The sequence below is a fragment of the Mesorhizobium sp. M6A.T.Ce.TU.002.03.1.1 genome (assembly GCF_003997275.1).
In the GTDB taxonomy this organism is placed as follows: Bacteria; Pseudomonadota; Alphaproteobacteria; order Rhizobiales; family Rhizobiaceae; genus Mesorhizobium; species Mesorhizobium mediterraneum.
Genome location: NZ_RZTI01000011.1, coordinates 1 through 54961, shown reverse-complemented (window position 1 = coordinate 54961; position 54961 = coordinate 1). Strand labels below are relative to the sequence as shown.

General features: G+C 62.5%; 56 protein-coding genes, 1 tRNA gene and 1 pseudogene (1 of these 58 cut by a window edge). 32 read left to right on the top strand and 26 right to left on the bottom strand.

Annotated elements, in window-relative coordinates; genetic code table 11:
* The 4 genes in view from betB to betI are tightly spaced (at most 50 nt apart) and all read right to left on the bottom strand, a layout consistent with a single transcriptional unit that may run on beyond the window.
* A protein-coding gene (gene betB, locus EOC93_RS05760; protein ID WP_095486511.1) for a betaine-aldehyde dehydrogenase crosses the window boundary here: on the bottom strand, positions 1-958 show its 5' portion. Its footprint begins 506 nt before the window's first position; only the first 958 of its 1464 coding nucleotides appear in the window; the start codon lies at positions 956-958; the stop codon falls past the left edge of the window.
* Between the two features lie 50 nt (positions 959-1008).
* A complete protein-coding gene (gene betA, locus EOC93_RS05755) occupies positions 1009-2661 on the bottom strand; it encodes a choline dehydrogenase (protein ID WP_127204094.1) in 1653 nt (550 codons plus the stop codon).
* A 45-nt stretch (positions 2662-2706) separates the two neighbouring features.
* Positions 2707-4236 (bottom strand): choline-sulfatase, encoded by a 1530-nt coding sequence (gene betC / locus EOC93_RS05750; protein WP_127204093.1) that lies wholly within the window; start codon positions 4234-4236, stop codon positions 2707-2709.
* Positions 4233-4823: a transcriptional regulator BetI gene (gene betI / locus EOC93_RS05745; RefSeq protein WP_095486514.1), complete on the bottom strand. Its 591-nt coding sequence runs from the start codon at positions 4821-4823 to the stop codon at positions 4233-4235. Before betI ends, betC begins: the two co-directional genes overlap by 4 nt.
* Before the next feature lie 225 nt (positions 4824-5048).
* On the opposite strand from betI, the gene EOC93_RS05740 reads away from it, so the two are divergent.
* On the top strand, positions 5049-6215 hold the full coding sequence (locus EOC93_RS05740) for an acetyl-CoA acetyltransferase (RefSeq protein ID WP_126102943.1): 1167 nt from the start codon (positions 5049-5051) through the stop codon (positions 6213-6215).
* Between the two features lie 130 nt (positions 6216-6345).
* Positions 6346-7350 carry an asparaginase gene (locus EOC93_RS05735; protein ID WP_095486515.1) on the top strand — a complete coding sequence of 335 codons (1005 nt, stop codon included), beginning with the start codon at positions 6346-6348 and terminating at the stop codon, positions 7348-7350.
* Between the two features lie 9 nt (positions 7351-7359).
* Here EOC93_RS05735 and EOC93_RS05730 read toward each other — a convergent pair whose 3' ends face one another.
* Entirely contained in the window at positions 7360-8736 is a 1377-nt protein-coding gene (locus EOC93_RS05730) for a TIGR03808 family TAT-translocated repetitive protein (RefSeq protein WP_095486623.1), read from the bottom strand.
* 119 nt (positions 8737-8855) lie between these two features.
* Between EOC93_RS05730 and EOC93_RS05725 the strand changes: the two genes are divergently transcribed.
* Positions 8856-9329, top strand: coding sequence for a GreA/GreB family elongation factor (locus EOC93_RS05725; RefSeq protein ID WP_095486516.1), 474 nt, complete (start codon positions 8856-8858; stop codon positions 9327-9329).
* Here the strand turns inward: EOC93_RS05725 and EOC93_RS05720 are convergent.
* From EOC93_RS05720 to EOC93_RS05705, 4 genes are all read right to left on the bottom strand, one after another.
* Positions 9326-9715, bottom strand: a complete 390-nt coding sequence (locus EOC93_RS05720) for a type II toxin-antitoxin system death-on-curing family toxin (protein WP_095486517.1) — start codon at positions 9713-9715, stop codon at positions 9326-9328. The two genes, EOC93_RS05725 and EOC93_RS05720, sit on opposite strands and share 4 nt — an antisense overlap.
* Complete coding sequence (locus tag EOC93_RS05715; protein ID WP_095486518.1) at positions 9712-9933, bottom strand: AbrB/MazE/SpoVT family DNA-binding domain-containing protein; 222 nt, start codon at positions 9931-9933, stop codon at positions 9712-9714. The genes EOC93_RS05720 and EOC93_RS05715 overlap by 4 nt, the downstream gene beginning before the upstream one ends.
* A 72-nt stretch (positions 9934-10005) precedes the next feature.
* Complete coding sequence (gene scpA / locus EOC93_RS05710; protein WP_095486519.1) at positions 10006-12129, bottom strand: methylmalonyl-CoA mutase; 2124 nt, start codon at positions 12127-12129, stop codon at positions 10006-10008.
* The gene (locus EOC93_RS05705; protein WP_127204092.1) at positions 12126-13568 is read right to left on the bottom strand and encodes a methylmalonyl-CoA mutase subunit beta; all 1443 of its coding nucleotides are present in this window, start codon (positions 13566-13568) and stop codon (positions 12126-12128) included. Before EOC93_RS05705 ends, scpA begins: the two co-directional genes overlap by 4 nt.
* 261 nt (positions 13569-13829) lie before the next feature.
* Between EOC93_RS05705 and EOC93_RS05700 the strand changes: the two genes are divergently transcribed.
* The 5 genes from EOC93_RS05700 to EOC93_RS05680 all read left to right on the top strand — a co-directional run bounded on the left by EOC93_RS05700 (position 13830) and on the right by EOC93_RS05680 (position 19393).
* Entirely contained in the window at positions 13830-15368 is a 1539-nt protein-coding gene (locus EOC93_RS05700) for a helicase HerA-like C-terminal domain-containing protein (protein ID WP_126102936.1), read from the top strand.
* 176 nt (positions 15369-15544) lie between these two features.
* Entirely contained in the window at positions 15545-16405 is an 861-nt protein-coding gene (locus EOC93_RS05695) for a xanthine dehydrogenase family protein subunit M (RefSeq protein ID WP_127204091.1), read from the top strand.
* A complete protein-coding gene (locus tag EOC93_RS05690) occupies positions 16405-16881 on the top strand; it encodes a (2Fe-2S)-binding protein (protein ID WP_126107184.1) in 477 nt (158 codons plus the stop codon). Before EOC93_RS05695 ends, EOC93_RS05690 begins: the two co-directional genes overlap by 1 nt.
* Before the next feature lie 2 nt (positions 16882-16883).
* Positions 16884-19148: a xanthine dehydrogenase family protein molybdopterin-binding subunit gene (locus tag EOC93_RS05685; protein WP_126102935.1), complete on the top strand. Its 2265-nt coding sequence runs from the start codon at positions 16884-16886 to the stop codon at positions 19146-19148.
* Positions 19148-19393 (top strand): MoaD/ThiS family protein, encoded by a 246-nt coding sequence (locus EOC93_RS05680; RefSeq protein ID WP_095486524.1) that lies wholly within the window; start codon positions 19148-19150, stop codon positions 19391-19393. The genes EOC93_RS05685 and EOC93_RS05680 overlap by 1 nt, the downstream gene beginning before the upstream one ends.
* Positions 19394-19704: 311 nt before the next feature.
* Here the strand turns inward: EOC93_RS05680 and EOC93_RS05675 are convergent, their stop codons facing one another.
* Positions 19705-20295, bottom strand: coding sequence for a CGNR zinc finger domain-containing protein (locus tag EOC93_RS05675; RefSeq protein ID WP_095486525.1), 591 nt, complete (start codon positions 20293-20295; stop codon positions 19705-19707).
* Between the two features lie 118 nt (positions 20296-20413).
* Between EOC93_RS05675 and EOC93_RS05670 the strand changes: the two genes are divergently transcribed.
* Positions 20414-21319, top strand: a complete 906-nt coding sequence (locus tag EOC93_RS05670) for an alpha/beta fold hydrolase (protein ID WP_127204090.1) — start codon at positions 20414-20416, stop codon at positions 21317-21319.
* A 98-nt stretch (positions 21320-21417) separates the two neighbouring features.
* On the opposite strand, the gene EOC93_RS05665 is transcribed toward EOC93_RS05670, so the two are convergent.
* The 3 genes from EOC93_RS05665 to EOC93_RS33995 form a co-directional block, all read right to left on the bottom strand.
* Complete coding sequence (locus EOC93_RS05665) at positions 21418-22242, bottom strand: L,D-transpeptidase (RefSeq protein WP_127204089.1); 825 nt, start codon at positions 22240-22242, stop codon at positions 21418-21420.
* Between the two features lie 271 nt (positions 22243-22513).
* Positions 22514-22813, bottom strand: coding sequence for an HAD-IA family hydrolase (locus tag EOC93_RS34000; protein WP_158302624.1), 300 nt, complete (start codon positions 22811-22813; stop codon positions 22514-22516).
* Positions 22776-22854: transfer RNA gene (locus EOC93_RS33995), tRNA-Phe, on the bottom strand. Before EOC93_RS33995 ends, EOC93_RS34000 begins: the two co-directional genes overlap by 38 nt.
* A 268-nt stretch (positions 22855-23122) precedes the next feature.
* On the opposite strand from EOC93_RS33995, the gene EOC93_RS34400 reads away from it, so the two are divergent.
* From EOC93_RS34400 to EOC93_RS05640, 5 genes are all read left to right on the top strand, one after another.
* Positions 23123-23269, top strand: a complete 147-nt coding sequence (locus EOC93_RS34400) for a hypothetical protein (protein WP_164547003.1) — start codon at positions 23123-23125, stop codon at positions 23267-23269.
* A gap of 61 nt (positions 23270-23330) precedes the next feature.
* On the top strand, positions 23331-24209 hold the full coding sequence (locus EOC93_RS05655; RefSeq protein ID WP_127204088.1) for a branched-chain amino acid aminotransferase: 879 nt from the start codon (positions 23331-23333) through the stop codon (positions 24207-24209).
* Positions 24210-24316: 107 nt separating this feature from the next.
* On the top strand, positions 24317-24913 hold the full coding sequence (locus EOC93_RS05650; protein WP_126102931.1) for a superoxide dismutase: 597 nt from the start codon (positions 24317-24319) through the stop codon (positions 24911-24913).
* 199 nt (positions 24914-25112) lie between these two features.
* Entirely contained in the window at positions 25113-25556 is a 444-nt protein-coding gene (locus EOC93_RS05645; RefSeq protein WP_095486530.1) for a cytochrome c, read from the top strand.
* Positions 25557-25565: 9 nt separating this feature from the next.
* Complete coding sequence (locus EOC93_RS05640; RefSeq protein WP_127204087.1) at positions 25566-26516, top strand: cytochrome c; 951 nt, start codon at positions 25566-25568, stop codon at positions 26514-26516.
* A gap of 7 nt (positions 26517-26523) precedes the next feature.
* Here EOC93_RS05640 and EOC93_RS05635 read toward each other — a convergent pair whose 3' ends face one another.
* Positions 26524-26913 (bottom strand): SET domain-containing protein-lysine N-methyltransferase, encoded by a 390-nt coding sequence (locus EOC93_RS05635; RefSeq protein WP_126102929.1) that lies wholly within the window; start codon positions 26911-26913, stop codon positions 26524-26526.
* Between the two features lie 162 nt (positions 26914-27075).
* The gene (locus tag EOC93_RS05630) at positions 27076-29217 is read right to left on the bottom strand and encodes a S9 family peptidase (RefSeq protein ID WP_127204086.1); all 2142 of its coding nucleotides are present in this window, start codon (positions 29215-29217) and stop codon (positions 27076-27078) included.
* 120 nt (positions 29218-29337) lie between these two features.
* On the opposite strand from EOC93_RS05630, the gene EOC93_RS05625 reads away from it, so the two are divergent.
* Together EOC93_RS05625 and EOC93_RS05620 are read left to right on the top strand one after the other, a co-directional pair.
* On the top strand, positions 29338-29706 hold the full coding sequence (locus tag EOC93_RS05625) for a hypothetical protein (RefSeq protein ID WP_095486534.1): 369 nt from the start codon (positions 29338-29340) through the stop codon (positions 29704-29706).
* 434 nt (positions 29707-30140) lie between these two features.
* A complete protein-coding gene (locus EOC93_RS05620) occupies positions 30141-30566 on the top strand; it encodes a MucR family transcriptional regulator (protein ID WP_023800837.1) in 426 nt (141 codons plus the stop codon).
* Between the two features lie 147 nt (positions 30567-30713).
* Here EOC93_RS05620 and EOC93_RS05615 read toward each other — a convergent pair whose 3' ends face one another.
* Both EOC93_RS05615 and EOC93_RS05610 read right to left on the bottom strand, forming a co-directional pair.
* Positions 30714-31142, bottom strand: a complete 429-nt coding sequence (locus tag EOC93_RS05615) for a SufE family protein (protein WP_095496748.1) — start codon at positions 31140-31142, stop codon at positions 30714-30716.
* Between the two features lie 115 nt (positions 31143-31257).
* A complete protein-coding gene (locus tag EOC93_RS05610; RefSeq protein WP_095486626.1) occupies positions 31258-31608 on the bottom strand; it encodes a DUF5330 domain-containing protein in 351 nt (116 codons plus the stop codon).
* Positions 31609-32140: 532 nt separating this feature from the next.
* On the opposite strand from EOC93_RS05610, the gene EOC93_RS05605 reads away from it, so the two are divergent.
* From EOC93_RS05605 to EOC93_RS05595, 3 genes and pseudogenes are all read left to right on the top strand, one after another.
* Positions 32141-33880, top strand: a complete 1740-nt coding sequence (locus tag EOC93_RS05605) for a HAMP domain-containing sensor histidine kinase (protein WP_127204085.1) — start codon at positions 32141-32143, stop codon at positions 33878-33880.
* Positions 33855-34628: a peptidoglycan-binding protein gene (locus tag EOC93_RS05600; protein WP_095486536.1), complete on the top strand. Its 774-nt coding sequence runs from the start codon at positions 33855-33857 to the stop codon at positions 34626-34628. The genes EOC93_RS05605 and EOC93_RS05600 overlap by 26 nt, the downstream gene beginning before the upstream one ends.
* Before the next feature lie 108 nt (positions 34629-34736).
* Positions 34737-35083, top strand: a pseudogene (locus EOC93_RS05595) (DUF1491 family protein).
* A 151-nt stretch (positions 35084-35234) separates the two neighbouring features.
* Here EOC93_RS05595 and EOC93_RS05590 read toward each other — a convergent pair.
* The 5 genes from EOC93_RS05590 to EOC93_RS05565 all read right to left on the bottom strand — a co-directional run bounded on the left by EOC93_RS05590 (position 35235) and on the right by EOC93_RS05565 (position 40907).
* A complete protein-coding gene (locus EOC93_RS05590; protein ID WP_127204084.1) occupies positions 35235-36251 on the bottom strand; it encodes a hypothetical protein in 1017 nt (338 codons plus the stop codon).
* A gap of 419 nt (positions 36252-36670) precedes the next feature.
* Positions 36671-37219: a DUF1254 domain-containing protein gene (locus EOC93_RS05580; protein ID WP_127204082.1), complete on the bottom strand. Its 549-nt coding sequence runs from the start codon at positions 37217-37219 to the stop codon at positions 36671-36673.
* Positions 37212-37796 carry a DUF1214 domain-containing protein gene (locus tag EOC93_RS05575; protein ID WP_127204081.1) on the bottom strand — a complete coding sequence of 195 codons (585 nt, stop codon included), beginning with the start codon at positions 37794-37796 and terminating at the stop codon, positions 37212-37214. Before EOC93_RS05575 ends, EOC93_RS05580 begins: the two co-directional genes overlap by 8 nt.
* Before the next feature lie 112 nt (positions 37797-37908).
* Entirely contained in the window at positions 37909-40068 is a 2160-nt protein-coding gene (locus tag EOC93_RS05570) for a PBP1A family penicillin-binding protein (RefSeq protein WP_095486542.1), read from the bottom strand.
* Positions 40069-40268: 200 nt separating this feature from the next.
* Positions 40269-40907, bottom strand: coding sequence for a TetR/AcrR family transcriptional regulator (locus EOC93_RS05565; RefSeq protein WP_095486543.1), 639 nt, complete (start codon positions 40905-40907; stop codon positions 40269-40271).
* Positions 40908-41067: 160 nt separating this feature from the next.
* Between EOC93_RS05565 and EOC93_RS05560 the strand changes: the two genes are divergently transcribed.
* On the top strand, positions 41068-42621 hold the full coding sequence (locus EOC93_RS05560) for a trimethylamine methyltransferase family protein (RefSeq protein ID WP_127204080.1): 1554 nt from the start codon (positions 41068-41070) through the stop codon (positions 42619-42621).
* Between the two features lie 18 nt (positions 42622-42639).
* Here the strand turns inward: EOC93_RS05560 and EOC93_RS33985 are convergent, their stop codons facing one another.
* The 4 genes from EOC93_RS33985 to EOC93_RS05545 form a co-directional block, all read right to left on the bottom strand.
* Positions 42640-42801 carry a hypothetical protein gene (locus tag EOC93_RS33985; RefSeq protein ID WP_164547001.1) on the bottom strand — a complete coding sequence of 54 codons (162 nt, stop codon included), beginning with the start codon at positions 42799-42801 and terminating at the stop codon, positions 42640-42642.
* 103 nt (positions 42802-42904) lie between these two features.
* Positions 42905-43294, bottom strand: a complete 390-nt coding sequence (locus tag EOC93_RS05555) for a hypothetical protein (RefSeq protein WP_095486545.1) — start codon at positions 43292-43294, stop codon at positions 42905-42907.
* Positions 43295-43375: 81 nt separating this feature from the next.
* Positions 43376-45001 (bottom strand): chaperonin GroEL, encoded by a 1626-nt coding sequence (groL, locus tag EOC93_RS05550; RefSeq protein WP_095486546.1) that lies wholly within the window; start codon positions 44999-45001, stop codon positions 43376-43378.
* 107 nt (positions 45002-45108) lie between these two features.
* Positions 45109-45447: a co-chaperone GroES gene (locus tag EOC93_RS05545; RefSeq protein ID WP_095486547.1), complete on the bottom strand. Its 339-nt coding sequence runs from the start codon at positions 45445-45447 to the stop codon at positions 45109-45111.
* A 246-nt stretch (positions 45448-45693) separates the two neighbouring features.
* On the opposite strand from EOC93_RS05545, the gene EOC93_RS05540 reads away from it, so the two are divergent.
* The 12 genes from EOC93_RS05540 to EOC93_RS05485 all read left to right on the top strand — a co-directional run.
* The gene (locus tag EOC93_RS05540; RefSeq protein WP_095486548.1) at positions 45694-45942 is read left to right on the top strand and encodes a hypothetical protein; all 249 of its coding nucleotides are present in this window, start codon (positions 45694-45696) and stop codon (positions 45940-45942) included.
* A gap of 12 nt (positions 45943-45954) precedes the next feature.
* Complete coding sequence (locus EOC93_RS05535) at positions 45955-46221, top strand: DUF1488 domain-containing protein (protein WP_095486549.1); 267 nt, start codon at positions 45955-45957, stop codon at positions 46219-46221.
* Between the two features lie 109 nt (positions 46222-46330).
* On the top strand, positions 46331-46741 hold the full coding sequence (locus tag EOC93_RS05530; protein WP_095486550.1) for a DUF3168 domain-containing protein: 411 nt from the start codon (positions 46331-46333) through the stop codon (positions 46739-46741).
* Between the two features lie 175 nt (positions 46742-46916).
* Positions 46917-47216, top strand: coding sequence for a hypothetical protein (locus EOC93_RS05525; RefSeq protein ID WP_095486551.1), 300 nt, complete (start codon positions 46917-46919; stop codon positions 47214-47216).
* 69 nt (positions 47217-47285) lie between these two features.
* Complete coding sequence (locus EOC93_RS05520) at positions 47286-47951, top strand: response regulator transcription factor (RefSeq protein ID WP_023800820.1); 666 nt, start codon at positions 47286-47288, stop codon at positions 47949-47951.
* Positions 47935-49386, top strand: a complete 1452-nt coding sequence (locus EOC93_RS05515) for an ATP-binding protein (RefSeq protein WP_127204079.1) — start codon at positions 47935-47937, stop codon at positions 49384-49386. Before EOC93_RS05520 ends, EOC93_RS05515 begins: the two co-directional genes overlap by 17 nt.
* 153 nt (positions 49387-49539) lie before the next feature.
* Complete coding sequence (locus EOC93_RS05510) at positions 49540-49980, top strand: hypothetical protein (RefSeq protein ID WP_095486553.1); 441 nt, start codon at positions 49540-49542, stop codon at positions 49978-49980.
* 116 nt (positions 49981-50096) lie between these two features.
* A complete protein-coding gene (gene ccmI / locus EOC93_RS05505; RefSeq protein WP_095486554.1) occupies positions 50097-51248 on the top strand; it encodes a c-type cytochrome biogenesis protein CcmI in 1152 nt (383 codons plus the stop codon).
* A 3-nt stretch (positions 51249-51251) separates the two neighbouring features.
* Positions 51252-51695, top strand: a complete 444-nt coding sequence (gene ccmE / locus EOC93_RS05500) for a cytochrome c maturation protein CcmE (protein WP_095486555.1) — start codon at positions 51252-51254, stop codon at positions 51693-51695.
* A 5-nt stretch (positions 51696-51700) separates the two neighbouring features.
* Complete coding sequence (locus EOC93_RS05495) at positions 51701-53692, top strand: heme lyase CcmF/NrfE family subunit (RefSeq protein ID WP_127204078.1); 1992 nt, start codon at positions 51701-51703, stop codon at positions 53690-53692.
* The gene (locus EOC93_RS05490) at positions 53689-54156 is read left to right on the top strand and encodes a cytochrome c-type biogenesis protein (protein WP_095486557.1); all 468 of its coding nucleotides are present in this window, start codon (positions 53689-53691) and stop codon (positions 54154-54156) included. The genes EOC93_RS05495 and EOC93_RS05490 overlap by 4 nt, the downstream gene beginning before the upstream one ends.
* A gap of 128 nt (positions 54157-54284) precedes the next feature.
* Positions 54285-54961: trypsin-like peptidase domain-containing protein (locus EOC93_RS05485; RefSeq protein ID WP_206532213.1), on the top strand; the 677-nt coding region annotated here is incomplete at its 3' end.

The window sequence follows — 54961 nt, the reverse complement described above, 5'->3', positions numbered from 1 at the left end:
TTTCCGGGTCGAGCGGATCGCCGATGCGGATCTTCTTCGTCCGCTCGACCAGCCGTTCGACGAAACGGTCGTGGATGCCCTTCTGCACGAAGACCCGCGTGCCGTTGGAGCAGATCTGGCCGGTCGAATAGAAATTGCCAAGCATGGCGCCGCCAATGGCGTTTTCGAGATCGGCATCGTCGAAGACGATCAGCGGCGACTTGCCGCCAAGCTCCATGGTGGCATGCTTCATCTTCGAACCGGCGAGCGACAGCACCTTGCGGCCGGTCGGTACCGAGCCGGTTACCGAGACCTTGGCGACGACATCGTGGCCGACGAGGCCGGCGCCGACATCGCCATAGCCTTGCACGACGTTGAACAGCCCGTCGGGCAGACCGGCCTCGGTATAGATTTCGGCGAGCGCCAGCGCCGATAATGGCGTGTTCTCAGACGGCTTGAACACCATGGCGTTGCCCATGGCGAGTGCGGGTGCCGATTTCCAACCGGCGATCTGGATCGGATAGTTCCAGGCGCCGATGCCGACACAGACGCCCAGCGCTTCGCGCCTCGTATAGGCAAAGGGTCCGCCGAGATCGAAGGCCTCGCCATTATAGGCAGCGACCGCGCCACCGAAATATTCGAGGCAGTCGGCTGCCGACGGCGCATCCGCCACCAGCGTCTCCTGGATCGCCTTGCCGGTATCAAGCGTCTCGATGCGCGCCAGGTCGGCGTTGCGCGCGCGCAAGATGTCGGCGGCGCGGCGCAGGATGCGTCCGCGCTCGACCGGCTTCAACCGCGACCAGGCCGGTTGGGCTGCACGCGCCGCTTCGATCGCGAGTTCCAGCACGTTCGGCGTCGCCGAACGCAGCATCGCGATGGTTTCGCCGGTTGCCGGATAGATGACCGGCAGTGGCGCACCCTGCTCGTCGTCGATGTAGCGTCCGTTGACATAGTGCGATGCCGTTGGCTGGGCGCGCATAGCTGTTCTCCAATCGTCTTCGCAGAGCGGACAGTCCGCCGGATCATGGCCTATCTGTCTGACACCTGCCAGCGCGGATTGATCCATGGTTCCTGGTTGGACGGCGCCAGCGGCGTGCGGCCAAGAATGTGGTCGGCGGCCTTTTCGCCGGTCATGATCGACGGCGCGTTGAGATTGCCGTTGGTGACGCGCGGGAAGATCGAGGAATCGGCGACCCGCAGCCCTTCGACGCCGATGACACGGCATTCCGGATCGACGACGCTCATCGGATCATCGGCGCGACCTATCCTGCAGGTGCCGCAAGGGTGGTAGGCGCTCTCGGCGTGCTCGCGGATGAAGGCGTCGAGATCGTCGTCCGACTGCACATGCGGGCCCGGCGAGAGCTCCTCGCCGCGATAGAGATCGAATGCCGGCTGGCCGAAGATATCGCGCGTCAGCCGGACGCAGTGGCGGAACTCGGTCCAGTCGTCCGGATGTGACATGTAGTTGAAGCGGATCACCGGCTTCGATCTGGGATCGGGCGAACGCAGCGTGACAGAACCGCGCGACTTCGATCGCATCGGCCCGACATGCGCCTGGAAACCGTGCGCCTTCGCCGCTGCCTTGCCGTCATAGCGAACCGCCGCCGGGATGAAATGATACTGGATGTCGGGATAGTCGACACCGGCGCGCGAGCGCACGAAGGCGGCCGCCTCGAAATGGTTGGTTGCGCCAAGACCCGACTTAAAGAACAGCCATTGCGCGCCGATTAGCGCCTTCGAGAACGGGTTCAGCACCGAATTCAACGTGATCGGCTGCGTCGATTCCTGCTGGATATAGAGTTCCATATGGTCCTGCAGATTGCGGCCGACGCCGGGCCGGTCGGCGACCACCGGAATGCCGTATTCCCTGAGATGTTCGGCCGGACCGATGCCGGACAGCATAAGGATCTTGGGCGAATTGATCGAGGAGGCGGCAACGATCACTTCACGTCGCGCCTTGATCACCTGGATCCGTTTGCGCGTTTCGATCTCGACACCGGTGGCGCGTTGATTCTCGATGATCACCCGCCGGGCGAAACCCTTGATAAGGCTAACATTTTTTCGCCTCAGCGCCGGCCTGAGATAGGCGCTCGCCGCCGACCAGCGGCGGCCGCCGCGAATGGTCTGTTCCATTGGCCCAAAGCCTTCCTGCTTCGCGCCGTTATAGTCGTCGGTCAGCTCGAAGCCGGCCTGACGGCCTGCCTCGACGAAGGCGCCGTAGAGTGGGTTCGTCCTTGAGCCGCGCTGCACCGACAGCGGGCCGCCGTGGCCGCGCCAGCCATTCTCGCCGCCGTTGCTGTCCTCCATGCGCTTGAAGTAGGGGAGCACGTCGGCAAACCCCCAGCCAGCCGCGCCCTGTTCGGCCCAATGGTCGAAATCGCGGGCGTGGCCGCGTACATAGACCATGCCATTGATCGAGGACGAGCCGCCGATGACCTTGCCGCGCGGCGTCGCCAGCACGCGGCCGCCGAGATGCGGCTCCGGCTCGCTGGCAAAGCCCCAGTCGTAGAGGCTCATGTTGAGTGGGATCGACAGCGCCGACGGCATCTGGATCAGCGGCCCGACATCGCTGCCGCCGAACTCGATGACGATCACCGAATGCTTGCCATCCTCCGACAGGCGGTAGGCCATGGCCGAGCCGGCCGAGCCGGAGCCGATGATGACGAAATCCGCCTCAAGCATGGTTCATATGCGCCATGAAATCAGCGAGCGAGGGAACAAGTGCCATCATTCGCCTCGCGGAAAGCGCTTCTGCTCTTCGAGCAGGTCAAGGTTCATGTGGTTGCGCATGTAGCGTTCCGAAGCTTTCTGCAGCGGCTGGAATTCCCAGGGGTAGTGAGTGCCGTTGCGCAGCGCCGGGTAGACCACCCAGCGGCGCGCCTGGCTGGTGCGCACGGCGGCGTCGAAGGCCGCCATGTCCCAGCGCGCCCGGACCTTTTCGGTGAAACCAGCAACCAAAGCGGCATGTGCCGGGTCGGCGGCGAGATTGGTCAGCTCGAGCGGATCCGATTCAAGATCAAACAGTTGCGGCGGATCGATCTCGCAATGGATGAATTTGTAGCGGCCCTCGCGGATCGCCACCATCGGCGCGTTGGAGCCTTCGGCAGCATACTCCATCAGCACCGGCGCAGTGCGTTCCTTACCGTCGAGCAGCGGCAGCAGCGACTGGCCGTCGGTCCATGGCGCAATCGCGCTCATGTCGATGCCGGCGAGGTCGCAAAGCGTCGGCGTGACATCGAGATTGGAGACTGGGGTCTCGATCAGCTTGGCGTGTATGCCCTTGCCGGCGATCATCAGCGGCACCCGCGCCGAGCCTTCGAAAAAGCACATCTTGAACCACAGGCCGCGCTCGCCGAGCATGTCGCCGTGATCCGAGCAGAACAGGATGATCGTATCGTCGAGCATTCGCGTGCGTTGCAGCACCGACAGCAATTCGCCGACCTTGTCGTCGAGATAGGAGATGTTGGCGAAATAGCCGCGCCGCGCACGGCGGATCTGCTCCGGCGTGATCTTGAAGCTGTCATAGTCGCTGGCCCGGTAGAGCCGCTGCGAATGCGGATCCTGCCTGTCGTAGGGAATGAAGCCCACCTCGGGCTCAAGCGCCGGGCAGTCCTCGTAGAGATCCCAATAGCGCCGCCGGGCGACATAGGGGTCGTGCGGATGGGTGAAGGAAACCGTCAGGCACCACGGCCGGCGCGAAGCGTCGTCGGAGACGCGAGCGAAATCATAGAGCTTCTGCACCGCGTGGAAAGCGACCTCGTCGTCATATTCCATCTGGTTGGTGATCTCGGCGACACCGGCACCGGCCACCGAGCCGAGATTGTGATACCACCAGTCGATCCGTTCACCGGGCTTGCGATAGTCCGGCGTCCAGCCGAAATCGGCCGGATAGATGTCGGTGGTCAGCCGCTCCTCGAAGCCGTGCAACTGGTCCGGCCCGACGAAATGCATCTTGCCGGACAGGCAAGTATGGTAGCCGGCGGCGCGCAGATGATGCGCATAGGTCGGGATCGACGAGACGAATTCGGCAGCGTTGTCATAGACCTCGGTGCGTGACGGCAACTGGCCGCTCATGAACGCTGCCCGGCCCGGTGCGCAGAGCGGCGAGGCGGTGTAGTTATTCTTGAAGCGCGTCGCGTGCGCCGCCAGTAGCTTCAGATGCGGCGCGTGCAGGAAGTCCGCTGGCCCATCCGGGAACAATGTGCCGTTGAGCTGATCGACCATGACGATCAGAAAATTGGGTCGCTTGGACGTCACTGCGCGCTCCGCCGGCTTAGTTTCGTTTCGAGATAATCCTCGATCAGTGCGATCGCAGTCGCGGCATTGGGCACGCCGTCCTTCAGCGCGCGCCTGATATACAGCCCGTCGATCAGCGCAGCGGTCGCCTCGGCGACACGGTCGGCTTCGCTTCTCGGCAGGATGCCGGTCAGCCCGCTCAACAGATTGGAATGCAGGCGCCTCGCATAGACCTTAAGCAGGCGGCGAAGTGCTGCCGATTTCTGCGCCTCGACATAGAAGGCGAGCCAGGCCGCAATCGTCTCCGGCTGGAACTGGGCGTCGGAGAAATTGACGGCGACCACCGCCGAGACGCGCTCGCGTGCCGTGCTGGCCGATCGAAGCGCGCGCCGCATGTCGGCGGTCAGCTCGGCCAGGATATGCCGCATCGTTGCCAGCAAAAGTTCGTCCTTGGCGCCGAAATAGTGATGGGCAAGCGCCGAGGACACGCCGGCGCGCCCGGCGATTTCCGACATCGTCACATCAAGCGAGCCGCGCTCGCCGATCGCTGAGATCGTCGCGTCGATGAGCGCCCTGCGGCGCAACGGCTCCATTCCGACTTTCGGCATTCTTGCTCCGGCCCTGTTGCGACAAGATTATTTTTTATTGACGGATCAATCAACAAAAATCCAGCCTGATTTTGTGGCAAAGGTCAGGCGCTATGACCAGATATCAAGATCAAGCGATTGTGTGGTTCTGGCCCCTTCACGAAGTCGGCGGAACGGTTCATGCTTGAACAATGCTGAGGCGCGCCGTGACATCGCGTAGCCCGGGCCTGCAGGATGGAGATTGCCATGACAGCATGCATCGTCGGCTGGGCGCATTCGCGCTTCGGCAAGCTCGAAGGCGAGACGCTGGAGAGTCTGATCACCAAGGTCGCAACCGAAGCGCTCGATCATGCCGGCATCGGTCCGGACGAGGTCGACGAGATCGTGCTTGGCCACTTCAATGCCGGCTTTTCCGCGCAGGATTTCACCGCAAGCCTGGTCCTGCAGGCCGACGACCGGCTGCGCTTCAAGCCGGCAACCCGCGTCGAGAACGCTTGCGCGACTGGTTCGGCGGCGGTCAGGCAAGGCATCCGCGCCATCGACGCCAATGCGGCCCGTATCGTGCTCGTGGTCGGCGCCGAGCAGATGACGACAACGCCCGGCCCAGAGATCGGCAGGAACCTTCTCAGGGCCTCGTATCTGCCCGAGGAGGGCGACACGCCGGCAGGATTCGCCGGCGTTTTCGGCAAGATCGCGCAAGCCTATTTCCAGCGCTATGGCGACCAGTCGGACGCGCTGGCGATGATCGCCGCCAAGAACCACAAGAACGGCGTCGACAATCCCTATGCGCAGATGCGCAAGGATTTCGGCTATGAGTTCTGCCGGCACGAGAGCGAGAAGAACCCATTCGTTGCCGGTCCCCTGAAGCGTACCGACTGTTCGCTGGTCTCGGACGGCGCCGCAGCCCTTGTCCTTGCCGACACGGCGACGGCGTTGAAGATGCGCCGCGCGGTCGCCTTCCGTGCCAACGAGCATGTGCAGGATTTCCTGCCAATGTCGAAGCGCGACATCCTTGCCTTCGAAGGCTGCGAGCATGCCTGGAACCAGGCGCTGAAGAAGGCGGGCGTGACGCTCGACGATCTGTCCTTCGTCGAGACGCATGACTGCTTCACCATCGCCGAGCTGATCGAATATGAGGCGATGGGCCTGGCGAAACCGGGTGAGGGCGCGAAACTGGCGCTGGATGGCGAGACGGCGAAGGACGGCCGGCTGCCGGTCAATCCGTCCGGCGGGCTGAAGGCCAAGGGTCATCCAATCGGCGCTACCGGCGTGTCGATGCACGTGCTGAGCGCCATGCAGCTCGTCGGCGAAGCCGGCGGCATCCAGGTGCCGGGCGCCAAGCTCGGCGGCATCTTCAACATGGGCGGCGCCGCAGTCGCCAACTACGTTTCCATTCTCGACCGGATCAGATAAAAGCGGCCCGCATTACAGCGCCCCGCGCCCCGTTAGGGCGCGCAAAGGACGCTGTAACACTTTGATTTTACGCGTGATCCTTTTCGAAAATCGATTCCGATTTTCGAGGTCATGCGTTAGCGGGGAAATCATGACAAATCCGGTTCTGGTCGAAGTTTTGCGCGGCGCTGTGGTCGAGAGCGCGCATCGTGGCGCCGTTGCGGTTTTCGATGCTGACGGCAACTCGGTCTGGGAAATCGGCGATACGGCCCGCCCGGTATTTCCGCGCTCAGCGGTCAAGGCTATCCAGGCGCTGCCGCTGGTCGAAAGCGGCGCCGCCGACGCGTTTGGCTTCGGCGACCGCGAACTGGCGCTTGCCTGCGCCTCGCATTCCGGCGAGCCGGCGCATGTCGAACTGGCGCGGGCGATGCTGGCGAAAGCCGGACTGGACGAGGCGGCGCTGGAATGCGGCGCGCATTGGCCGTCCAGCCATGATGCGACGGTTGCGCTGGCCAGCGCCGGCACCTTGCCAAACGCGCTGCACAACAATTGCTCAGGCAAGCATGCGGGCTTCCTCTGCACCTGCGTTCACGCCGGTATCGCCCATCGCGGCTATGTCAAATCAGGCCATGCCTCGCAGGAGATGGTGCGCGATGCGATGCAAGCGGTGACCGGGGCCGCCCATGACATCGATCATTGCGGCACCGACGGCTGCTCGATCCCGACCTATGCCGTGCCGCTACGCAGCTTCGCGCTCGGCTTTGCCCGCATGGCGACCGGCGTCGGCTTTGAACCCGTGCGCGCCAAGGCGGCAAAGCGGCTGCTTTGCGCCTGCATGGCCGAGCCCTTTCTGGTCGCCGGCACGGGCAGGGCTGATGTTGCGCTGATGGAGGCCGCACCCGGCCGGATTTTTGTGAAGGGAGGGGCCGAAGGCGTCTATTGCGCGGCTTTGCCCGAGCTTGGCCTTGGCGTGGCGTTGAAATGCGATGATGGCGCTGGCCGCGCGGCGGAAGTCATGGTCGCGGCATGCATGGCTAGGCTTTTGCACGCCGACAGGGCGCTGGCGGCGAAGCTGATCGAGCAGGCAAATCCACCCATCCAAAGCCGGGTTGGCGCCAAGGTTGGCGCTGTCAGGCCCACCGCCGCATTGAGCTGAGAACGGCATTCAGCTCACCTGATTGCGCTCGATGGTCAGATGCGCATAGCCGGCATTGCCTGATGAGGCGAGGTCGCCGGTCACCGGCTCGGCCCAGCGGTGGCCGACGATCGCGCCGTTTTGGGCGCCGTCGATGACATTGTCGGAGATGACCGCCGTTCCGGCGCCCTCGACCACGGTGACGGCGATGCCGGTTCCGGCCTTGCGGATGACGTTTGCGGTAGCGACCACATTGCGCATGAACGGCCCCCAGCCGATGTGCATGCCGTAGAGCGGCGCATTCTCGACGACGTTGCCGGAGACGGTGGTATCGGCCTCGACGTTGATACCGATGCCGAAACCGGGCGGATCGGCAGGATAGGGGCCGCTGGTCGAGAGATTGCGCACGATGTTTCCTGAACATACGCCCATACGGCCGCCTTCGTTGAAATTGACGATCGAGATGCCGTTGGCGGCGCCGTCGACGATGTTGTTGCTGAGGATCGCCCCCTCGAACGAGAATTCGGAATACACGGCGGTCTCGCCCGACCGCGAGCAGGTGTTGCCGGTGATGTGCAGATTGCTGGCGCTGTTGGCGCGGATCGCCGAAAACGCGCAGTCCGAGACGATATTGCCCGAGATGATGACGTTGCCGGCGCGGAACGCATTGATGCCGTTGCCGTTCTGGCCGGTTCCGCCGCTACGCGCCTGAATACGCTCGACGCGGTTGCCGCTGACGATCGTGCCGTCCTCGGCCGCTTGCCAGCGGTGCACGAGGATGCCGCCATTGGCGCAGTCGGACACAGTGTTGCCTGATATCGCCAAGCCGGTGGCTTCGACCGAATAGATGCCGGCGTCGGCAGCGCCTGATATTTCCGAGCGCTCGATGCGGCCCGAAGCGTGCTCGATCGCCAGGCCGTTCTTGCCGCTGCCTGATATCTGGCAATTGTCGATGACGAGGTGAGCGACGCGGCGCAGGTCGAGCAGTCCTTGCGCGTAGTCGCCCATCCAGCGGTTGGTGCCGTCGAACACCAGCCCGGTGAATTCGATGTGCTCGGCCTGTTCCGCCATGAGCAGATGGCCGTTGCCGCCATAGACGATCCGCGATGCACCCGGCACCCCGGAAAGTCTGATACGGCTAGGCAGCGAAAGGTTGGATAGGACATAGGTTCCCGGCGGCAGGAACACCGGCATGTCGCGATCGCTTGCGTCGCGCAGCAGCCTGGTGAAGGCCTTGCTCTGGTCGTCAAGTGCGCCGGGCCGCACGCCGAGGTCGGCAGCGTTGATCGAGCCGCGCATCGAGGCATTGTCGACGGCGGGCAGGCTGGCCGCCGCTGCCTTGCCGAGCGAGAGGCCCATGACGGCAAAGCCGGCGGTCTGCGTAAGCAATTTTCGTCTGTTCAACATCGGCACAGTTTCCCAGCGTTCGGCCATCGCACCGCAGGAATCGTGCCAGGCCGGATCGGCCCCGGCCCGGTTTGCGGCAATGGCTTGTGAAGTCGCCGCGCGAGGCATAAGTTCGATTAATGAGCAGAGCCTTCACGCGCGAAGAGGATAGCGAAAACGCCATTGCCGGCATCGGCGAGCGGCCGATCAGCCATCACCGCAATCTGGTGACGGAACGCGGCCTGGCGATGATCGACTCCGAACTGGCTGCCCTGCGCGATGATTTGGGCAGGGCGGAGAAGAGGGCCGACCGCGAGCGCATCGCGCTCATATCGCGCGACCTGCGCTACTGGACCGCGCGGCGTGAAAGCGCCGAGCTTTCCCTACCGGAACCGGGCAGCGACCTGGTTCGCTTTGGCATGGGCGTCACGCTGGAAGGCGATGACGGCAGGAAGGTACACTGGAAGATCGTCGGCGAGGATGAGGCCGATCCGGCCAAGGGCACAATTTCACATGTTTCACCGATGGCCCTGGCCTTGTACGGCAAGAGGATCGGCGAAATTGCCGTGGTGAACGGCAAGGAATGGGAGATCGTCAAGCTCTCCGACAATTAGTCCTCGACCTTGATGACATGGTCGCGGAAGAATGCCGCCGCGCCGGCCTCGTCGATCTCGCCGGCGGCAACGCCCATGACGAATTCGTAGACCGTGCCGTTGTCGGCCGTCAGCGTATAGCCGTTGACAATTAGGAACGCGCTGGCGGCGACGATGGCCGTGCGCTTGTTGCCGTCGACAAAGGCATGATTTCTGGCGATGCCGAAGATATAGGCCGCAGCCAAATCCTCGATCGATGGATCACCGTAGTTCGTCTTGTTCTCGGCGCGGGCGAGCGTCGATTCAAGAGCATTCTCGTCTCTCAAACGCTGCGCGCCACCATGCCGGCGCAGCTGCTCCGCGTGCATCGCTTCCACGGCGCGCCGGCTCAGGAATTGCAAGCTCATTCGGCGAGCTTCTGAAGCGCGACCTTGTATTTGTCCATCACCTCGCGGGCAGCTTTCATTTGCCGCTCGAAGTTATCGTCCACCGGCTTCAGCGCAAGGCCGTCACCTGTTTCAACGATTTGAAGCTGGTCGCCAGCCTTCAGGTTCAGACGATCGAGAAGCTCCCTCGGCAGGATCACCCCTTCGGAATTGCCGATCTTGCGGATGGTCGTGTTCATAGCGCTGCACCCTTGTTGCAACACATATTATAACGCGACCTGCTCTCCGTTACAACGGATATTATAACAGGCTCAGCCGACTTGCAGCAGCCGATCGATCAGCCGTTCCGCCGCTTCAGGGATGACTGTGCCCGGCGGGAAGATTTCCGCGGCACCCGCCTGCAACACGGCATCGTAATCCTGCGGCGGGATGACGCCGCCGGCGACGATCAGCATGCCGTCGCGCCCGAGCTTCTTCAGCGCACCCTTGAGTTCGGGAATGAGCGTCAGGTGCCCCGCTGCCAGCGAGGAGGCGCCGACGATATGCACGTCATGCTCGGCCGCGAGCCTCGCGATCTCTTCCGGCGTCTGGAACATCGGCCCGACGGTGACGTCGAAGCCGAGATCGGCAAAGGCGGTGGCGATGACCTTCTGGCCGCGGTCATGGCCGTCCTGTCCCATTTTGGCCACGAGAATGCGCGGCTTGCCGCCGGATTTCTCCTCGAACGCCACGATCTTGTCCTGCAGCCGGTCGACCACCGGATTGTCGCCAAGCGCCTTGCGGTAGATGCCGGAGATCGTCTGGACCGAGGCGACATGGCGGCCGAAGACCTTTTCCAGCGCCAGCGAAATCTCCCCGACCGTGGCGTTGGCGCGCGCGGCGCGGATGGCGAACTCCAGCAGATTTTCGCCGCCCTCCGCAGCGCGGCTCAGCGCATCCAGCGCGCTCTCGACAGCGCCGACGTCGCGCGTGCCTTTCAGCCTTTGCAGCTTCGACAATTGCCGAGCCCTGACTTCGGCATTGTCGATCTTCAGCACGTCGACCTCGATATCAGTCCCGGGGCGGTGGGCGTTGACGCCAACCAGTATCTGCTCACCGGAATCGATCCGTGCCTGCGTGCGCGCGGCGGCCTCTTCGATACGCAGCTTGGGTATGCCTTTTTCGGTTGCAGCGGCCATGCCGCCCAGGCTCTCGATCTCTTCGATATGGGCAAGCGCGCGCGCCGCCAGATCATGCGTCAGCCGTTCGAGATAGGCAGAGCCGCCCCACGGGTCGATGATACGGGTGGTGCCGGATTCCTTTTGCAGGATCAGCTGGGTGTTGCGGGCGATGCGAGCCGAATGATCCGTCGGCAGCGCCATCGCCTCGTCGAAGGCGTTGGTGTGCAGCGATTGCGTAAGACCCTGCGTCGCCGCCATTGCCTCGATCATGGTGCGGACGATGTTGTTGTAAGGGTCCTGCGCCGTCAGCGACCAGCCCGAAGTCTGGCAATGGGTGCGCAGCGACAGCGAGCGCTCGTCCTTCGGCAAGAAGTTCTTCAGCATCAGGCTCGACCACAAAAGGCGGGCTGCCCTCAACTTGGCGACCTCCATGAAGAAATTCATGCCGATCGCCCAGAAGAACGAAAGGCGCGGCGCGAAGCGGTCGATATCGAGACCGGCGGCGACGCCGGCGCGGGCATATTCGATGCCGTCGGCGATCGTATAGGCGAGCTCGAGGTCGGCGGTCGCTCCTGCCTCCTGCATGTGATAGCCGGAGATCGAAATCGAATTGAACTTCGGCATGTGCTGCGAAGTGTAGGAAAAAATGTCGGACACGATCCGCATCGAAGGCTTTGGCGGATAGATGTAGGTGTTGCGCACCATGAACTCTTTCAGGATGTCGTTCTGAATGGTCCCGGCGAGATCCTTCTGCGCAACCCCCTGTTCTTCCGCCGCCACGATGTAGAGCGCCATGATCGGCAGCACCGCGCCGTTCATCGTCATCGACACCGTCATTTCATCAAGCGGGATGCCGTCGAAGAGCTGGCGCATGTCGAGGATGGAATCGATGGCGACGCCGGCCATGCCGACATCGCCGGCAACACGCGGATGATCGCTGTCGTAGCCGCGATGCGTGGCGAGGTCGAAAGCGACCGACAGTCCCTTCTGGCCGGCCGCAAGGTTGCGCCGGTAAAAAGCATTCGACTCTTCCGCCGTCGAGAAGCCGGCATATTGCCGGATCGTCCAGGGCTGCTGGACATACATGGTCGGGTAGGGGCCGCGCACGAATGGCGGCAGGCCCGGATAAGTGTCGAGATGCGGCAATCCCTTGAGGTCGCCCTGGTTATACAGATGCTTGATGGCCAGACCTTCCGGCGTCATCCGTTGGCCCTTGACCTCGACCGGCGCCCGGCGCGGCGTCGACCAGCCGACTTGGCTGAAATCCGGGATCATGACGCTGCTCCGATCGATTGATCGATGCGGACCGGAAACAGCGGCTCGCACACCGCCACGCCTTCCGTGAGGGCGGGCCGCCGCTCTGCCGCCAGCGTTTCGACCGGACGTTCGGTCTTCGACGGGTGAAGCGTGGTGCCGATGATGGCCCGCTCGCCCGACTGATAGGCGGCATTGCGGCGGGCGGAGGCCGCCTGAACCCGTTTTTGGATATGTCCTTGCTGCAGGCTGGACAGCACGCCGCCTTCCGCCTCGATCCGCCGGAATTCTTCCCAGGCCGCTTCGCAGAGTTCGGCGGTCAGTGCTTCGACGGCGCCCGAACCGCAAGCAGGGTCGACGACATGATCGATGTGGCTTTCGTTGGCCATGATCAGTTGCGTATTGCGGGCGACACGGCGGGCAAAGCCCGCCGGCAGGCCATGCGCTATCGTATGCGGCAGGATTGAGATCGAATCCGCCCCGCCGGCTGCCGCGGCGAAACCGGCGATTGCAGTGCGCAGGATATTTGTCTCCGGGTCCGCCGAAGTCATCATGCGGAAGGACGTCTCGGCATGGATGTTGGCGGTGGAGGCGGAGATCGAGCATGCCTCCTGAACACGCGCCCACAGCCTGCGCAGGGCCCTGACCTTGGCCATCGACACGAACTGGTCCTGGTCGACGCTCAGCGCAAAGCCGATATGGGGCGCAGCGTAAACAAGCGGCTGGCGCGCCTCCTCGAACATCCGGAGATAGGAGACCGCCGAAGCCATCATGGTGCCCAGTTCCTGCGCCTCTGTGGCGCCGGCATTGTGGAAGACGCGCCCGTCTGCCTCGAGCAGTACGCCAGGCACGCCCATCGAGAAAAAATGCGCCAGGGACTGCGGCATGGATGCCTGCAGGGCTTCGATCGACATGCGCAACCGGCCGGTTCCGGCAAATATCGCCGCCGGATCGATGCCGAAGGAAAGGTTGAGCTTTGCCGGGTCTGACCGGCGCTTGCTCAAAAACGCAACCAGCCAGTCGGCCACGGCGCGGCTCCAGGGATGGGCGTCGATGCGGACCTGGGTGCGATTGAGCGGCACGCCGTCCAGCACGGTCTCCAGCGCCTCGGCAGTTCTCGGCAGACCGTAGCCGAATGCATTCGGCGCGCCTTCGAAGACAAGCGACAATCCGGTGGCGCCCTGTGCGACGTCTTCCAGGGCTTGGGCCTTGGCGCGATCGATATCCGGATCGTCGATACGCTGGCTGACGATCCAGGGCGATCTGGGATTTGCCCGCGCGAGAGGCTCTGCGGTGACCGAACGATCATAGAGCGGCTCGATGCGGATCGCATCGTCCGTATGGGACACGAGCTTTTCCTCGAAGGATCCGCCGGCCAGGGCTTTTTCCGCAAGGGCCAGCCACCGCTGCCGGTCAGGGTTCGGAAGTTCGGCATCGTGGTTCAAGGCACCGGCGCCCATCCGCTCTCCTCGTCTTATCGGCCGCATCGGCCTGGAACGTCAGTCTACGGTTCCCAGTCGCAGATCACAATGCAACACGCTTCCTGCGACAGTGAACCGTCAACCGATTGCCAAACATGCGCAAAATCCGCAAGCTCCAAAAAACTCAATTTCGACCATGGCCATTGTCGCTGCGCAATGGCGTCATTATACCTGCGGCGAGCCCGGTTACTTTCAATAGATCAGGGCGTTCAACACTTCAGGTTTGCGGAGACCCGACACATGGCTGACGACACCAGTATTTTCATAGGGGCCAGCCGCAAGCCTGATGACAGCTACCAGCGCGCCGAAAATCTGCTGCTTCAGTATGGCAATCGCCACGGCCTGGTCACCGGTGCGACCGGCACCGGCAAGACCGTGACCTTGCAGATTCTGGCGGAAGGTTTCTCCAATGCCGGCGTGCCGGTCTTCTGCGCCGACATCAAGGGCGACCTGTCCGGTATCGCCATGATGGGCACGGCACAGGATTTTCTGGTCAAGCGCGCCGAGCAGGTCAAGCTCGATCCTTATGAATTCCAGGAGTTTCCGGTCATCTTCTGGGATCTGTTCGGCGAGCAGGGCCATCCGATACGCGCCACCGTCTCGGAAATGGGGCCGCTGCTTCTGTCGCGGCTGATGAACCTCTCCGAGGCACAGGAAGGCATCATGAACATCGCCTTCCGTATCGCCGACGAGGAGGGCCTGTTGCTGCTGGATCTGAAGGATCTGCAGGCGCTTCTTGCCAACATTGCCGATCGCGCCCAGGAAATCGGGGCTCGCTATGGCAATGTCACCAAGCCTTCGGTCGGCGCTATCCAGCGCACCTTGCTGGTCCTGGAGCAGCAGGGGGCGACGAATTTCTTCGGCGAGCCGGCGTTGCGGATCGCCGACATCATGCGCACCACCCGCGACGGGCGCGGCGCCATCAGCGTGCTGGCCGCCGACAAGCTGATGGCGAATCCCCGGCTCTATGCGACATTCCTTTTGTGGCTGATGTCGGAGCTGTTCGAGGAACTGCCTGAAGTCGGCGACCCCGACAAGCCAAAGCTGGTCTTCTTCTTCGACGAGGCGCACCTTCTGTTCGACGATGCGCCGAAGGTGCTGATCGACCGGGTCGAGCAGGTGGTCCGCCTGATCCGCTCGAAGGGCGTCGGCGTTTACTTCGTCACCCAGAATCCGCTGGATATCCCTGAAACGGTTCTGGCCCAGCTCGGCAACCGGGTGCAGCACGCGCTTCGCGCCTACACGCCGCGGGAGCAGAAGGCGGTGAGGACGGCCGCCGAGACGTTCAGGCCCAATCCCGACTTCGACTGCGCGACCGTGATCACACAGCTCGGCACTGGCGAGGCGTTGGTCTCGACGCTGGAAGCGAAGGGCGCTCCTTCGATGGTCCAACGGACGCTGGTTCGCCCGCCGTCGTCACGACTTGGTCCGATCACGCCTGACGAGCGCCGCAAGCTGATCACTGAGAGCCCGGTTGCGGGGCAGTACGACCAGACCATCGATCGCGAATCGGCTTTCGAGATGCTGCAGAAAAAAGCCAAGGACGCTCTGGACGCAGAGGCGCAGCAGCAGGAGAGCGGCCGCTCGCGCTGGACCATTCCAGGCTTCGGCAATGACGATCCCGCCCCCCAGACCACCGGCCGAGCACCGGCGCGGCGCGCATCCAATCGCCAGACGGTGGCGGAGGCGGCGATCAAATCGGTGGTTCGTTCGGTCGGCTCGTCCGTGGGACGGGCGATCGTGCGCGGCATTCTCGGCAGTCTCGCCAGGGGGCGCTGAGAGCATCGGACCCAAAAAGGTGGGAATCGGCCGGGCGCCGAGTCTGAAAAATCCCGTCACGGCACACGTCATTTCAGGTTGGCCCTAGCTGAATTGCCGCAAATGCAGAACCGGGTGGCCATTGTGAGGAGACTCCTTATAACGGTTGATGAGATTGCGATAACCAAGGGGAGACGATGCGTTACATACGTCCGCTTTCAATCGAAGACGCCGTTGGCCAGTTGACCGGCTCGTCCGGCACAGCCGCCATTCTCGCCGGAGGCAGCGACCTGCTGGTGAGGATGAAAGGCGGCTTCATCGAACCCGAGCTGATCGTCGACATCAAGGCGATCGATGGGCTCAGCGAAATCAGGGAAACGGCGGAGGGCTTCAGCATTGGTGCCGCGGTCCCCTGCGCTGCATTGGGAGAGAACGCGGCCCTGAAGACAGCATGGCCTGGCGTCGTCGAAGCGGCTAAGCTGATCGGCTCCAAGCAGGTACAGGGGCGCTGCACCATCGTCGGCAATCTCTGCAACGCCTCGCCGGCCGCCGATAGCGTGCCGGCGCTGGTGGCCGCCCACGCCAGGGCGTTGGTTATCGGGCCCGGAGGCAAGCGCACAATCCCAGTGGAAACCGTGCCGACCGGGCCGGGCAAGACGTCGCTCTCCAAGGGAGAGATCATCGAGGCGATCCTGCTCGACAGGCGCGCGCCGCGCTCCGGCGATGCCTATCTGCGTTTCATTCCACGCACGGAGATGGACATCGCCGTGGTCAGCGCCGGCGTGAACCTGACGCTCGATGAGCAAGGTGTCGTCAAGGCGGCCCGCGTGGCCCTGGGCGCCGTGGCCGCGACGGTGCTGCTGGTCGAGGAGGCCGCCGAGGCCCTCATCGGCAGGAAGATGGACGAAGCAGCACTTGAGCGGCTCGCCAAGGTCTGCGCGGGGGCCTGCCGTCCGATCGACGACAAGCGCGGCACCGTCGAATTCAGAAGAAAAGTTGCGGGTGTGCTGGCCAGGCGGGCCGCCATGACCGCCTATGCACGTGCAGGAGGCAAATGATGGCCGGCGTAGCAGTCTCAACGACAATCAACGGCGACAATTTCGAATACCTTTGCCAACCGGACGAGACGCTGCTCGATGTGCTGCGCGACCGCCTCGGCCTGACCGGTGCCAAGGAAGGCTGCGGCACCGGCGATTGCGGCGCCTGCAGCATCATCCTCGACGACCGGCTGGTGTGCTCGTGCCTGGTGCTTGGCGCGGAGGCCGAGGGCCGGCGCGTCGAGACCGTCGAAGGCATGGCGCATGGCGACACGCTGCATCCGCTGCAGCAGAAGTTCCTCGAACACGCAGCACTGCAATGCGGCATCTGCACGCCGGGCTTCCTGATTGCGGCCAAGGACCTTTTGGCCAAGAACCCCGACCCGACCGAGGAGGAAATCCGCTTTGGCCTCGCCGGGAATCTCTGCCGCTGCACCGGCTATGACAAGATCGTGCGCGCCGTCCAGGACGCTGCCAGCGTGATGAAGGGAGCCTGACGATGAATTTCGATCCACGTTTCGCGGGGCGCAATTTCACATCCGTCGGCACTCGCCCCATCCGTCCCGACGGCGTCGACAAGGTGACGGGCCGCGCCCGCTACGGCGCGGATTTCAACATGGCCGGCCAGCTGGTCGGGCGTGTTCTGAGAAGCCCGCACGCCCACGCCACGATCAGGAAGATCGACACGTCGAAGGCGGAGAAGCTCCCCGGCGTCAAGGCGGTGATCACCGCCGCCGACCTGCCTGACCTCACCGATGGCGATGCCGCCATGTACGACATCCTCGACAACTGCATGGCGCGCAAGAAGGCGCTCTATGACGGCCATGCGGTGGCCGCGGTCGCAGCGGTCGACGCCCGCATAGCGAGGCAAGCGCTGAAGCTGATCGAGGTCGACTATGAGGTGCTGCCGCATGTGACCGATGTCGACGAGGCGATGAAGCACACGGCACCCCTGCTCAACGACGCGATCTTCACCGAGGGCCTTGAGGAGAAGCCCGTCAAGCCTTCCAACGTCACCAAGCGCACCCAGTATGGCCATGGCGACATCCATGAGGGTTTCGGCCAGGCCGATTTCGTCGTCGAACGTTCCTTCAAGACCGAGCAGACGCATCAGGGCTATATCGAGCCGCATGCCTGCGTGGCCAATGTCAGCTCCGACGGGACCGCCGACCTCTGGGTCTGCACGCAAGGGCATTTCGTCTATCGCCAGCATTGCGCCCAGTTGCTTGGCATGGAAGCCTCGAAGCTGCGCGTCACCTCGTCGGAGATCGGCGGCGGTTTCGGCGGCAAGACTCATGTCTGGGCCGAGCCGGTGGCGCTGGCGCTGTCGCGCAAGGCTGGCCGGCCGGTTAAGTTGGTCATGACGCGCGACGAGGTGTTCCGCGCCTCTGGGCCGACAAGTGCCACCTCGATCGACGTCAAGATCGGTGCCCGCAAGGACGGCACGATCACCGCAGCCGAGGCGACCTTGCGCTATTCCTGCGGCCCCTATGCCGGCATGTGGGCCGAGATCGGTGCCATGACCGCGTTTGCCTGCTACAGGCTCGAGAACGTCAAGACGGTCGGCTATGAAGTTCTGGTCAACCGGCCGAAGACCGCCGCCTATCGCGCGCCGTCAGCGCCGATGGCTGCCTTCGCGGTGGAGAGCGCAATCGACGAACTGGCCAAGGAGATCGGCATGGACCCGGTCGAATTCCGGATCAGAAACGCCGCGCAGGAGGGCACCAGATCGTCCTACGGCCCGGTATATGGCCCGATCGGCATCGGCCCGACGCTCGAAGCGGCGAAGAACCACCCGCACATGAAGGCTCCGCTCGGCAAGAACCAGGGCCGCGGCATGGCTTGCGGCTTCTGGTTCAACTTCGGCGGCCAGACCTGTACGGACCTCAACATCGGCATGGACGGCTCGGTCTCGCTTGCCGTCGGAACCGTTGACGTCGGCGGCTCGCGCGCTTCGCTGTCGCTGGTGGCCGCGGAAGAACTTGGCATCGCCTATGAGCAGGTCAAGGCGGTGGTCGCCGATACTTCCAGCCTCGGTTACAATGATATGACGGACGGCAGTCGGGGCACCTTCTCGTCCTCTATGGCGACGATCTCGGCCGCCCGCAACGCGATCAAGGTCCTGCGGGAACGCGCCGCGCAGATGTGGGACATTTCCGTCGACGACGTGGCCTGGGAACAGGGCCATGCGGTCGCCAAGGGCGAGAAGCACGGCAACCTCGGAAAGCTGTCGCTGAAGGAGATCGCGGCCGAGTCGGGCAAAACTGGAGGGCCGATTGCCGGCCACAGCGAACTCGTCGCCGATGGCGCGGGCGTCTCCTTCGCCACCCATATCTGCGATATCGAGGTCGATCCCGAGACCGGCGCCACGAAGGTGCTGCGCTACACCGTCGTCCAGGACGCCGGCAAGGCGGTGCACCCGACCTATGTGGAGGGACAGTACCAGGGGGGCGCCGCGCAAGGCATCGGCTGGGCGCTCAACGAGGAGTATATCTACGGCAAGGACGGGCGGCTTCAGAATGCTGGCTTCCTCGACTACCGCATCCCGGTCTGCTCGGACCTGCCGATGATCGACACGCAGATCCTCGAGATCCCCAACCCCAACCACCCTTACGGGGTGCGCGGCGTCGGCGAGACATCGATCGTGCCGCCGCTGGCGGCGATCGCCAATGCGGTGTCGAACGCCGCGGGCGTGCGGATGACGCATATCCCGATGTCGCCGCCGCGCATCCTGGCGGCGATCGAGGCCGAACGGGCAGGCTGATGGTTGAAGTGACGCTCTGGGGATCGCTTGGCGCGGCCGCCGGAGGCAAGAACAAGGTCGACATCGAAGCAAAGGACATAAGGGAGCTGTTCAGGAAGCTGGCTGAACAGTATCCCGGCCTGGAGCCCTTGATCGATCGCGGCATTGCCGTCGCCATAGACGGGACGATCTATCGCGATACCTGGTCGAAGGAATTGCCAGAAGGTGCTGAAATTTTCCTGCTGCCGCGTCTTGCCGGAGGATGACTGGACAACCGTGTTGACCTGCCATGTAGGCTCGAGAAACCTCGGTTATTCACGAGAGTTCTTGGCCAGTTCAGCCGGCGAGTTCGGCTCCTTTTTGATGACTGCTTCTGGGCCGAAGCAGGATTGGCAGCTTTGAGGCTTGATTTCTTGGAAGCGGACCTTCAGCCTTCCGCGGGCCTCGACGTGGTCCGAACCTGAGCAGCCATAGCGCATTTGCGCAACTGGACGCGGTAGCGCCAAGATAGATGTGGCGGCCGACGGCATCCGCTGTGGTCTTGTCTCTGCCGCTACATCACGATGAAGCCGTTCGGTTAGGCATGCTCCCTGTGGCGCGACACCTTCTCGCGGTTTCCGCAAGTCCGCATGCTGCACCAGCGGCGTTTCCCGCCTCGCGACGTGTCCAGGAAAAGCCAGCCGCAGCGCGGACAGGAGCGCAGCCTTTCCCGCGACAGGGTGAAGAAGGCTTCCACCGACAGCACGGCCAGGAAGGCCGTGACGGCGGCCGGGTTCCGCCACTCGACCAAAGTGAGTTCCGGTCGCGCGTCGGTCGGTAAGATGGACCCGGCGGCAAGCCCGCTTGCCGCACCGGAAAACAGGAAGCTCAGCGCCTCCATCGCGGGGGGCCGGCCCGCGGCGATCGCCCCGAAGACCCGGGCCGACGCCTCCCGCACCGCGTGGACCCGTTCGATGAGCGGTTCGCCCGTTATGCTGGCGACCGCTTCTGCCTGGCGAGCATCTGCAAGCCCCGATGCCTTGAACCAGTTTCCGATGTCCCGGGCGGATTTAAGCAGTTCGTTATCCTGCTCGGGCACCCGCCGATTGAACACGGCGTTCGCCAGGTCGAGGGCGGGGTGCCCGCCAATGAAGTGCTCCTGCACCCATTGCGTATGTGCGTTCGCCACGGAACCTAACCTCGTCTGACCTGTTATCCGGTTACAAGCACTGTAACCGCTATAATATGGAAATCCGGTTTCGAGGCCAGGGCGATGTCACGTCCGGCACGAGAAGGAGGAATGAGAGATGCAAAACCATCACCACAAGACCCGCCACGAGACCATCGATGTCAAAGGCCTGGACATCTTCTACCGGCATGCCGGCGACCCGGCGAGGTCGGCGATCCTGCTGCTGCACGGCTATCCGACCTCGTCTTACATGTATCGCAACATCATCGAGCCATTGGCGGAAACCGCCTATGTCCTTGCGCCGGATCTGCCTGGTTTCGGCTACTCCTCCGCGCCATCCGCCGATGCCTACGACTACACGTTCGAGAACATTGCCGACACGATCGACGCGTTCCTCGCTGCGCTGGACCTCGAGGGATTCTTCCTGTTTATCCACGATTTCGGCACCCCGGTAGGCTATCACCTCGCAACACGCCGGCCGGACCGCATCCGTGGTCTGATCGTCCAGAACGGCAATGCGCATGAGGAGGGGCTGGGGCAGGGATGGGACGCCCCGAAGGCGTTCTTTGCCGACCCGACCGAGGAGAACAGGGCCAAGCTCCCCGACTGGATGAATTTCGAGACGACCCGATACCAGTATGTCGGAGAGCAGCCGGAGCGCCTGGCGTCTCTCTATCCTCCCGAGGGTTGGCATCTCGACTGGGAGCGTCTGTCGCGGCCCGGAATCATCGATATCCAGTTCAAGATCTTCTCCGATTACGGGTCGCACATTGCGCGTTTCCCGACCATCCGGGCCTACCACTCCGAGCATCAGCCGCCGTGCCTTCTGCTTTGGGGTAGGCACGATCCCTTCTTTGATATCAACGAGATCATGGCATACAACCGCACCCTTGATGCGCTGGAGATCCACGTCTTCGAAAGCGGACACCAGCTTTTGGAAACCCATCATAGAGAATGCGCGGCTCTTGTGAGCCGCTTCATGCTCGACGTGGACGCCGGCGTGTTTCGAGATTCCGCCAATTGACGGCGGCAGAGAACTCGGCGGGGTGCGTGAATGCTTTGGCGTGTCCGGATCGACAGTGAGAAGGGCGAATGTCCGCTCCTCCAGCACTTTCGACCAGCTCAGAAAATCGAGTCCGAGATTGTTCTGGCCGCGCCGAGCAGGATCGATCCTTCCGGCACGCCGTCATCGATCGGAATGGCCTTCCGGTTTGCTGGGGCATCCATCGGTTCACCGATACCGGAGGTAACGATCACCGGCGCCTTGCCGGGCACGCGGTCGTAGAGATCGATAATGTCCTGATTTATCAAGCGAACGCAGCCAGATGACACCGATTTACCTATGGAGTTCCACTCCGGCGAGCCGTGCAGGCGGTAAAGTGTGTCCTGGTTGCCCTGGAAGAGATACAGCGCACGCGCGCCTAGCGGGTTCGTGAGGCCGCCGGGCATGCCGCCATTGTCGGCGCTGTATTTTGCGAGCTCAGGCTGCCGGGCAATCATTTCGTCCGGCGGGGTCCATTTCGGCCATTTCTGCTTCCATTGGACGACGGCGTCGCCCGACCATTCGAAACCGGCACGACCCAGTCCGACGCCATAACGGATGGCTTGTCCGCCCGGACGCACGAGATAGAGGTGGTGGCCGGCCGTATCGACGACGATGGTGCCGGGCCGTTGGCCGGTCGGATCGGGAACGATCTGACGCAGAAATTGCTCGTCGATTTTCTCGAACGGTATGCCCGGGAGGTCGAGCCCACCGTCGCTGACCGGAGCGTACATTGTTGCATAGTCCAGGAGCGGTGGCTCGACATTGGCTGGCGGCGGAGGCTCAACCGGCTGCCCTCCCACCGTGGTGCAGGCGGAAACCGCAATCGAGGCGGCGCCGAGCGCAGCGGCGTTGAGAAAGCCGCGACGGCTCAGGCGATAGGATTCGATTTCGGTTGTGGACATGGTTGCCTTTTTTTAGGTCTCAAATCGAAACAAAACATGAATACGCCGATCGGTACGGCGCCAGCCCTACCAATGCCCCGGCGCGATAGGCGGTTCCGATTCTGGCCTGAGGGTGGACAAACAAAGGCAAAGCTGTGACGGCGCCGCCGCTGTTGCACCGAGGCAACAGGCCTACGGCGCCGCGTCCATTTGGACGCGTAAAGGACGCTGTGGCACTTTTACTTTGCCCACGATCCTTTCCAAAAATCGATTCCGACTTTGGGGTCATGCGCTAGCCTCCGGCCAACAGGCCTTCGAGCGAGGGCAGGATCAGGGCCGGCGGAAAGTCCCGGTATTCCTCGGGCTGGTTGGAGCGGTTGATCCAGACTGTCCGGAAGCCGAATTTGGTCGCGCCGGCGACGTCCCAGCGGTTGGATGACTGAAACGACACCGCGCCCGGATAGAGGCGCCAGCCTGTCGTGATCAAGTCGTAGACCGACGGATCGGTCTTGAAGCGCCTGACGGCATCGACGGAATAGATGTCGTCCAGAACCTGGTCGAGCGCGGCGGATTTGACCGCCGCTTCCAGCATTTCAGGCGAGCCGTTGGAGAGGATCGCCAGTCTCGCGCCCGATGCCTTGAGCGCCTTGAGCACGGCCGGCACCTCCGGATAGCAGTCGAGCCGCCAATAGGCGTCGAGCAGCTTGGCCCTGAGCCCCTTGTCTGCGGAGGGAACCTTACGCAAGGCGAAATCGAGCGCCTGCTCGGTGAGTTGCCAGAAATCGGCGTAGGCGCCCATCAGCGTCCTCACCCAGGAATATTCCAGCTGCTTGGCGCGCCAGATCTCCGAAAGCAGCTGGCCGTCTGGCCCGATCTGGTCGGCATGACGGCGTACGGCGGCATGCACGTCGAACAGCGTGCCGTAGGCGTCGAAAACGTAAGCCGCATGGTGCATGATGACAGTTTTGCGGCGAGGCAGGGCAAGGCGCAAGCACAGATTGCAGTTCACATAGCGCTGGCCTCAACAAATCTCAGCGATGCCCGTTGACGGCAGACGCCAAAGCATCTTCCATTGGCGACACAGGACAGCTCTGAAACGGAACCAAGCGATGACACTGGCGACTGCGGCGCAATCCGCGACATGGACCTTCGTGGACGGCGACTGGCACGAAGGCAACGTCGCCATTCTGGGGCCGCGCAGCCATGCCATGTGGCTCGGCACCAGCGTGTTCGACGGCGCCCGCTGGTTCGAGGGCGTCGCCCCCGACCTCGATCGCCACGCCGCGAGGGTGAACGCCTCGGCGATCGCGCTCGGCCTCAAACCATCCATGAGCACCGAAAAAATCGTCGGGCTAACCTGGGACGGGCTGAAGAAGTTCGATGGCAAGACGGCGGTCTACATAAGGCCGATGTACTGGGCCGAGCATGGTGGTTACATGGGCGTGCCGGCCGATCCGGCCTCGACCCGTTTCTGCCTTTGCCTCTACGAATCGCCGATGATCTCGCCAGCGGGCTTTTCGGTCACCGTCTCGCCGTTCCGGCGCCCGACCATCGAAACCATGCCGACCAATGCCAAGGCCGGTTGCCTCTATCCCAACAACGGCCGTGCCATCCTCGAAGCCAAGATGCGCGGCTTCGACAACGCCTTGGTGCTCGACATGTTGGGCAATGTCGCCGAGACCGGAACCTCGAACATTTTCCTGGTCAAGGACGGCCATGTCCTGACGCCGGCGCCGAATGGCACGTTCCTGTCCGGCATCACCCGCTCGCGGACGATGACGCTGCTTGGCGAGTACGGGTTCAAGACCATCGAGAAGACGCTGTCGGTGCGCGATTTCCTCGAAGCAGACGAGATATTCTCGACGGGAAACCATTCGAAAGTCGTGCCGGTCACCCGCATCGAGGACCGCAATCTACAACCCGGGCCTGTAGCCAAGAAGGCGCGCGAACTCTATTGGGATTGGGCGCATTCGACTTCGGCCGGCTGACTGGCTAAAAAGGGAACCGGCGCTTCATTCCGGAGTTGCTCCACATCAATCCAGACCTATGTTAGTCCGGTATCGACACCGGATTTTTTCCACGAGGAGTACGACCGATGGCTTTTGAACTGCCCGCCTTGCCCTATGACTACGAGGCCTTGCAGCCTTACATGTCGAAGGAGACGCTGGAGTACCATCACGACAAGCACCACAAGGCCTATGTTGACAACGGCAACAAGCTGGCTGCCGAAGCCGGCCTGGGCGATTTGTCGGTCGAAGACGTTGTAAAACAGTCCTTCGGCAAGAATGCCGGGCTCTTCAACAATGCCGCCCAGCACTACAACCACATCCACTTCTGGAAGTGGATGAAGAAGGGCGGCGGCGGCAACAAATTGCCGGGCGCGCTGCAAAAGGCGTTCGACAGCGACCTTGGCGGCTACGACAAATTCAAGGCGGACTTTATCGCCGCCGGAACCACCCAGTTTGGTTCGGGCTGGGCCTGGGTTTCGGTCAAGGACGGCAAGCTGGCAATCTCGAAGACCCCGAACGGCGAGAACCCGCTGGTCCATGGCGCGACGCCGATCCTGGGCGTCGATGTCTGGGAGCACTCCTATTACATCGACTATCGCAACGCCCGGCCGAAATATCTCGAAGCCTTCGTCGACAGTCTCATCAACTGGGACCATGTCCTTGAGCTCTACGAAAAGGCCTAGACCTGATCGATTTGCAGAAAAGCCCCGGAAAGCCGGGGCTTTTCTTTTGGCGCAAGCTCGGCCGCTTTTTCCAACACAGAACGACTGTCGCAAAAATTCACATAAGCGTGAGGCGAATTTCCGGAATTTTTAAGCCACCTTTGCCGTTATCGATCAGTTCCGACCTTCACCCGAACATTTTCACCATGGAGCCAGTTGAATGAGAAAGCTTATCCTCGCCATCTCGATGCTCGCCTTCGCCGGTTCGGCGGCGTTTGCCGATCCGATCCAGGACCGGCAGGCCCTGATGAAGGAACGTGGAAAGATCGCCGGCCAACTGTCGAAAGTTGTCAAGGGCGAGGCCCCCTACGACGCCGCCGCCGTGCTGACGGCGTTGCAGGCGCTGCAGGCCAACGCGGAGAAATTCCATGCAAACGTCGACACTTTTTTCCCGGCGGGCAGCGACACCGGCGACACCACGGCTGCTCCCAAGATCTGGGAAGATATGGCCGGCTTCAAGGAGGTTGAGGGCAAGTATCTCGCCAACGTCAAGGCTGCGGCGGCCGCCGCCCCTGCCGACGTCGATGCCTTGAAGGCGCAGTTCAATACCATTGGCGGTGATTGCGGCACCTGCCACCAGACCTACAGGATAAAGAAGGGCTGATAGCGGGCGATGCGCCTGCTGAAAAAACTCGTCGGCGCGACCCTTCTTCTAGGCGCCGCCGGCGCAGTTGCCGGCTGGTTCCTGTCGGCGCCGGTCAGGCTCGACGCTGAGACCCTGGCGCAGCTCGGCCCCGGCGATGCCGCCAGGGGCAAGCGTATTTTTTATGCCGGCGGCTGCACGTCCTGTCATGCGAAGCCAGGCTCGCAAGGCGATGCGCGCCTTCAACTGGCCGGCGGTCTCCAACTCAAGACGCCGTTCGGCACTTTCGCGCCGCCAAACATTTCGCAGGATGCCAAGGACGGTATAGGCGCCTGGTCGGTGGAAGACCTCGCCAACGCCATGCTGAAGGGTGTGTCGCCGGGCGGCGAACATTTTTACCCCGCGTTTCCCTATTCATCCTACGCGCGCATGAAGCCGACCGATATTGCCGATCTCCATGCCTTCATGAAGACGCTCCCCGCTGTCACCGGCAAGGCGCCGCCCAATGCGCTAGGATTCCCGTTCAACATCCGTCGCGGCATCGGGCTGTGGAAGCGTCTCTATTTGAGCGACCAGCCAGTGGTTTCCTTCCCCGATGGCACGCCGGATCCGGTGATGGCCGGCCGCTACCTGGTCGAAGGGCCGGGCCATTGTGGCGAGTGCCACACGCCGCGAGACTTTACCGGCGGCACCAGGAAGAGCGAGTGGCTAGCGGGTGCTGCGGCCGCCGAAGGCAGCGGCATCGTCCCGAACATCACTTCGGGCGAAGGCGGGCTCGGTGACTGGTCAGAGACCGATATCGCCTACTATCTCGAAACCGGCTTCACGCCGGATTTCGATTCCGTGGGCGGCGCCATGGTCGATGTGCAGAGAAACATGGCCGAACTGACGCCCGAGGACCGCGCGGCGATCGCAGCCTACTTGAAAGCCGTCCCGCCGCATCCCGACGGCTATCCGGCACGCAAGCAGCCTTCGAGCTAATGTTCGATTACGGGTGGCGATCGCCCAGGAAATCGAAGCCGGTTTCGAAGAAATGATTGTAGTCGCAGGTCAATTCCTCGCCGGCCGCGATGTCGCGCAACGCATATGTCTCCTCGGGCGAGGCGACGTCGCAATTCGGGTCATCGGCATGGTTCATGTAGCGCGCGTCGTCGGCTTCGAAGACGATGTAGTTGGGGTCGCGCCGGTCGGGATAGGAATAGCGATCGAGATAGGCTTTGATCGGCCCGGTTTCGCGCTCATAGGTCTCGACAGGGATGCGCCGGTCGTAATTGGGATCGAGCTTCCAAACCAGTGTGCCACGGGGAATGTGGTTCTTGGCAAAAACACCAATGCCTTGGATAGGCGATTTGTCGAGATAGACGTCGACGAGCAACATGGCAGACCCTTTGGAGTGACTGGGTGATTTTGGTTGGCGCGGCCGCGAAAAGCCGCGCATTGGGTAGCGCGCGGCCATCGCATTTGCGAGCAGAAAGTCAGTAGCGCATGACCCGGAATCGGAATCGAATTTCCGCTGAGGATCATGCGCAAGATCAAGCTCCTACAGCGCCCTTTGCGCGTCCAAAAGGGCGGCCGGCGCTGTGGTGGCCTTGCCCGCCACCTTCAGCGCAAAGGCATAGGTGAAGGCGATTTCCTCGAGCCGCGAAAACCGGCCGGATGCGCCGGCATGGCCGGAGTCCATGTTGATCTTGAACAGCACCGGATTGTCGCCGGTCTTGCGGTCGCGCAGCCGCGCTACCCATTTGGCCGGTTCCCAGTAGGTGACACGCGGGTCGGTGAGGCCGGCAAGCGCCAGGATCGGCGGATAGTCGAGCGCGGCGACATTGTCGTAGGGCGAGTAGGCTGCGATCGTCCGGTAGTCTTCCTCCGAGACGATCGGGTTGCCCCATTCGGGCCATTCCGGTGGCGTCAGCGGCAAGGTCGCGTCGAGCATCGTGGTCAGCACGTCGACGAACGGAACCTCGGCGACGATGCCGCCAAAACATTCCGGCGCCATGTTGGCGATCGCACCCATCAGCATGCCGCCGGCCGAGCCGCCCTGGGCGACAATGCGGTCATGGGCCGTGTAGCGCTCGGCGACGAGGTGGTGTGCGACTGCGACGAAATCGGTGAACGTGTTCATCTTGTGCGCCCGCTTGCCGTCGTCGTACCAGCCGTAACCCTTTTCCTTGCCGCCGCGGACATGGGCAATTGCGTAGACGAAGCCGCGATCGACCAGTGAAAGGCAGTTGGTGTTGAACGCCGCCGGCACCGTGATGCCGTAGGATCCGTAGCCGTAGAGCAAGCAAGGCGCTGATCCGTCGAGCGGTGTTTCGCGGTGATGGATGAGCGAGACCGGCACCAGTTCGCCGTCGGCGGCGGGCGCCATCAGCCGCCGCGTCACATAATGGTCCGGGTCGTGACCGGACGGAACTTCCTGGGTCTTCAGCAGCACACGTTCGCGGGTGCGCATGTTGTAGTCGAAGACCTGCGCCGGCGTCGTCATCGACGAGTAGGAAAAGCGCATGATCTCGGTGTCGTATTCATAGGATCCCGACAGGCCGAGCGAGAAGGCTTCCTCGTCGAAAGAGATGAGGTGTTCCTCGCCGCTTTTGCGATCGTGCACGACGATGCGCGGAAGGCCTTCCTTGCGTTCAAGCCTGACCATATGGTCCTTGAAGCCGATCACTGAGAGGATCAGCCGGCCCGCCTCGTGCGGCACCAGTTCCTGCCAGTTAGCAAGCACCGGGTCGTTCGCCGGCGCCGTCATGATCTTGAAATCCTTGGCGCCGTCGGCGTTGGTGAGAATGAAGAAGATGTCGCCGCCTTCTTCGAGGTCGTATTGCAGGCCGGTCTCGCGCGGCGAAACCAGCTTCGGTTCGGCGAACGGCTCGCTGGCGCTCATCAGTCGGTACTCCGACGTCTCGTGATCGTTGATGCCGATCATGATCCACTCGTTGGAGCGCGTGCCGCCGACATTCATGAAGAAGCCTGGATCGGTTTCCTCATAGATCAGCCGGTCGTTCTCATGACTGTCGCCAAGGGTATGGAACAGCACCTTGGAAGGACGGTGGTTGGGATCGAGACGGGTATAGAAAAATCCGTCGTTGCCTGCGTCCCACACGCCGCCGCCACCTGTGTCCGGGATCCTATCCGGCAACTCTTCGCCGCTGGCGAGATCGCGCACGCGAAGCGTGAAGAATTCAGAGCCCTTGTCGTCGAACGCCCACAGGAGCTTGCCGTGATCGGCCGAATGGTCGACGCCGCCGAGGCGGAAATAGGCCTTGCCCTCGGCCTCGAGGTCGCCGTCGAGCAGGATCTGCTCGTCGCCGCCATCGCGCGGTGTTCGGAAATAACGCGGCTGCTCGCCGCCAAGCTTGAAAGATGACCCGTAGGCGTATGGCCCATCCTTCATCGGCACCGAAGAATCGTCTTCCTTGATGCGGCCCTTCATCTCCTTGAAAAGCTGCGTCCGCAACTGGGCGGTGTCGGCCATCAACGCTGCCTGATAGACGTTCTCGGCGTCGAGATGGGCGCGGATTTGGCCGTCGAGCAGGGACGGGTCCCTGAACATCTCTTGCCAATTGTCGGCTCTCAGCCAGGCATAGTCGTCCGTCCGGTTTACTCCATGATGTATATCGAAGACCGGTCGCTTCTCTGGTTGTGGCGGGCTGACAGTCGGAAATGCTGGGGTTCTGGTCATTGCGTCTCGCTGTGGAAGTTACTTGAATGGAGAATGAACACGCCGATCAGCGCAGGTTCAAGAGCCGGAATATATGTTTTGCGCCGAGCTCCAGAAGATGAGCCGGAGGAGAGAGAAAAAATGAAATTCCGTTTTCACGCTGCCGCGGCTTTCGCCGTCGCCTCGACTGTTTTGGCCTTTACCGGCCAATCTCATGCAACCGTGTTCGCAGCTTGGCAAGTGACCAACGTTCCGTTTGGCGACACACTCAACGTGCGCAAATATCCGGCCGGGTCATCGCAGAAGCAGGCCGCCTATCCCAACGGTGCCGTATTGCAGATGACCGGCAAATGCACCGGCGGCATAAACCTGCTCGACATCGCCAATCAGCCGGCCTCGCAGCAGGTGGAAAAAGTCCGCTATCGCTGGTGCGAAGTCTGGCACGATCCGGCCCAAAGCGGCAATTTCGTCACCGGCTGGGTCTATGGAAAGTACATCACGCCACAATGAAGGCCCGGTGCCGGTCCGCAGCGCCGATTTCCGGCTTGCTCGCAGACAGCAGGGATAAATCGCAACCTATGGTTTCGTAGACTCTGAAAACAACCAAATAGCTTACGCTACAACCAAGCATAGCCAAGCATTCAGATATTTTTACTGTCCATCACGGATGTAACGGCAGCTTGACGCTGCGTCAGCCGCCACTGGTCTGACCAGAAAATATCGCAAAGTTACAGAGTGCACGAAAGATTGAAGCTGATCGTGGAATATTTTATTAACATCGATGAATATAGCACAAGAAGCGAATTGACTTACTTGGTGCACTGGCTCATTAGAATGCTGCGACGCGAATCGCAGAGGCTCTTTCCTGCAAAAATTTCGCGCGGTGCCCGACCTGCCAAAAATAGGGCGCGGATAGAAACAACTCTCGTTGGGGCCATGAAGCCATGGATATTATCGAAACACCTTCCAGAAATAGTGATGCGCTGATCGAATTGACGGCCGATGTCGTAGCCGCCTATGTCAGCAACAATCCGGTGCCGGTCGGCGAGCTGCCGAGCCTTATCGCCGATGTCCATGCCGCCCTCGGGCGCGTGGGCGGGGCCAGTGAACAGCCTCCTGCCGACAAGCAGAAGCCGGCAGTAAACCCGAAGCGCTCCGTCCATGACGACTACATCGTCTGTCTTGAAGACGGCAAGAAGTTCAAGTCGCTGAAGCGCCATTTGATGACCCACTACGGTCTGACGCCCGACGAGTATCGTGAAAAATGGGGCCTGGACGCAAGCTATCCGATGGTTGCTCCCAACTATGCTGCCGCCCGCTCACAGCTTGCCAAGAAGATGGGTCTCGGCCGCAAGCGCAAGGGGCGCTGATACCGGCTGTCTTTCCCAACCTGGGTTAGACGATCAACGGCGCCTTCGGGCGCCGTTTTGCTTTTGGGGCATTGCTGGAGCAATCGATAGGCGTTGCGCCATATGCGAGGGCTCGCCATCATGCAGGCCAATCCCGCTGTGGCCTAATCAGGCGGTCTGCCTCAAGGCCGCCTCGGCGTCGCGCTTGATGCGCTTGACCATAGAACGAAGACCATTGGCGCGTTGCGGCGACAGGTGCTCGTCGAGGCCGAGTGCCTTCAGCGTGGCTTCCGCGTCGGTTTTCTGGATCTCGCTGGCGGGTCGTCTCGAAAACAGCGCCAGCATGATAGCGACGAGGCCGCGCACGATATGGGCGTCCGAATCACCGGCGAAGGTGACGACTGGGTCGGGCCCCGGTCCATATTCAGTGGTCAGCCAGACCTGGCTGACGCAGCCAGGCACCTTGTTGGCGGGGTTGCGTTCCTCATCGGGAAACGGCGGCAGGGCCTCGCCCAGCTCGATCACATAGCGATAGCGGTCTTCCCACTCGTCAAGCAGGGAGAAGTCGTCGCGGATCGTTTGGATCGTCGTGGTCATCACCCCGGATATAGTCATCCGGCGACGCCGCGTCACGGAAAAAGAGGAAAAACACCATAGGCGTCGAGAGGGCGGAGGGCCTGCGATGCAGCGACAGATGCGCTGACAAAATGTCTCAGTTCTTCGCCGGCAGGTCGACTTTTGCGGGCAAGACGATGTCTTCGGGCACGCTGCCGGTCGTCGTCGCAGTGTCGGGTTCGGCGGTCTTGTCGTCCAACATGGCGGCCGCGATCTTGGCGGTCTCCTTGGCTCGGGCGGTGATCGTGTGCATTGCGGACTTGCCGGTCTCGCAGACGTCGGGCTTGCGCTCGCATATGCCGGCAATGTCGCCGACCGCTTCACGCGCCGCAAACAAGGCCTGGATCGGCCCGACGCTTTGGTGGCCTGTCTCGTCGGAGCCGACATTCAGCGGCAGCGCCAGAAGCACCAGCGAAAACCAGAAAGCCATTCTTATCAGAAAGCCCATCTGTATGCCTCTCATCCGTGATCGGATCATGCATTCGTGCGGCATGACCTCTTTGGATACGATAGTGGCATAGACGCGCAAAGGACGGCTTGCCTGGTCAGCGAAAATTTTCCTCAAATTTTAGGCAAATTCGAAACGAAGCATTTTGCAATGCGTTTGCCTCAAATCCAGATGATTTTCTTCACTTGGGGTTAACCATCCATCTGGCTGTTTTCTATAGGTATTTCCCAGAAGTGCGGCGTGCCGGTGGCGACTGTCAGAGGCAGAAGGACGATCCGCCCGAATAACGCTCCATTTACTATGGCTGCAATTGCCCAGGTTTTGCCGCGCCGGTCTCCCAATATTTGCCTCAGGCCGGGCATTGGTCGGTCCCGCCTTATCCATTCCTTAAACGCTGGATGCGAGTTTCAGAGCAACAAAAGCAACCTGCGAAGCAGGGCTGTTCACGACCGGGTGCGAGTGCGTTGAGTTGAGTTCGATCGGGGCCAGATACGTTGAGTTGCCCGGCGCGATGGCAGCCGGTTGCGAACGTATGGTTCATCCGTCCATCCTCGGACAGAACGATCGCCGGTGCCAGCGCCGGTTTATCGGTGTCATGCTGGCCGCTCCGTTCTTCGCCGCAGGTGCAGCAGTCACGCTGGTCACCTCGGGCATGGGCGCGGCCCTGACCATGGCTGCGATCTTTGCGGCTTTCGGCCTTTGCTGGTTTGCCGCCTTGCTGGTGGCAGCATCGGGTAAGATGGCGTTCGCCAGCCAGGTCGCCCTGGCGATGGGCAGTCTTGCCCTTGCCGGCGTCATTGCCGCGGCGGGCGGTCTGGCCTCTCCAGTTGCCATGCTTGTCGTGGCGCTCCCGTTCGAAGCCTGGTGGATTGGCGCGTCTCGTCGCGCTGCATTGTGGGGTGCGGTATCCGCATTTGTCGCTATCGTGCTGCAGGCTTTTGCCGGTTCCGTCTTCCCGTTCGGCGCGGCAGAAATCGCTGCGTGGCATTGGTTGCTGCCGCTGGCCTGGGCGCTCACCCTCGTTCCCCGCGTCGCGAGACTTGGCAGCCCGGCCGGCGCGCAGCTTGATCCGGCGACCGACGAACGGCTCGAGAACGTCATCGACGCCGTTGTCCTGCGGGTCGGCAGGCATGGCGAGGTTCTGGATGCGTCGGCAAAAGCGCGCACGATCCTGAAACTGCAGCCGGAGCTGCTGTTCGGTACTGGCCTGTTCGATCGTATCCATCTGTCCGATCGCGTCGCATACCTCAGCGCGCTGGCCGACATGCGCGATGGCGCGTCGACGCGCCGGCTCGATTTTCGCGTCCGGCTGCCGCAAAACGGCCACGGCCCAACGGCGGACAATTACCGGCCGTTTTCCCTTGAGCTGACGCGGGCGAAGGAGCAGCAGGACGTCTTCACGCTCGTCTTGCGCGAAAACGACGAAGTCGCCGGATTGCGCGAAGAGCTTGCCGCTGCGAACGAGGCGGCCGCGTCTGCCGAAGTGGCGAAGGGACGGTTTCTGGCGGTCGTCAGCCACGAGCTTCGCACGCCGTTGAACGCCATCATCGGTTTCTCCGACATGCTGCTGCATGAGATGTTCGGCACGTTCAAGGATCCGCGCCAGAAGGAATATGTCGGCTTGGTCAAGGAGTCCGGCCAGCATTTGCTTGCCGTCGTCACCTCGATACTCGACGTGTCGAGGATCGAATCGGGCGCCTACGCGGCCGAGCCGGAACCGTTCCGTTTCGTGGAAGCGGTCGAAATGTGCCAGTCCATGATGCGGCAGCAGGCCGAGGCAAAAAACATCGATCTGCAGGCTCAGATCGCACCGGATGCCGGCGAGATAAACGCTGATCGCCGTGCCGTGCAGCAGATACTCATCAATCTCGTCTCCAACGCCATCAAGTTCACGCCCGATGGCGGCGATGTCATCGTCGGCGCCAAGCGGATCGGCTCGCGACTGCATTTCTGGATCAGGGACACCGGCATCGGCATCGCCGAGGAAGACTTTGCCAATCTCGGCAAGCCGTTCATGCAGATCCAGAACGACTATACGCGCCGCTTCGAGGGAACCGGGCTCGGCCTGTCGCTGGTGAAGGGCCTGGTGGCGCTGCACGAGGGCACGATGTCGATCGAAAGCATGCCGGGCGAGGGCACCACAGTAACGATCAGCTTGCCGGTGAACGGACCGAAGGGACGTTCGACCGACAAGCCCGGCGTGCTGCCGATGCCTGCGGCCAAGGCGGAGACAAAAGGGGACAGGCATGGCTCGCTCCGCAAAACAGCCTAAGGCGGTCAAGCGCCGCGGCAATGCCTTCCAGGGTGGCGCGGTCGCCGTTGGCAGCCTGATCTCGCGCAATCCGATTCTGGTCGGCGGTTCGACCGCCTTCTTGGTGACGCTGTTTTACGTCTCGGCGAATGCCCTGTGGTATCAGCCTTTTCCTCATGCCGGCGCGTTCTTCGCGACCAGGAGCATTGAGGGCTTTCCTCGCGCAGACGCCGACGAGCCAGAGACCACCATCAACATCGTGCGGCCGGGCTCGGCCCCCGCGCCGATCAAGAGCGATCCGGTCGTCGAGCAGGTCCAGGGCATCTTGAAGGATCTCGATTTCTATTCCGGCACCGTCGACGGCATTTCCGGCCCCAACACGCGCAACGCCATACAGGCCTATCAGCAGAAGGTCGGGCTCAACGCTTCCGGCGAGATCGACAGTGTGCTGCTCGATCAACTAGGCGCCACGCCAACCGCCTCGACGGTCGTGCCGCATCCGGCGCCCCGCCCGGACGACATGGCCGCGATTCCCGTTTCCGCTTCGGCGCCGGCGGATGCGTCGGCGCAGGCACCTGACGCCCGCATTATCAAGATTCAGGCCGGTTTGAAGGCATTTGGCAATGACGACATGCAGCTCGATGGCGTGGTCGGGGCACGCACCAAGGCAGCGATCAAGGAGTTCCAGTCACTGTTCGGGCTACCGGAGACTGGCGAGCCCGACGAGGTCGTCTACGTCAAGATGCGCGAGATCGGCCTGACCAACTGACAGTCGACGCCTGACGGTCGAGGCGTTCGCCAACCGGATGGGCAAAAACCGATTTCGGTTTTCGGACCTTTGCTCTAAGTACCGTGCGATGTCGTCCAGAATCCTGCCATGCGCGTAACCACCGATCTGTGGGTGTCTGCCCTGTTGCGCCGGGTTTTCAGCGCCGGGGGCTTCGCCGCTGTGGTTAAGCGCGGCGCGACCGAGGCCGGCGCGGTCTTCGTGCTGGCACGTGGCCGCCTGGGCGAAGTTGCCTTGTTTGGACCGGCGCCGCAGACGAGCTACGATTCGGCCAAACCCGACGACCGATTCTTCAGTTTGCTCGGCGCCGGCGACGATGCCGCCGTCATTGACGCACGACTGGAAAGGGAGAAAAATTCGATCCCGACATCTGGGTGGTCGAGATCGAGGCCGGCGCTGTTCACGTCGAGGAGCTTATTTCCGTCAAGTCGCTCTAACGATATGCATGAAAGACAAAGGCTTAAAGCGTTCGCTCGAATCTCTTCAGATGCGCCGCGCCTTGATGTATGTCGCCCAAAAGTGCGCAGCGGTTTTGGGATAACGACATGCATAAAAACAAAAAACTTGAGGCGCGTCGCATGAATCCCTTCAGACGCGACGCGCCTTAAGGCTGATGGCAGCATTGTCGCTGTCCGCCTTGCGGATGTCGGCGTTTGTCGCGACGGGTCCGGTACTGCGAATGGTCTTCGACAGTGTGTCGACCTTCCGGCCGCGAACCCTGTCCAGCGCTGCGTCGCGATGCAGCAGGCGGTACCGGTCGAGGAAAGTGCGGATGGCCTGCGGATGCGGAAACTCTGTGGGGTAGACGGCGACGGTGATCAGGAACGCCCTGTCTTCGCCGAGATCGAGCGCGCGCAGGGCGGCCAGCAACGACGTGTAATTCTGGTTCGCGGTGAGCGACCGCGCCGTTGAAAAATCGATTTCGAGCGCGTCGGCCAGTGCTGTCTGGAAGAATGCGGCGTTCCCGGTTAGCGCCGTCTCGCGCAGTTTGACATAGGTTTCTGAGCCGGTGAACGGATTGATGGTTGCGCCGCTCTCCACGTCGGCACGCATCATTGACCGCAGCCGGCGCCGCGCATTTTCGGCGGCGGCGCCAGGCTCCTGCTGCCTGTCGGGATCGGACGCGACGACTTCGGCGCTTTCGGACGCCGTCCTGGCGATCGCCTCGGGCTGCCGCACGCTCACCAGCGTCGGCTTTTCAAGCGCCTTGATCAGGTGGGCGATGGTCGGGTTCAGGTCCTTGCGGCGCGCAATGGCGCGCGCATGCGGCAGGCCGTGCCGCCCGATCAGCGCGATGAGATCGATGTTGCTGAGCGCGCGCGAGCGGATGAGCAGCGGGGCGGCGATGTCGACCGGCTCCTCGCAAAGCCGCCGGACCAGCGCCGTGGGCGCATATTTGCACTCGGAAAGGGCGGCAGCGACGTAGCGGCGCGATTCGACCGACACATTGGCGAAAAGTGGAAGCGTCAGATCCTCAAGTTGCGCGATCTCCCGGCGCGAAGGGCGGGTGAGCGAGCAGAACGCCGACACCGCGGCGCGGAACAGCCTTTCAGCCTTTCCCGATTCAGCTCGTATAGCGATTTGCCTGAAATCCGAAGCTGACACGAAGGATACGCCTGACACTCGACACAATCTGGACCATGCGCGACCGGGACTGTGTCGGTTTCGCATTTGCTTCGAGTCAGGACGTCCTGACCCCTAGACAAACATCAAATTAGCGGCGATCCGTTAGCGTTCCGTTAACCTACTGCCGGCCTTAATCAGATTGGAGGCGTTGCGTTGTGCTCCGGGGCAACCGAGAGGAATGCACGAACCATGGGCATGGTACTGTCTTTCGTGCCGCGAACGGCGGCAACCAATCGAGCAGAACGAAACGCTGGTAGGCCGGCGGCGGTGATCATTTTCCCCGGCGTCCGTTATGAGCAACGGCCACTGACGGGCGAGACCCGGACAGGCGCCGGTCTGGACAAGCCGGGCTCGTCAGGGACGCTGCCTGTTCCGCACCACTGAGTTTCGGGATCCCTTTAGAAATCCTGCAGCTCGCAGGAGCTCTGCTCGAGAAACCGTGACACGACCGGCTTCCAGCTGTCGTCGGGCACGAAGGAACGGATGACGAACATGCCTTCGTCGATGGGCGCCTCGACGAAGATTGCCCCTTGCAATTCCTCGGGAAGATTCTTGCGGATCTCGATCATCTGCGCCGGCGTCAGCACGATACTGTCCAGCACTCTGCCGGTCGCGCTGTGGTCGTTGAAGGAATAGATGTTGTGGCCGCCACGGTCATAGACCGATACGGACCAGAATGGGACGTTTCCGGGTGCCTTGATCCGCACCATCCCTTCGGACAGATCGAACCGGCAAGCCGCCGCATAAAACAGCGGATCGACGGATTTTACCACCGGCGTGCCGCCGGCCTCTGCGTCCAGCCTGGTCATCCTATAGAGGTCCGACGCCATGGCCAGACGCGACCAGGCGTCACGTTCGGAAAATTCCGGGACGAGCAGCAGCACGATGATATGCACGACACCGGCGCCAAGCAGGCCGAGCAAGATCGCGTGCAGCAGCCTACGCATTGCAGCCGACCTTCAGGATCTGCGGTAGCGTGATATCCGAAAGACCCGTGCTGCTGGCGATCGGCGTATCGTAGAATGTCAGCACGAAATACATCCGACCGGAGCCGTCGGAAAGCAGCCAGTTGCCGGGCGCGGGGCGGTGGCCGACGGAAATCACCACCGAATTGTCGGGCTGGCGCAGCACCTGGTAGGATTGAAGTGCCGCAAGCCTCGGCTTGTCGGTCTCGATCACGCCGAGCGACTGATCGGTGGCATAGAGGGTCCAGAACCGGGCCGTGGGAAATCCGCCTTCGATTTCATAGGCGCATTGACGTTTCAATTGCTCGCCGCCGGAATCGCGTTCGGCGACAAAAGACAGGCCCTCTGCCTGCCCGAGCGCCAGCACACCCTCGCGCGCCACACGGGCTTTCGAATAGGGGTCCGCCGCCTGCGTTCCGATATCGGGAAACGCCGTCCATGGGCCGATCCGGATCGCGCCGATGCCATCCTGCGTCTTGAGAGCGTACCAGACACTGCCGCCGCCGCCGCCGATGGTTATGGCAAGCGCGAGGAGCGTCAGGAATGCGTTTTTGAGCATGAGGAGCCGCGGGAAAGAGGAGTGCCGCTCGGGGATATCGCGGGGCAGGGGGCCATGGCAAGCGGACCTCTGTGGAATTGCCGGCGCGAGCATGATCGGTCGTGTGCGGGCGTCAAAGCGCCGACAGGGTCTCCGGCGTCGCAGGTGCCTTGAGAACGGGCGCCGACTGGAACAGCCTCGTGATGTCCTTGAGCGCCCGCGTGGTTTGGCTGGACAGCACCGGCGGGCGCTCGGCGGCGGCGTCCGCCGCTGCCTGCTCGGCGTTCTTCTTTTCCGCGTCCTCGGCCTTGGCGGCAATTTTTTCGTCGACGAAGGGATGATCGAGACCGGGGATCGGCTTGAGATCGATATTCTGGTGCGCATAGACCATAAGCCGCTGCCACACCATCGCCGGCAGCGAGCCGCCGGTCATGTTGTTGGTTGGGGTGAAGTCGTCATTGCCGAGCCACACGGCAGCCGTGTAGTTGCCGGTGAAGCCGACATACCAGGCATCACGATAAGATTGCGTGGTGCCGGTCTTGCCGGCCGAAACGATGTTGGGAAGGGCAGCGCGCCGCGCCGTGCCCATCACCGGCACCGCCGCCAGCATGGTGTTCATATATTTCAGCGCCTGTTCCGACAGCACACGATGCGGCGGCGGCGCATCCTTGGCGAAATCGTAAACCATCTCGCCGGTATGGGTGACGAGCTGGGTGATGCCATGCCGGGAGCCGACAAAGCCGTTCTGGGCGAAGACGCTATAGCCTGTCGCTTGGTCCATCACGGTCATGCCCGAAGTGCCGAGCACCATCGTCTTGTGCGATTCGAGCGGCGATTCGACGCCCATGGCTTCCGCCATCGCCTTGATCGGCTTGATGCCGAGATAATCCTTGGCCAGCCGCACCGGCACGGTGTTGATCGATTTGGCCATCGCCGTGATCAGCGTGACCTTGCCGGCCGACCCGCCATTGTAATTGTGAGGCGACCAACTGCCCCAGGAGATCGGCCCGCCGGAAACGACGGAGTCCGGAGTGAAGCCGTGCTCCATCGCCGTTGCATAGATATAGGGTTTGAACGATGAGCCGCTCTGGCGCAGCGCCTTGGTGGCGCGGTTGAACTGGCTGGCACCGTAGTCGCGGCCGCCGACGATCGCCCTGACTGCGCCATTGGTTTCGATGACGACCATGGCGCCTTCGGTGACGTTGTATTCCTTGCCGAACTGGCGGAGATGAAACTCCATCGATTCTTCCGCCGCCTTCTGGATGTTGGCGTCGAAAGTGGTGTGAGCGACCAGCGAATGCTGGCCGGACTTCGCCGCGATCTTCTTGACCTCTTCGAATGCCCAGTCGAGGTAGTAATCCGGGCTTTTCTGCTCGCCGCGGTCGACGATCTCGGCCGGATGCAGCCGCGCCTGCAGCACCTGACCCTCGCTCATGAAGCCGGCCTCGACGAGATTGGACAGCACCACATTGGCCCGCGCCCTGGCAGCAGGCAGGTTGATGTGCGGCGCGTATTTGGTCGGTGCTTTGAACAGGCCGGCCAGCATCGCTGCTTCGGCGAGGTTCAGATCCTTGACGCTTTTTCCGAAATAGAAATCAGCGGCCGCTTCGATGCCGAAGGTGCCGCCGCCCATATAGACGCGATCGAGATAGAGCTGCAGGATCTCCTTCTTCGACAGATTGGCCTCGAGCCACAGCGACAGGAAGGCTTCCTTGATCTTGCGTTCCAATGTCCGTTCATTGGTCAGGAACAGGTTCTTGGCCAGCTGCTGGGTGATGCTCGAGCCCCCTTGCACCACGGAATTCGCCCGCACATTTGCGAAGATCGCGCGCGAAAGGCCGAGCGCATCGATGCCGTAGTGATCGAAGAAACGCCGATCCTCGGTGGCCAGCACCGCCTTGATGACCTGGTCGGGCATCTCGTCGACCGGCACCGAATCGCGCTGGATGATGCCGCGCTGGCCGATCTCGTTACCGTAGCGATCGAGGAAGGTGACGGCGAAATCACCCTGGGCCCGCCAGTCGCCGGCGGTCTCCTGGAAGGCTGGCAGCGCAAGCGCCAGCATGACGACGATGCCGCCGGCGCCGAGCGTGAAACCCTCGCTCAACAGTTCGATGATGCCGCGGCGCCAGCCGGAGACGCGGAAGCGCCGGAAAAAAATGGTGGCCGCTTCCCAGAACCGGCGCGCCTTGAAGCCGATCTCGTAGAGCGAGGAATCGAACCACGCATCCGCAGCCAGCAGTCTTGCGGCAATCGGACCTCTTCTCTTGCGTGGTTTCAAAGGACTGGCCATTCCAGGATCCGGCTGCGGCTACGCCTCCCAGTGAGAAACTGCACGGGGGCAATTTCAGGGCGACGCGCCTACCAAGACTATTCGTCCATTTTGGCCCCGCTCACAAGGGCGAGGGAGATTTGCGCGGTACAGTTTGTTGATAGGGGGTAGGGCCTGCGGCCCACCTCCAACGCCCCGCAGGCGCGGACCCGCGTTCAACATTACCGCGCCGCGATAAAGCGCATGAAATGCGCCACGTCGGCGTCGCTTGGCTCCTGGCCGGTGAAACTGCGAAGATAAGCGGCGAGATGACTGACCCTCGCCTCGACTGGCTCCTTGAGGTCGAGCACATAATAACCGATCTGCATGTAGTAGAGCACTCGGGCGCGGATGAAGGCATCCTCTTCATCATAGCCATGCCGGCGATACATGTCGCGGATCGCGCCCAGGCGGTCATTGTCGGCCTGGTCGATTGCCCGGCGAACGTCATCGGAGCGACGCGCCCATTCCCGGATGGCGAAGTCGAGCCTAGGATCGAACAGGCGCTCGTCCGCCCAGCATTCGAACACGTTCATGACGCCCATGATGATGCTTTCGGCCGGCCGCTGCGCGCGTTCGACGATCGCCTTGGTGTTGGTATCCCGCCAATGGGCAAGCAACTGGTCGAGCAGATCCTGACGGCTATCGAAATACCAGTAGAAGCTTGAGCGCGAAACGCCGAGCTTCTGGCCGAGCGGCAGCACGCGCACGCTTTCGATGCCGTCTGAAATCAATGTCTGGAGCGCAAGACTGATCCAGTCCCAGCGCGTCACCTTGATGTTGCCGGGCGCCGGCTCGTCCCGCGGAGCAATCATGATCATGGCCGCACAATATGCATGGGGGAGAGCTGCATACAACCATACTAGACACATATGTACAGTGCAAGTATCCTGCCGCCTCTAACGAACGGCCGGCGCGCGTCATCGCGGCCTCTCCTACGATCCCCAGGGCAAGGCAATACGGCAATGAGGAGTATCTGCCATGGTCGATGACGCCGCACGCAACCTCAGGCGCGAACGCAGGCGCGGACGAACCGGCGAGGCTGGCAGCGAGAGCAGCCGCCGGCCGGACTATCGTTCGCTGAAGAACCCGTTCCTGCCGCAGCCTGTCTTTTCGGCCGACCACGTCGCCGCGATCCACGACACGGCGCTGCGCGTGCTCGAGGAACTCGGTGTCAAGGTGCTGTTGCCGGAAGCGCGTCTCATTCTTGCCCGTGCCGGCGCTTTGGTCGACGAGGACAGTCAGATGGTGCGCCTCGGCCGCGACATCGTCGCGGCGGCGCTGGCCCCGGCGCCGAAATCGATCCGGGCGCACGCCGGCGACCGTGTCCGAGACCTGATACTCGAGCTCGGCTCGATGACGTTCCTGGCGGGATCCGGCGCGCCGAACGTCACCGATCTAGAGCGCGGCCGGCGGCCGGGGACGCTTGCCGCTTTCGAGGATCTCATTCGGCTGGTGCAGCATTTCGACGTCCTGCACATGCTGGGGCCTTGCATCGAGCCGCAGGACATCGACAACCGTTTGCGCCATTATGCCGTCAACCGGGCTCAGCTGACGCTGTCCGACAAGTTCCCGTTCATTTTCGCGCGCGGCACGCCGCAGGTCGAGGACGGGTTCGAGATGCTGCGGCTGGCGCGCGGCCTGTCCGAGGACGAATTCCGTTCGGGGGCCTATTGCTACACCGTCATCAACCCCAATTCGCCGCGTCAGCTCGACATTCCGATGGCGCAAGGCATCATCGACTTTGCCAAGGCGGGGCAGGTGTTGATCATCACGCCCTTCTGCCTGGCCGGCGCCATGGCGCCGATCACGGTGGCCGGCGCGCTGACGCTGCAGCATGCCGAAGCGCTGGCCGGGCTGACGCTGGCCCAGATCGTGCGGCCAGGCGCGCCGGTCGTCTATGGTTCCTTCTCGTCCAACGTCGACATGAAATCCGGGGCGCCGGCCTTCGGCACACCGGAGCACATCAAGGCGACGCTCGGCGCCGGTCAGCTTGCGCGCTTCACCGGCCTTCCCTGGCGGTCCGGTGGCGGCAGCGCCGCCAACATTTCGGACGCGCAGGCAGCCCACGAAACCCAGTTCGCGCTGTGGGGCTCGGTGCTTGCTGGCGCCACGGTCTGCATCCATGCCGCGGGCTGGCTCGAAGGCGGGCTGAGCGTCTCCTTCGAGAAGCTGATCACCGATATCGAGGCGCTGCAGACGGTCGCGGAACTCTGCGCGGCGACGCCAGGCGACGAAGATGCGATCGGCTTCGAGGCCATCGCGGAAGTGCAGCCGGGCGGACATTTCTTCTCGGCCGGACACACAATGGCGCGCTACCGCACCGCATTCTACGAGCCGCTGGTGGCCGACTGGTCGAATTTCGGCAACTGGACGCAGGCCGGGTCAAGAACCGCCACGGAGCGCGCCACCGGCATCTGGAAACGACTGTTGGCCGACTTCCGGCCACCGCCCTCGGCCGCTGTCACATCAGACGTCCTCGACGAATTCATAGCGCGGCGCACCGAAGAGGGCGGTGCGGCACCGGTTTCGTGAGGTGGCGGCACGCGGGCGTCACATAGGGCGTTTGTCGCCGGTCTTTTGCGGGTCGCGGCGTATCGTGCCGGTGTCAGCTTTCCTATGCTTATCGGCAAGTCTACGAATGCGATCGAAGCGACTTTCCTCAACCGCTTTGATTGTCGCGACGGCATTTGGCTTCGGGACGAACGCAATCATGGATCGATCTCCTTGCCGGCGGGCCGCGCGCCGGGGAGATGCCCCGGCGGTTTTCTTTCAGGCTCTCGTGTAGAGCTCGTTTCTCTCGGAGAGGTCGATGATATCAGGCGGCGAGAGCGACCGCACAGCTTTGCGCACCCAGCCTGTCGGGCGAGGTTTTCCCGGGCATGGTCGCCCAGCCGCCCGTCTCGATGAACTGCCGCTTCTTGTAACTGTCGGTTATGGCCTTGAACTCTACAAGTTTGGCGGCGGCATCGGGTGCCGTATTGAAGCGATCGACGCAGACCGCCGAGGCCAGCTCGCCGCGCGCCACGTCGCCGGCGGTTGTCGCCAGCGCGCGTGAGGTGCCACCGGTCACCCAGCCGCCCCAGTTGAAACCGATGATCAGCGTGGCGACGACGGTTGCCGCACATGCCCACAAAAGCGTGGATTTGGCCGGCTGGTAATCTTCCCATCGACGCGCGAGAGATGGCTTGCTGCTTTGTGTGGCCACGGAACAGTTCCTTCCTGGTTGGTGTTGGGATCGGTCGCCCGGCCTTTCCGGCCGGGCGCTGCAGGCTTGTCTAGGCGATGGTCAGTAGCCCCCCATGCCGCCGCCGGCCGCAGGCGCGGCATCCTTGGCTGGAATGTCGGTGATCATGGCTTCCGCAGTGATCAGCAATGCCGCGATCGAACCGGCATCCTGGAGCGCGGTCCGCACCACCTTTGCCGGGTCGACGATGCCGACCTTGATCATGTCGACATAGATCTCGTTCTGAGCATCGAAACCCTGGTTGTGATCCTTGCTGTCCATGAGCCTGCCGACAACGATCGAACCTTCGACGCCGGAGTTCTCGGCGATCTGGCGGATCGGCGCTTCGAGCGCTCTCGACACGATCGAAATGCCCGCCGTCACATCGGCATTGGCTCCGGTCAGCCCGTTCAGCACGGCCTTGGCGCGCAGCAGAGCAACACCGCCGCCGGGAACGATCCCTTCTTCCACCGCCGCGCGCGTAGCGTTCAGCGCGTCGTCGATACGGTCCTTCTTTTCCTTGACCTCGGACTCGGTCGCACCACCGACGCGAATGACCGCGACGCCGCCGGCGAGCTTGGCTAGCCGCTCCTGCAGCTTCTCCTTATCGTAGTCGGAAGTGGTTTCCTCGATCTGCCCCTTGATCTGCTGGACACGCGCCTGAATCGTGGCCTTCTCGCCTGCACCGTCGATGATCGTCGTCGTGTCCTTCTCGATCAGCACGCGCTTTGCGCGGCCGAGCATGTCGATGGTGATGTTCTCGAGCTTGATGCCAAGGTCTTCCGAGATCATCTGGCCGGCAGTGAGCACGGCGATGTCTTCCAGCATCGCCTTGCGGCGATCACCGAAGCCCGGCGCCTTGACTGCCGCGACCTTGAGGCCGCCGCGCAATTTGTTGACGACCAGCGTCGCCAGCGCTTCGCCTTCGACGTCCTCGGAGATGATCACCAGCGGTTTGCCGCTTTGCACCACGGCTTCGAGGATCGGCAGCATCGCCTGCAGATTGCCAAGCTTCTTTTCGTGGATGAGGACATAAGGGTCCTCCAGCTCGACGCGCATCTTCTCGGCATTGGTGACGAAATAGGGGCTGAGATAACCACGGTCGAACTGCATGCCCTCGACGACGTCGAGTTCGGTCTCTGCGGTCTTGGCTTCCTCGACAGTGATGACGCCGTCATTGCCGACCTTGTCCATCGCCTTGGCGATCATGGCGCCGACGGTGGCATCGCCATTGGCGGCAATGGTGCCGACCTGCGCGATTTCACCGGAAGATTTGACCTTCTTGGCGCGTGCCTGGATTTCCTTGACGACGGCGGTGACCGCAAGGTCGATGCCGCGTTTGAGGTCCATCGGGTTCATGCCCGCGGCAACGAATTTGGCGCCCTCGCGCAGGATGGAAGCGGCAAGCACCGTGGCGGTGGTGGTGCCGTCGCCGGCGAGATCGTTGGTCTTCGAGGCCACTTCGCGCACCATCTGGGCGCCCATGTTCTCGAACTTGTCGGCAAGCTCGATTTCCTTGGCCACCGTCACCCCGTCCTTGGTAATGCGCGGCGCGCCATAGGCCTTGTCGATGATGACGTTACGGCCCTTGGGGCCGAGCGTCACCTTGACGGCGTTGTTGAGGATTTCGACACCGCGCAGCATCCGGTCACGCGCATCGGTGGAGAATTTGATTTCCTTGGCAGACATGTTTTTTCGTCCCGTTCAATTGGTTGTGGCAAGGCGCTGGCAGCACCCGCCTGAATCAAAAACTTGGAGCATCTTCTGCGCGTCCAAGAGGACGCGCGGCGCTCCAATCAGGCGGCTTTCTTGGCAGCCACGATCTTGTCGGTGATGCCCATCTCGCTCTTGTCGATGATGCCCATGATGTCGGCCTCCTTCATGATCAGAAGGTCCTCACCGTCTATCTTGACTTCGGTTCCCGACCATTTGCCGAACAGGATGAGGTCGCCGGCCTTGACATCGAGTGCGATCAGCGCGCCGCTTTCGTCCCGCGCGCCTGGCCCGACGGCGATCACTTCGCCTTCCTGCGGCTTTTCCTTGGCATTGTCGGGGATGATGATGCCGCCCTTGGATTTGGTATCGCTTTCGGCGCGCCGAATAACGACGCGATCGTGGAGTGGCCGGAATTTCATGGGAACTTCTTTCTGGGGCCGGCTTAGGCGGCCACGCCCTTGTATAGGCGTTTTGGCACTCGATAGATAGGAGTGCCAAAAAATATTAGTCCTTTATCGGAAACTATTGACAGTATTATTTAGCAGTTTCATTCCCATGAATTCGATGAGCATAAAATAATCCTGGAATTGATTTTTTCTATCCGAGTACCTATTTTAGATGAGAAACTCACTTTCATAATCTCAGTCAAGAAGGAGATTTTATCGATGGCGGAATTCAGTCAGAATATAATGGAAAAAGCTGAGGCGCGCTTCATGGAAAAGCAGAAGAAAACCGCGGAGCGAAACCAGGCAACGGCCGAATATGTTTCGGAAGCCAAGGCCAGGATCATCAAGACGGCAAGGCTGCGGGCGCTGCGGCTGGCCAAGGAAGAGGCCGACCGCGCCGCGGAGGCCCTCAATCCCGTCGCCCCCAAGAAAAAGCGGGCGGCAGTCAAGAAGGCGGGGGCCGCTTAACGGCGTCAAGTCATGAGCCTGACATTTCCAAACCAAAGCCGCAGCTACGACGAAGCGAGCCGACGGATCCGCTTCGTCGGCTATGACGGCATGTCCCAGATTTCTTTCTTTGTCGATGCAGATGCCATCTCGACGGCACCGTCGGGGACGGCGACAGCCGAAGCCACATATCTCGCCGCCTTCGATGCGGCTGTCGGTCCCATACATGACGTCGCAAGGAATGCTTATGCCCGTACCGGCAAGAGCATGTACGTGCTGACCGCAGCCGATTTTCGATAAATCCCGACCGTCCCGTGATCTGGCGCCAGAACGTCAACGCGGCTACGCTGCAAGCAGGAATCGCTGACGGTGAAGGCCTGTTCAGTCGTGACGGGCGAGGGAGAAGACGATGACCGCGCCGGCGGCCGCGCTGCAGAAGGCCTTGTTCGAAACGCTGAACGGTGATGGTTTCCTGTCAGCGGCATTGGGCGGCGCTAAACTGTTCGACCATGCCCCGGAAAATGTCCCGTTTCCCTATGTCACCTTTGGCCGGACCAGCGTCTACGACTGGACAACGGGCATGGAGAACGACGCCGAGCAGCTTTTCACGCTGCATTTCTGGTCGAAGTCCGAGGCCAGGAAAGAAATGCTCGATGTGATGGACATGGTCAGCGCCCGGCTCCAGGATGCGGCGCTCGCGCTCGACGAGCATCACCGACTCAATCTCAGGCTCGAATTCACTGAGGGCCGTTACGACGAGGACCTTTCGGCCTATCACGGGCTGCTGCGTTTTCGCGCCGTGACGGAAGAAAACGCCTGACGCGCTTTCAATATGGCTGCAACACAGTCTAGACTGGCGCTTCGATGAATTTTGCCGGGTTGGGGCGGCGAAATCATAAGGTCGGTTGTCTCGCGTTTCAGGGGTGGGATAGGCATGTGTTGCAGGCGTTCACTGTTCATTTCACGTTCAGCACCGATGCGTTAGAACGCTGACCATGAAAACGCTTCGTTCCCACTTCCGAACCGCGACATTGGCGCTATCAGCGGCCGCTCTGTTCGCATCGCAGGCGACGGCGCTGCCGGTCGTCGTGCCCGAGCAGAACCGGCCGGTCGTCCTGGCTGCCTCCGACTGCTACGCGATCGGTCAGCAGGTCGCCGAGCAGAATGGCGGCACGCTGGCCAAGGCATCACAGTCGACGCGCGGTGGCCAGCCGGTCTGCGTCATCGTCGTGCTGGTTCCAGGCAAGGACGGGCAGCGCCCGCGCCGCACAGAGATCGTCGTTCCGCAGAATTGACCCGCCGTTTCCCAGCGTGTCGGAATCGGCCTATATCTGACCAATTCTTCAACAGGTGTTGATCCCAGCATGCGCGTACTGGTCGTCGAAGATGACAAGGATCTCAACCGGCAGATATCAGACGCGTTGGTCGATGCCGGCTATGTCGTCGACCGGGCCTTCGACGGTGAGGAAGGGCATTTCCTTGGCGATACCGAGCCCTATGACGCCGTGGTGCTCGACATCGGCTTGCCGCAGATGGACGGCATCAGTGTGGTTGAGCGCTGGCGACGCGGCGGCCGCAAGATGCCGGTCCTGATTCTGACGGCGCGCGATCGCTGGAGCGACAAGGTATCCGGCATCGACGCCGGCGCCGACGATTACGTCACCAAGCCGTTCCACATCGAAGAGGTGCTGGCCAGGGTTCGCGCGCTCATCCGGCGCGCGGCCGGCCATGCGTCGTCCGAGTTGACCTGCGGGCCGTTGCGGCTCGACACCAAGGCCTCCAAGGCCGATGTCGACGGCGTGCCGCTGAAGCTGACGTCGCACGAATTCCGCCTGCTTGCCTATTTGATGCACCATATGGGCGAGGTCGTGTCCCGCACCGAGCTGGTCGAGCATCTTTACGATCAGGATTTCGACCGCGATTCCAACACAATCGAGGTCTTTGTCGGGCGGCTTCGCAAGAAGATGGGCATCGACATGATAGAAACCGTTCGCGGCATGGGCTATCGAATGCGTGAGCCGGAGGCGTAAGGCGGAACCGCTCAAACAGACTGCAAGAACGCCGCTTTCGCTGCGGTTCTGGCCGCGTTCGCTGGCGTTCCGGGTGATCGCCTTTTCCACGGTCTGGGCGATACTCACCCTGGTCGTCATCTTCACGCTGATCACGACGCTCTATCGCCAGGCGAGCGAGCGCGGTTTCGACAGCTTGCTGTCGGCGCATCTGTTCAATCTGATCGGCTCGGTCGGCGTGTCCGAAGGCGGTTCGCTGACCGGCGCTCCCGACCTTGGCGATCTTCGGTTCTCGGAGCCGAATTCCGGCTGGTACTGGTCGGTGGAGCCTGCGTCGGAAGGCGTGCGCGGCGATCTGCACTCCTCCTCGATGACCAAGACGATCCCGTCGCCAAGCGTCGCCGAGGTTCCCTTCAATGCCAGCTTCCAGCGCAGCTATGCCACCGAAGGCATCAATGGCGAGGAGCTGGAAGTGTTCGAGAGCGAATTCGTTCTCGACGCGAAAAATCGCGCGGCGCGCTTCCGTGTCATGGGCAACCAGACCGAGCTCGAGCAGGAGATAGGCGCCTTCCAGCGTCGCCTTCTGACCTATCTTTCCCTGTTCGGCGTCGGCATGATCGCCATCAACGCCATCGCCATCCTGCTGGGCCTGCAGCCATTGCGCCGGGTCAGGAACGCTCTCGCCATGGTGCGGGAAGGAACCGCGCAAAGGCTAGACGGCCGCTTCCCGGCCGAGATCGAGCCGCTTGCCAACGAGACCAACGCGCTGATCGAAAACAACAAGCGTATTGTCGAGCGCTCGCGCACGCAGGTCGGCAACCTCGCCCATTCGCTGAAGACGCCGCTGGCGGTGCTGATCAACGAGGGGCGGGCGCTTGGCGGCGCCAAGGGCAAGCTCATAGCCGAGCAGGCCGCCTCGATGCAGAAGCAGGTTGACCACTATCTGCAGCGCGCCCGCGTCGCGGCGCAACGCGACAGCGTCGTCTACCGTACGCCGGTGGCGCCGCTGGTCCAGCGCATGGTGCGCGTGCTGCAAAAACTCAACCCGCAGACTGCTCTCTCGCTTTCGCTGCCGGCAGTCGATATCGTCTTTGCCGGGGAACGTGAGGATCTGGAAGAATTGCTTGGCAATTTGCTCGACAACGCCATGAAATGGGCAAAGAGCGCGGTCGCAGTGTCGGTGGCACCAATCTCCGACAAGACGAGTGGCGCCGGCAAGGAGGGTGCCGTCAATCTGTTCGAGATCAGTATCGAGGATGACGGCCCGGGCATTCCCGAAGACAAGGCGCGCGAGGCGCTGAGGCGCGGACGGCGGCTCGACGAGACCAAGCCGGGGACCGGGCTTGGACTTGCCATTGTCGCCGACCTCGTCAATGAGTATGGAGGCGTTCTGGCTCTGGAACGGTCCGGCATGGGCGGGTTGAAGGCAGTGGTTCGATTGCGGAGCCTTCAATGATGCTTGATCGACGGTGCGTGATATGGCGGCATGTCGATTGGTCCCGGAGCGTCGGCCGCGGCCAAATTTCGGACAAACATCAACACTAATGGCCACACCGACTTCCCCGATGGCGCGGCTCCCAGCTCTAACTCAAGAAAACCGGTTGTTGGCATGAAGATTCGCGTCGCGCTCGTTTCCGCACTGCTGGCCGTTTCCGGCTGCACGACGCTGGGCAACAGCCCGGCCCCCACGGTGGCGCCGCAGCCTGCCGTCACGCCGCCAACTGACGGCAAGATCGCGACGACGATCATTTCCGCCATGGGCGGCGGCCTCGTCAGCGGATCGATCGGTGCCGGCTTGAAGGAATCCGAGAAGCGCAAGGCGCTGGAGGCGGAATACAAGGCGCTCGAGTACACAGCGAGTGGCCAGAAGGTGACGTGGAAGAGCGATCGGTCGGCGCATTATGGCGAGGTTGTCGCCGCCCAGCCCTATCGTGTCGGCTCGCAGGACTGCCGGCAATACACCCATACGGTCTTTACCGGGGCCGCCGGCGCCACCGCGCGCGGAACCGCTTGCCGCAACGCCGATGGCAGCTGGACGCCGCTGACGTAACGACTGGGCGGATAGGTCCGGTTGACATCAATCAAGCACATGCGACGCACCTGCCGTCAAAGCGTCGCAGGATGCCTGTGTTGGCAGGGCAGGGCTCTGCCGTTATTGGAAGAAGCATGCTGTTCTGGGTCATAGCTGCCATTCTCACGCTGGGTGCAAGCCTGGCGGTTCTGCTGCCGCTGGCCGGCGGCCCGAAGGATGGTTCGGCGAGCAGCGATCATGACCTTGAAGTTTATCGCGACCAGCTGTCGGAGCTTGACCGAGACGTGGCGCGCGGCCTGATCCAGCCGGCGGAGGCCGAAGAGGCGCGTGCCGAAATCGCTCGCCGCATCCTTCGCCTGGACAATGCCGGGGCCGGGGCCGATCCGGCCGACAAGGCCGCGGCGCGGCAGCCGTCGATGGCGACCAGGCTGGTTGCGACGGCCGCGGTCCTGGTGGTTCCGCTGGTCAGTTGGGGCTTGTACAGCCAGCTGGGCTCGCCCGATCTGCCGTCGCAGCCGCTCAGCGAGCGGCTGACCAAGAATCCCGCCGACAGTTCGGTGGACGAGCTGGTGGCACGCGCCGAGGCTCACCTTGCCGCCAATCCGTCCGATGGCAGGGGTTGGGACGTTCTGGCGCCCATCTATCTGCGCATGCAGCGCTTCGCCGATGCGGTGACGGCCTATCGCAACGCCATTCGCCTCGACGGTGACAGCGCCGCCCGCCAGGCAGGCCTCGGCGAGGCGATCGCCAACGCAGCGGGCGGCATTGTTTCGTCCGACGCTCAGGCCGCTTTCGAGGCGGCGCTGAAGCTCGATCCGGCAAATCCGAAGGCGAGCTTTTATCTCGCGATGGGCATGGCGCAGGAAGGCCGCATTGAGGAGGCGACAGCTGGCTGGCAGAAAATGCTAGCGGCCTTGCCGCAGGACTCAGCCTGGCGCGGCGCCGTCGAGCAGGCACTGGCCGAATCCGCCAAGCGGAGCGTCGCTTCGGGAGAGCCTGCAAAAGGCCCGGGCGCCGGGGATGTCGATGCCGCCTCGTCGATGTCGCCGCAGGACAGGGAAGCGATGATCAACACCATGGTTGCGGGACTTGATGAAAAACTTCGTCAAAACCCGCGCGATGCGGAAGGATGGATGCAGCTTATTCGTTCCTATGTCGTGCTGGGCAAGGCCGATCAGGCACGCGACGCGCTCAATCGCGGTATCGCCGTTTTTGGCTCCGATAGTGAGGAAGCGAAGAAATTCACCGCCTTTGCCGTCTCGCTTGGTCTGACGGCGACGGAGTAAAACATGACGCGCAAGCAGAAAAGACTGTCGGTGATCGCCGGAGGGTTGGCCTTTCTCGGTGCCGCCACCGGTCTGACCTTCTACGCGCTCGGCCAGAAGGCCTCCTACTTCTACATGCCCGCCGATCTGACCACCGCCAGCCTGCAGCCCGGGCAGCGTATCAGGCTCGGCGGCCTCGTCGAAAAAGGCACGATCGAGCGCGGCCAGGGGGCCACTGTCGCCTTTTCGGTGACCGACAATCAGAAGCAGGTGAAAGTCACCTACACCGGCATTCTTCCCGACCTTTTCCGCGAGGAGCAGGGCGTCATCACTGAAGGCACGTTTCGCCCGGACGGCGTCTTCGTCGCCGACAGCGTGTTGGCCAAGCACGACGAGAACTACATGCCCAAGGAGGTGGCCGACGGTCTCAAGGCCAAGGGCGTGTGGCAGGAGAGCAAGAGTGAGTAACAGCCTTGGTTGAAACCGGACATTTCGCGCTGGTCCTGGCGTTTGCGCTGGCCTTGGTGCAGACGCTGGTACCGCTGTTCGGCGCGCGCATGAACAACCAGAAGATGATGGCCGTCGGCGGTCCGGTCGCGGTGACCGGCTTCGCCTTGACCGCTCTGTCCTTCGCGGCGCTGGCGATAGCCTATGCAACGTCCGATTTTTCGGTGGCCAATGTCTGGGACAACTCGCATTCGCTGCAGCCGCTGATCTACAAGATCACCGGCACCTGGGGCAATCACGAAGGCTCGATGCTGCTCTGGGTGCTGATCCTGACCTTCTTCGGCGCGCTCGTCGCTGCTTTCGGCAGCAATCTTCCTGCGACGCTTCGAGCCAATGTGCTGGCCGTGCAAGGGGCCATCGGCGCCACCTTCTTCCTGTTCATCCTGGCGACGTCCAACCCGTTCGCCAGGCTCAATCCGGCGCCGATCGAGGGCCGCGATCTCAATCCGATCCTGCAGGATCTCGGTCTCGCCATCCATCCGCCGCTGCTCTATCTCGGCTATGTCGGCTTCTCGATCTGCTTTTCCTTCTCGGTCGCCGCCCTCATCGAAGGCCGCATCGACGCGTCCTGGGCGCGCTGGGTGCGGCCATGGACGCTGGTCGCCTGGATGTTCCTGACAGGCGGCATCGCCATGGGCTCCTACTGGGCCTATTACGAACTTGGCTGGGGTGGCTTCTGGTTCTGGGATCCGGTCGAGAACGCCTCCTTTATGCCATGGCTGGCGGGCACGGCGCTGCTCCACTCGGCGATCGTCATGGAGAAGCGCTCGGCCCTGAAGATCTGGACGCTGCTGCTGGCGATCCTGACCTTCTCGCTGTCGCTGCTCGGCACCTTCCTGGTGCGCTCCGGGGTGCTCACTTCGGTCCACGCCTTCGCCACCGATCCGACGCGCGGCGTGTTCATCCTCTGCATCCTGACACTGTTCATCGGCGGATCGCTGGCGCTGTTCGCCTTTCGCGCGTCGAGGCTGACGGCCGGCGGCCTGTTCCATCCAATCTCGCGCGAAGGGGCGCTGGTCCTCAACAATCTGTTCCTGACCACGGCCACCGCCACCGTGCTGATCGGCACGCTTTATCCGCTGGCGGTCGAGGCCGTTTCAGCCGACAAGATTTCGGTCGGCGCGCCGTTCTTCAACCTGACATTCGGCCCGCTGATGGTGCCGCTTCTGGTCGTGGTCCCGTTCGGGCCGCTGCTGGCCTGGAAGCGCGGCGACATCTTCGCCGTCGCCCAGCGCCTGATGGCGGCCTTCGCCGCAGCGCTTCTGGCCGTGCTGGTGACGGCCTTGTTCATCGACGGCGCGTCGGTGTTCGCAGCACTTGGCGTCGGCCTGGCCTTTTGGCTGATCTGCGGCGCGCTCACCGATATTGCCGTCAAGTCCGGCTTTGGCACTGTCGCAACCGGCACCATGTTCAGGCGCTTCGCCGGCCTGCCGCGTTCGGTCTTCGGCACCGCGCTCGCCCATCTCGGCCTCGGGCTGACGACGCTGGGCATCGTCGGCACGCTTTGCTTCGGCACCGAGAAGATATTGTCGATGCATGCGGGCGAGACCGTGCAACTGTCCGGCCACACGCTGCGTTTCGAAGGGCTCTATCCCGCTCAGGGGCCTAATTACAGCGAGGATCGTGGCCGCTTTGCGCTGCTCGACGCCGATGGAAGCACAACCGCCATAATCACCTCATCCAAGCGCTCCTATCCGGTCCGACAGATGACGACGACCGAGTCCGGTATCAAGACGATTGGGTTCAGCCAGCTCTACCTCTCGCTTGGCGACGAAGGGACCGACGGCTCCGTCGTGGTGCGGCTTTGGTGGAAGCCGCTGGTGGCGCTGATCTGGGGGGGCAGCCTGGTCATGATGGCAGGTGCTGCGATGTCGCTCATGGACCGGCGCCTGCGCGTCGGGGCACCGTCGCGCCGCCGCAAGTCGACCGGCGCAGTGCCTTCCGCGAGCCTGCCATGACCGCAAGATTTTCACTGGCCTCGCTGATCCTGCTGCTGACGCTGTTGTTTGCCGGCGCTTCACTTGCGGTGAAGCCCGACGAGGTTCTGGCCGACCCGGCGCTCGAGACGCGGGCGCGGACGCTTTCGGAAGAGCTGCGCTGCATGGTTTGCCAGAACCAGTCGATCGATGAATCCGATGCAGACCTTGCCCGCGATCTGCGCGTGCTGGTGCGCCAGCGCCTCGTTGCCGGCGACACCGACCAGCAGGTGATAGACTATATTGTTTCCCGCTACGGCGAGTTCGTGCTGTTGAAACCGCGCTTCAGCCTGCGCAATGCTTTACTCTGGGGCACGCCGATCCTTCTGCTCCTTGCCGGCGGCGCCGTCATCGTGCTCGGCGCCCGCTCGCGCCGCTCAGCGCCAACCAATGCGTTGACCGCCGAGGAACAGGCGGAGCTGGACACTATTTTGCACCGGGACTGAAGGCGGCGGCCCCCGCAAACATTACGAAAGTTTCATGCACCGGAAATGGCGCCGTAATGTGCGCCCCTCTATTTCTCTTGCCCGAGGATGCCGACCGAAGCGCATCCCTTGAAGAGGATACGAGACCCATGAATATTGCCCCCAGTTCATATCCCCGCACCCGCAAACGCCTGATGGCTGCCGCAGCTTCAGTGGCCATTGCCGGCGCGATCGGCTTCGGCGCGGTTGCCACCGTGACAGCCCCGGTCCTGGCCGAGGCCGTGCGTGTCGAGGCGCCGCAGGTCCCGAGCTTCGCCGATGTGGTCGAGCGCGTTTCGCCGGCGGTCGTCAGTGTACGCGTCAAAGCCAAGATAGAATCGACCGCCGACGACGGCTCCGACCTGCCCGACGGCTTCGGCAATCTTCCCGACGATCCGCAATTGCGCCGCTTCTTCAGGGAGTTCCGTGGCTTTGGCGATCAGGGGGGCCAGGATGGAATGCGGCGCTTCGGACGCCGTGATCAGAACCGCCAGCCGCGGCCGGTCGCCCAGGGGTCCGGTTTTTTCATCTCCGATGATGGTTACCTCGTCACCAACAACCATGTCGTCGGAGATGGCTCGTCCTTCACGGTGGTGATGCATGACGGCAAGGAACTCGACGCCAAGCTGGTCGGCACAGACCCACGCACCGATCTCGCGGTGCTCAAGGTCGAAGGCGACGGCAAGTTCACCTATGTCGACTTCGCCGATGATTCCAAGGTTCACGTCGGCGACTGGGTCGTGGCCGTCGGCAATCCGTTCGGCCTCGGCGGCACGGTCACCGCCGG

What these genes read in the sequence shown, in the direction of transcription:
- EOC93_RS05735 (WP_095486515.1), top strand. Translation starts at nt 6,346, where the DNA reads ATGACAAATCCGGTTCTGGTCGAAGTTTTGCGCGGCGCTGTGGTCGAG.
- EOC93_RS05525 (WP_095486551.1), top strand. Translation starts at nt 46,917, where the DNA reads ATGAAAACGCTTCGTTCCCACTTCCGAACCGCGACATTGGCGCTATCA.
- EOC93_RS05610 (WP_095486626.1), bottom strand. Translation starts at nt 31,608, where the DNA reads ATGGGCTTTCTGATAAGAATGGCTTTCTGGTTTTCGCTGGTGCTTCTG.
- EOC93_RS05565 (WP_095486543.1), bottom strand. Translation starts at nt 40,907, where the DNA reads ATGATCATGATTGCTCCGCGGGACGAGCCGGCGCCCGGCAACATCAAG.
- EOC93_RS05545 (WP_095486547.1), bottom strand. Translation starts at nt 45,447, where the DNA reads ATGAAATTCCGGCCACTCCACGATCGCGTCGTTATTCGGCGCGCCGAA.
- EOC93_RS05670 (WP_127204090.1), top strand. Translation starts at nt 20,414, where the DNA reads ATGCAAAACCATCACCACAAGACCCGCCACGAGACCATCGATGTCAAA.
- EOC93_RS05620 (WP_023800837.1), top strand. Translation starts at nt 30,141, where the DNA reads ATGGATATTATCGAAACACCTTCCAGAAATAGTGATGCGCTGATCGAA.
- EOC93_RS05645 (WP_095486530.1), top strand. Translation starts at nt 25,113, where the DNA reads ATGAGAAAGCTTATCCTCGCCATCTCGATGCTCGCCTTCGCCGGTTCG.
- EOC93_RS05715 (WP_095486518.1), bottom strand. Translation starts at nt 9,933, where the DNA reads ATGAACACGACCATCCGCAAGATCGGCAATTCCGAAGGGGTGATCCTG.
- EOC93_RS05520 (WP_023800820.1), top strand. Translation starts at nt 47,286, where the DNA reads ATGCGCGTACTGGTCGTCGAAGATGACAAGGATCTCAACCGGCAGATA.
- EOC93_RS05725 (WP_095486516.1), top strand. Translation starts at nt 8,856, where the DNA reads ATGAGCAGAGCCTTCACGCGCGAAGAGGATAGCGAAAACGCCATTGCC.
- betA (WP_127204094.1), bottom strand. Translation starts at nt 2,661, where the DNA reads ATGCTTGAGGCGGATTTCGTCATCATCGGCTCCGGCTCGGCCGGCTCG.
- EOC93_RS05685 (WP_126102935.1), top strand. Translation starts at nt 16,884, where the DNA reads ATGAATTTCGATCCACGTTTCGCGGGGCGCAATTTCACATCCGTCGGC.
- EOC93_RS05700 (WP_126102936.1), top strand. Translation starts at nt 13,830, where the DNA reads ATGGCTGACGACACCAGTATTTTCATAGGGGCCAGCCGCAAGCCTGAT.
- EOC93_RS05575 (WP_127204081.1), bottom strand. Translation starts at nt 37,796, where the DNA reads ATGCTCAAAAACGCATTCCTGACGCTCCTCGCGCTTGCCATAACCATC.
- EOC93_RS05535 (WP_095486549.1), top strand. Translation starts at nt 45,955, where the DNA reads ATGAGCCTGACATTTCCAAACCAAAGCCGCAGCTACGACGAAGCGAGC.
- betI (WP_095486514.1), bottom strand. Translation starts at nt 4,823, where the DNA reads ATGCCGAAAGTCGGAATGGAGCCGTTGCGCCGCAGGGCGCTCATCGAC.
- EOC93_RS05625 (WP_095486534.1), top strand. Translation starts at nt 29,338, where the DNA reads ATGAAATTCCGTTTTCACGCTGCCGCGGCTTTCGCCGTCGCCTCGACT.
- EOC93_RS05740 (WP_126102943.1), top strand. Translation starts at nt 5,049, where the DNA reads ATGACAGCATGCATCGTCGGCTGGGCGCATTCGCGCTTCGGCAAGCTC.
- EOC93_RS05690 (WP_126107184.1), top strand. Translation starts at nt 16,405, where the DNA reads ATGGCCGGCGTAGCAGTCTCAACGACAATCAACGGCGACAATTTCGAA.
- EOC93_RS05730 (WP_095486623.1), bottom strand. Translation starts at nt 8,736, where the DNA reads ATGTTGAACAGACGAAAATTGCTTACGCAGACCGCCGGCTTTGCCGTC.
- EOC93_RS05560 (WP_127204080.1), top strand. Translation starts at nt 41,068, where the DNA reads ATGGTCGATGACGCCGCACGCAACCTCAGGCGCGAACGCAGGCGCGGA.
- ccmE (WP_095486555.1), top strand. Translation starts at nt 51,252, where the DNA reads ATGACGCGCAAGCAGAAAAGACTGTCGGTGATCGCCGGAGGGTTGGCC.
- EOC93_RS34400 (WP_164547003.1), top strand. Translation starts at nt 23,123, where the DNA reads ATGCACGTCGAACAGCGTGCCGTAGGCGTCGAAAACGTAAGCCGCATG.
- groL (WP_095486546.1), bottom strand. Translation starts at nt 45,001, where the DNA reads ATGTCTGCCAAGGAAATCAAATTCTCCACCGATGCGCGTGACCGGATG.
- EOC93_RS05665 (WP_127204089.1), bottom strand. Translation starts at nt 22,242, where the DNA reads ATGTCCACAACCGAAATCGAATCCTATCGCCTGAGCCGTCGCGGCTTT.
- EOC93_RS05605 (WP_127204085.1), top strand. Translation starts at nt 32,141, where the DNA reads ATGGTTCATCCGTCCATCCTCGGACAGAACGATCGCCGGTGCCAGCGC.
- EOC93_RS05615 (WP_095496748.1), bottom strand. Translation starts at nt 31,142, where the DNA reads ATGACCACGACGATCCAAACGATCCGCGACGACTTCTCCCTGCTTGAC.
- EOC93_RS05510 (WP_095486553.1), top strand. Translation starts at nt 49,540, where the DNA reads ATGAAGATTCGCGTCGCGCTCGTTTCCGCACTGCTGGCCGTTTCCGGC.
- EOC93_RS05680 (WP_095486524.1), top strand. Translation starts at nt 19,148, where the DNA reads ATGGTTGAAGTGACGCTCTGGGGATCGCTTGGCGCGGCCGCCGGAGGC.
- EOC93_RS05705 (WP_127204092.1), bottom strand. Translation starts at nt 13,568, where the DNA reads ATGGGCGCCGGTGCCTTGAACCACGATGCCGAACTTCCGAACCCTGAC.
- EOC93_RS33985 (WP_164547001.1), bottom strand. Translation starts at nt 42,801, where the DNA reads ATGATTGCGTTCGTCCCGAAGCCAAATGCCGTCGCGACAATCAAAGCG.
- EOC93_RS05580 (WP_127204082.1), bottom strand. Translation starts at nt 37,219, where the DNA reads ATGCGTAGGCTGCTGCACGCGATCTTGCTCGGCCTGCTTGGCGCCGGT.
- EOC93_RS05650 (WP_126102931.1), top strand. Translation starts at nt 24,317, where the DNA reads ATGGCTTTTGAACTGCCCGCCTTGCCCTATGACTACGAGGCCTTGCAG.
- EOC93_RS05570 (WP_095486542.1), bottom strand. Translation starts at nt 40,068, where the DNA reads ATGGCCAGTCCTTTGAAACCACGCAAGAGAAGAGGTCCGATTGCCGCA.
- EOC93_RS05655 (WP_127204088.1), top strand. Translation starts at nt 23,331, where the DNA reads ATGACACTGGCGACTGCGGCGCAATCCGCGACATGGACCTTCGTGGAC.
- EOC93_RS05635 (WP_126102929.1), bottom strand. Translation starts at nt 26,913, where the DNA reads ATGTTGCTCGTCGACGTCTATCTCGACAAATCGCCTATCCAAGGCATT.
- EOC93_RS05530 (WP_095486550.1), top strand. Translation starts at nt 46,331, where the DNA reads ATGACCGCGCCGGCGGCCGCGCTGCAGAAGGCCTTGTTCGAAACGCTG.
- EOC93_RS05695 (WP_127204091.1), top strand. Translation starts at nt 15,545, where the DNA reads ATGCGTTACATACGTCCGCTTTCAATCGAAGACGCCGTTGGCCAGTTG.
- EOC93_RS05640 (WP_127204087.1), top strand. Translation starts at nt 25,566, where the DNA reads ATGCGCCTGCTGAAAAAACTCGTCGGCGCGACCCTTCTTCTAGGCGCC.
- EOC93_RS34000 (WP_158302624.1), bottom strand. Translation starts at nt 22,813, where the DNA reads ATGCTGGAAGCGGCGGTCAAATCCGCCGCGCTCGACCAGGTTCTGGAC.
- scpA (WP_095486519.1), bottom strand. Translation starts at nt 12,129, where the DNA reads ATGATCCCGGATTTCAGCCAAGTCGGCTGGTCGACGCCGCGCCGGGCG.
- EOC93_RS05600 (WP_095486536.1), top strand. Translation starts at nt 33,855, where the DNA reads ATGGCTCGCTCCGCAAAACAGCCTAAGGCGGTCAAGCGCCGCGGCAAT.
- EOC93_RS05490 (WP_095486557.1), top strand. Translation starts at nt 53,689, where the DNA reads ATGACCGCAAGATTTTCACTGGCCTCGCTGATCCTGCTGCTGACGCTG.
- ccmI (WP_095486554.1), top strand. Translation starts at nt 50,097, where the DNA reads ATGCTGTTCTGGGTCATAGCTGCCATTCTCACGCTGGGTGCAAGCCTG.
- EOC93_RS05720 (WP_095486517.1), bottom strand. Translation starts at nt 9,715, where the DNA reads ATGAGCTTGCAATTCCTGAGCCGGCGCGCCGTGGAAGCGATGCACGCG.
- EOC93_RS05630 (WP_127204086.1), bottom strand. Translation starts at nt 29,217, where the DNA reads ATGACCAGAACCCCAGCATTTCCGACTGTCAGCCCGCCACAACCAGAG.
- EOC93_RS05540 (WP_095486548.1), top strand. Translation starts at nt 45,694, where the DNA reads ATGGCGGAATTCAGTCAGAATATAATGGAAAAAGCTGAGGCGCGCTTC.